The organism is Microbacterium foliorum (genome assembly GCF_003367705.1).
In the GTDB taxonomy this organism is placed as follows: domain Bacteria; phylum Actinomycetota; class Actinomycetes; order Actinomycetales; family Microbacteriaceae; genus Microbacterium; species Microbacterium foliorum.
In genome coordinates this window covers 3,343,188-3,397,325 of the sequence record NZ_CP031425.1, presented here as the reverse complement: position 1 = coordinate 3,397,325, position 54,138 = coordinate 3,343,188, and the positions used below count along the sequence as shown (strand labels likewise).

General features: G+C 69.6%; 63 protein-coding genes and 1 tRNA gene (2 of these 64 running past the window's edge). 40 read left to right on the top strand and 24 right to left on the bottom strand.

Translation table 11 applies throughout. From position 1 onward, the window contains the following. The 8 genes from DXT68_RS16010 to DXT68_RS15975 all read left to right on the top strand — a co-directional run. Positions 1-393, top strand: partial view of an alpha-galactosidase gene (locus DXT68_RS16010; RefSeq protein ID WP_052677604.1) — the 3' portion only. It extends 1,752 nt beyond the left edge of the window; the window shows 393 of its 2,145 coding nt (coding positions 1,753-2,145); its start codon lies beyond the left edge, outside the window; the stop codon is at positions 391-393. Positions 394-546: 153 nt separating this feature from the next. Continuing rightward, on the top strand, positions 547-783 hold the full coding sequence (gene rpmB / locus DXT68_RS16005; protein WP_042540533.1) for a 50S ribosomal protein L28: 237 nt from the start codon (positions 547-549) through the stop codon (positions 781-783). Beyond that, a complete protein-coding gene (rpmG, locus tag DXT68_RS16000) occupies positions 783-953 on the top strand; it encodes a 50S ribosomal protein L33 (RefSeq protein ID WP_017203558.1) in 171 nt (56 codons plus the stop codon). Before rpmB ends, rpmG begins: the two co-directional genes overlap by 1 nt. Before the next feature lie 3 nt (positions 954-956). After that, positions 957-1,262, top strand: a complete 306-nt coding sequence (gene rpsN / locus DXT68_RS15995; RefSeq protein ID WP_017829734.1) for a 30S ribosomal protein S14 — start codon at positions 957-959, stop codon at positions 1,260-1,262. Positions 1,263-1,843: 581 nt separating this feature from the next. Further along, positions 1,844-2,383: a helix-turn-helix domain-containing protein gene (locus DXT68_RS15990; protein WP_082068812.1), complete on the top strand. Its 540-nt coding sequence runs from the start codon at positions 1,844-1,846 to the stop codon at positions 2,381-2,383. A gap of 571 nt (positions 2,384-2,954) precedes the next feature. After that, the gene (locus DXT68_RS15985) at positions 2,955-3,710 is read left to right on the top strand and encodes an endonuclease domain-containing protein (RefSeq protein ID WP_244268121.1); all 756 of its coding nucleotides are present in this window, start codon (positions 2,955-2,957) and stop codon (positions 3,708-3,710) included. Between the two features lie 460 nt (positions 3,711-4,170). Next, positions 4,171-4,458, top strand: coding sequence for an HU family DNA-binding protein (locus DXT68_RS15980; protein ID WP_042541574.1), 288 nt, complete (start codon positions 4,171-4,173; stop codon positions 4,456-4,458). An 85-nt stretch (positions 4,459-4,543) separates the two neighbouring features. Further along, the gene (locus tag DXT68_RS15975) at positions 4,544-6,553 is read left to right on the top strand and encodes a bifunctional copper resistance protein CopD/cytochrome c oxidase assembly protein (RefSeq protein WP_082068807.1); all 2,010 of its coding nucleotides are present in this window, start codon (positions 4,544-4,546) and stop codon (positions 6,551-6,553) included. 61 nt (positions 6,554-6,614) lie between these two features. Here the strand turns inward: DXT68_RS15975 and DXT68_RS15970 are convergent, their stop codons facing one another. After that, positions 6,615-7,688, bottom strand: coding sequence for a hypothetical protein (locus tag DXT68_RS15970; protein ID WP_045252960.1), 1,074 nt, complete (start codon positions 7,686-7,688; stop codon positions 6,615-6,617). A 160-nt stretch (positions 7,689-7,848) separates the two neighbouring features. Here DXT68_RS15970 and DXT68_RS15965 point away from each other — a divergent pair, with 160 nt between their 5' ends. Continuing rightward, complete coding sequence (locus tag DXT68_RS15965) at positions 7,849-9,243, top strand: ATP-dependent DNA helicase (RefSeq protein WP_045252961.1); 1,395 nt, start codon at positions 7,849-7,851, stop codon at positions 9,241-9,243. Between the two features lie 252 nt (positions 9,244-9,495). On the opposite strand, the gene DXT68_RS15960 is transcribed toward DXT68_RS15965, so the two are convergent. Continuing rightward, the gene (locus DXT68_RS15960) at positions 9,496-10,143 is read right to left on the bottom strand and encodes a biliverdin-producing heme oxygenase (RefSeq protein WP_045252962.1); all 648 of its coding nucleotides are present in this window, start codon (positions 10,141-10,143) and stop codon (positions 9,496-9,498) included. Between the two features lie 53 nt (positions 10,144-10,196). Then, entirely contained in the window at positions 10,197-10,511 is a 315-nt protein-coding gene (locus DXT68_RS15955) for a DUF2470 domain-containing protein (protein WP_045252963.1), read from the bottom strand. Positions 10,512-10,600: 89 nt separating this feature from the next. Here DXT68_RS15955 and DXT68_RS15950 point away from each other — a divergent pair, with 89 nt between their 5' ends. Further along, entirely contained in the window at positions 10,601-11,887 is a 1,287-nt protein-coding gene (locus tag DXT68_RS15950) for a serine hydrolase domain-containing protein (protein WP_045252964.1), read from the top strand. A 49-nt stretch (positions 11,888-11,936) separates the two neighbouring features. Continuing rightward, a complete protein-coding gene (gene corA / locus DXT68_RS15945; protein WP_045252965.1) occupies positions 11,937-12,953 on the top strand; it encodes a magnesium/cobalt transporter CorA in 1,017 nt (338 codons plus the stop codon). Positions 12,954-13,022: 69 nt separating this feature from the next. On the opposite strand, the gene DXT68_RS15940 is transcribed toward corA, so the two are convergent. The 3 genes from DXT68_RS15940 to DXT68_RS15930 form a co-directional block, all read right to left on the bottom strand. Beyond that, positions 13,023-13,508, bottom strand: a complete 486-nt coding sequence (locus DXT68_RS15940; protein WP_156149243.1) for a DUF3592 domain-containing protein — start codon at positions 13,506-13,508, stop codon at positions 13,023-13,025. Between the two features lie 91 nt (positions 13,509-13,599). Then, positions 13,600-13,812: a hypothetical protein gene (locus DXT68_RS15935; RefSeq protein WP_045252966.1), complete on the bottom strand. Its 213-nt coding sequence runs from the start codon at positions 13,810-13,812 to the stop codon at positions 13,600-13,602. Continuing rightward, entirely contained in the window at positions 13,799-15,190 is a 1,392-nt protein-coding gene (locus DXT68_RS15930; protein ID WP_045252967.1) for an APC family permease, read from the bottom strand. The genes DXT68_RS15935 and DXT68_RS15930 overlap by 14 nt, the downstream gene beginning before the upstream one ends. A gap of 129 nt (positions 15,191-15,319) precedes the next feature. Between DXT68_RS15930 and DXT68_RS15925 the strand changes: the two genes are divergently transcribed. Continuing rightward, positions 15,320-15,991 carry a GOLPH3/VPS74 family protein gene (locus DXT68_RS15925; RefSeq protein WP_045252968.1) on the top strand — a complete coding sequence of 224 codons (672 nt, stop codon included), beginning with the start codon at positions 15,320-15,322 and terminating at the stop codon, positions 15,989-15,991. 17 nt (positions 15,992-16,008) lie between these two features. Here the strand turns inward: DXT68_RS15925 and DXT68_RS15920 are convergent, their stop codons facing one another. Beyond that, positions 16,009-16,758: a DeoR/GlpR family DNA-binding transcription regulator gene (locus DXT68_RS15920; protein WP_045252969.1), complete on the bottom strand. Its 750-nt coding sequence runs from the start codon at positions 16,756-16,758 to the stop codon at positions 16,009-16,011. 70 nt (positions 16,759-16,828) lie between these two features. Between DXT68_RS15920 and DXT68_RS15915 the strand changes: the two genes are divergently transcribed. Continuing rightward, positions 16,829-17,194: a DUF4406 domain-containing protein gene (locus tag DXT68_RS15915; protein WP_045252970.1), complete on the top strand. Its 366-nt coding sequence runs from the start codon at positions 16,829-16,831 to the stop codon at positions 17,192-17,194. Between the two features lie 37 nt (positions 17,195-17,231). Here the strand turns inward: DXT68_RS15915 and DXT68_RS15910 are convergent, their stop codons facing one another. Beyond that, positions 17,232-18,137: an SDR family NAD(P)-dependent oxidoreductase gene (locus DXT68_RS15910; protein WP_045252971.1), complete on the bottom strand. Its 906-nt coding sequence runs from the start codon at positions 18,135-18,137 to the stop codon at positions 17,232-17,234. A 161-nt stretch (positions 18,138-18,298) separates the two neighbouring features. On the opposite strand from DXT68_RS15910, the gene DXT68_RS15905 reads away from it, so the two are divergent. The 8 genes from DXT68_RS15905 (at position 18,299) to DXT68_RS15870 (ending at position 22,104) form a co-directional block, all read left to right on the top strand. Then, on the top strand, positions 18,299-18,823 hold the full coding sequence (locus tag DXT68_RS15905) for an Asp23/Gls24 family envelope stress response protein (protein ID WP_174233218.1): 525 nt from the start codon (positions 18,299-18,301) through the stop codon (positions 18,821-18,823). Further along, positions 18,820-19,008 (top strand): DUF2273 domain-containing protein, encoded by a 189-nt coding sequence (locus DXT68_RS15900; protein ID WP_045252972.1) that lies wholly within the window; start codon positions 18,820-18,822, stop codon positions 19,006-19,008. The genes DXT68_RS15905 and DXT68_RS15900 overlap by 4 nt, the downstream gene beginning before the upstream one ends. Next, entirely contained in the window at positions 19,008-19,403 is a 396-nt protein-coding gene (locus DXT68_RS15895) for a hypothetical protein (RefSeq protein WP_208856510.1), read from the top strand. The genes DXT68_RS15900 and DXT68_RS15895 overlap by 1 nt, the downstream gene beginning before the upstream one ends. Continuing rightward, complete coding sequence (locus DXT68_RS15890; RefSeq protein WP_045252973.1) at positions 19,400-19,984, top strand: DUF6286 domain-containing protein; 585 nt, start codon at positions 19,400-19,402, stop codon at positions 19,982-19,984. The genes DXT68_RS15895 and DXT68_RS15890 overlap by 4 nt, the downstream gene beginning before the upstream one ends. Further along, complete coding sequence (locus DXT68_RS15885; protein WP_045252974.1) at positions 19,981-20,595, top strand: hypothetical protein; 615 nt, start codon at positions 19,981-19,983, stop codon at positions 20,593-20,595. Before DXT68_RS15890 ends, DXT68_RS15885 begins: the two co-directional genes overlap by 4 nt. A 64-nt stretch (positions 20,596-20,659) precedes the next feature. After that, on the top strand, positions 20,660-20,872 hold the full coding sequence (locus tag DXT68_RS15880) for a hypothetical protein (protein WP_045252975.1): 213 nt from the start codon (positions 20,660-20,662) through the stop codon (positions 20,870-20,872). Between the two features lie 101 nt (positions 20,873-20,973). Beyond that, complete coding sequence (locus DXT68_RS15875; RefSeq protein ID WP_042541591.1) at positions 20,974-21,147, top strand: CsbD family protein; 174 nt, start codon at positions 20,974-20,976, stop codon at positions 21,145-21,147. Positions 21,148-21,231: 84 nt separating this feature from the next. After that, complete coding sequence (locus tag DXT68_RS15870; RefSeq protein ID WP_045252976.1) at positions 21,232-22,104, top strand: hypothetical protein; 873 nt, start codon at positions 21,232-21,234, stop codon at positions 22,102-22,104. A gap of 21 nt (positions 22,105-22,125) precedes the next feature. On the opposite strand, the gene DXT68_RS15865 is transcribed toward DXT68_RS15870, so the two are convergent. From DXT68_RS15865 to DXT68_RS15850, 4 genes are read right to left on the bottom strand one after another with little or no spacing between them, the layout of a single operon-like run. Further along, a complete protein-coding gene (locus DXT68_RS15865; RefSeq protein ID WP_045253001.1) occupies positions 22,126-22,749 on the bottom strand; it encodes an HD domain-containing protein in 624 nt (207 codons plus the stop codon). A gap of 54 nt (positions 22,750-22,803) precedes the next feature. Next, the gene (locus DXT68_RS15860) at positions 22,804-23,487 is read right to left on the bottom strand and encodes an SGNH/GDSL hydrolase family protein (protein WP_045252977.1); all 684 of its coding nucleotides are present in this window, start codon (positions 23,485-23,487) and stop codon (positions 22,804-22,806) included. 40 nt (positions 23,488-23,527) lie between these two features. Next, positions 23,528-24,451: a DUF1295 domain-containing protein gene (locus tag DXT68_RS15855; RefSeq protein ID WP_045252978.1), complete on the bottom strand. Its 924-nt coding sequence runs from the start codon at positions 24,449-24,451 to the stop codon at positions 23,528-23,530. 17 nt (positions 24,452-24,468) lie between these two features. After that, positions 24,469-26,304, bottom strand: coding sequence for an AMP-dependent synthetase/ligase (locus DXT68_RS15850; RefSeq protein WP_045252979.1), 1,836 nt, complete (start codon positions 26,302-26,304; stop codon positions 24,469-24,471). A 195-nt stretch (positions 26,305-26,499) separates the two neighbouring features. Between DXT68_RS15850 and DXT68_RS15845 the strand changes: the two genes are divergently transcribed. Together DXT68_RS15845 and DXT68_RS15840 are read left to right on the top strand one after the other, a co-directional pair. Beyond that, on the top strand, positions 26,500-26,745 hold the full coding sequence (locus DXT68_RS15845; protein WP_045252980.1) for a hypothetical protein: 246 nt from the start codon (positions 26,500-26,502) through the stop codon (positions 26,743-26,745). Next, positions 26,742-27,731, top strand: coding sequence for an SRPBCC family protein (locus DXT68_RS15840; protein WP_045252981.1), 990 nt, complete (start codon positions 26,742-26,744; stop codon positions 27,729-27,731). Before DXT68_RS15845 ends, DXT68_RS15840 begins: the two co-directional genes overlap by 4 nt. Here the strand turns inward: DXT68_RS15840 and DXT68_RS15835 are convergent. Further along, positions 27,712-29,025, bottom strand: a complete 1,314-nt coding sequence (locus DXT68_RS15835) for an FAD-dependent oxidoreductase (protein ID WP_045252982.1) — start codon at positions 29,023-29,025, stop codon at positions 27,712-27,714. The two genes, DXT68_RS15840 and DXT68_RS15835, sit on opposite strands and share 20 nt — an antisense overlap. Positions 29,026-29,139: 114 nt before the next feature. Then, a complete protein-coding gene (locus tag DXT68_RS15830) occupies positions 29,140-29,703 on the bottom strand; it encodes a TetR/AcrR family transcriptional regulator (protein ID WP_045252983.1) in 564 nt (187 codons plus the stop codon). 76 nt (positions 29,704-29,779) lie between these two features. Between DXT68_RS15830 and DXT68_RS15825 the strand changes: the two genes are divergently transcribed. Beyond that, the gene (locus tag DXT68_RS15825; RefSeq protein ID WP_115760521.1) at positions 29,780-30,919 is read left to right on the top strand and encodes a zinc-binding alcohol dehydrogenase family protein; all 1,140 of its coding nucleotides are present in this window, start codon (positions 29,780-29,782) and stop codon (positions 30,917-30,919) included. Positions 30,920-30,994: 75 nt separating this feature from the next. Here DXT68_RS15825 and DXT68_RS15820 read toward each other — a convergent pair whose 3' ends face one another. Together DXT68_RS15820 and DXT68_RS15815 are read right to left on the bottom strand one after the other, a co-directional pair. Beyond that, complete coding sequence (locus DXT68_RS15820) at positions 30,995-31,342, bottom strand: hypothetical protein (protein WP_156149244.1); 348 nt, start codon at positions 31,340-31,342, stop codon at positions 30,995-30,997. Between the two features lie 131 nt (positions 31,343-31,473). Continuing rightward, a complete protein-coding gene (locus DXT68_RS15815; RefSeq protein WP_045252985.1) occupies positions 31,474-32,346 on the bottom strand; it encodes a helix-turn-helix transcriptional regulator in 873 nt (290 codons plus the stop codon). Between the two features lie 76 nt (positions 32,347-32,422). Between DXT68_RS15815 and DXT68_RS15810 the strand changes: the two genes are divergently transcribed. Next, a complete protein-coding gene (locus tag DXT68_RS15810; protein ID WP_045252986.1) occupies positions 32,423-32,911 on the top strand; it encodes a DUF6301 family protein in 489 nt (162 codons plus the stop codon). 49 nt (positions 32,912-32,960) lie between these two features. On the opposite strand, the gene DXT68_RS15805 is transcribed toward DXT68_RS15810, so the two are convergent. Beyond that, positions 32,961-33,034, bottom strand: a tRNA-Gly gene (locus DXT68_RS15805). Positions 33,035-33,126: 92 nt separating this feature from the next. Between DXT68_RS15805 and dcd the strand changes: the two genes are divergently transcribed. From dcd to DXT68_RS15790, 3 genes are read left to right on the top strand one after another with little or no spacing between them, the layout of a single operon-like run. Further along, positions 33,127-33,732 (top strand): dCTP deaminase, encoded by a 606-nt coding sequence (dcd, locus tag DXT68_RS15800; protein ID WP_042536862.1) that lies wholly within the window; start codon positions 33,127-33,129, stop codon positions 33,730-33,732. A gap of 1 nt (position 33,733) precedes the next feature. Beyond that, positions 33,734-34,210, top strand: coding sequence for a hypothetical protein (locus tag DXT68_RS15795; protein ID WP_045252987.1), 477 nt, complete (start codon positions 33,734-33,736; stop codon positions 34,208-34,210). 1 nt (position 34,211) lies between these two features. Beyond that, on the top strand, positions 34,212-34,430 hold the full coding sequence (locus tag DXT68_RS15790) for a DUF2283 domain-containing protein (RefSeq protein ID WP_045252988.1): 219 nt from the start codon (positions 34,212-34,214) through the stop codon (positions 34,428-34,430). Positions 34,431-34,542: 112 nt separating this feature from the next. Here DXT68_RS15790 and DXT68_RS15785 read toward each other — a convergent pair whose 3' ends face one another. After that, on the bottom strand, positions 34,543-35,205 hold the full coding sequence (locus DXT68_RS15785) for a winged helix DNA-binding protein (RefSeq protein ID WP_045252989.1): 663 nt from the start codon (positions 35,203-35,205) through the stop codon (positions 34,543-34,545). Positions 35,206-35,310: 105 nt separating this feature from the next. Between DXT68_RS15785 and DXT68_RS17295 the strand changes: the two genes are divergently transcribed. Then, entirely contained in the window at positions 35,311-35,889 is a 579-nt protein-coding gene (locus tag DXT68_RS17295) for a MarR family winged helix-turn-helix transcriptional regulator (RefSeq protein WP_244268123.1), read from the top strand. Positions 35,890-36,085: 196 nt separating this feature from the next. Continuing rightward, on the top strand, positions 36,086-37,657 hold the full coding sequence (locus DXT68_RS15775) for an HNH endonuclease signature motif containing protein (RefSeq protein ID WP_045252990.1): 1,572 nt from the start codon (positions 36,086-36,088) through the stop codon (positions 37,655-37,657). Positions 37,658-37,704: 47 nt separating this feature from the next. Here DXT68_RS15775 and DXT68_RS15770 read toward each other — a convergent pair whose 3' ends face one another. From DXT68_RS15770 to DXT68_RS15760, 3 genes are all read right to left on the bottom strand, one after another. Further along, on the bottom strand, positions 37,705-38,736 hold the full coding sequence (locus DXT68_RS15770; protein WP_082068809.1) for a cation diffusion facilitator family transporter: 1,032 nt from the start codon (positions 38,734-38,736) through the stop codon (positions 37,705-37,707). A 24-nt stretch (positions 38,737-38,760) separates the two neighbouring features. Further along, positions 38,761-40,173 carry an MFS transporter gene (locus tag DXT68_RS15765; RefSeq protein WP_052677610.1) on the bottom strand — a complete coding sequence of 471 codons (1,413 nt, stop codon included), beginning with the start codon at positions 40,171-40,173 and terminating at the stop codon, positions 38,761-38,763. Positions 40,174-40,249: 76 nt separating this feature from the next. Next, the gene (locus DXT68_RS15760) at positions 40,250-41,125 is read right to left on the bottom strand and encodes a serine protein kinase RIO (RefSeq protein ID WP_045252991.1); all 876 of its coding nucleotides are present in this window, start codon (positions 41,123-41,125) and stop codon (positions 40,250-40,252) included. 256 nt (positions 41,126-41,381) lie between these two features. Here DXT68_RS15760 and DXT68_RS15755 point away from each other — a divergent pair, with 256 nt between their 5' ends. After that, entirely contained in the window at positions 41,382-42,584 is a 1,203-nt protein-coding gene (locus DXT68_RS15755; RefSeq protein ID WP_045252992.1) for an MFS transporter, read from the top strand. Positions 42,585-42,984: 400 nt separating this feature from the next. Here the strand turns inward: DXT68_RS15755 and DXT68_RS15750 are convergent, their stop codons facing one another. Next, a complete protein-coding gene (locus DXT68_RS15750) occupies positions 42,985-43,956 on the bottom strand; it encodes a helix-turn-helix transcriptional regulator (RefSeq protein WP_115760519.1) in 972 nt (323 codons plus the stop codon). A gap of 70 nt (positions 43,957-44,026) precedes the next feature. Here DXT68_RS15750 and DXT68_RS15745 point away from each other — a divergent pair, with 70 nt between their 5' ends. After that, positions 44,027-44,488 (top strand): DUF3817 domain-containing protein, encoded by a 462-nt coding sequence (locus DXT68_RS15745; RefSeq protein WP_045252884.1) that lies wholly within the window; start codon positions 44,027-44,029, stop codon positions 44,486-44,488. Between the two features lie 36 nt (positions 44,489-44,524). Here DXT68_RS15745 and DXT68_RS15740 read toward each other — a convergent pair whose 3' ends face one another. After that, a complete protein-coding gene (locus DXT68_RS15740; protein ID WP_045252885.1) occupies positions 44,525-45,475 on the bottom strand; it encodes an NAD(P)/FAD-dependent oxidoreductase in 951 nt (316 codons plus the stop codon). Between the two features lie 306 nt (positions 45,476-45,781). Between DXT68_RS15740 and dnaK the strand changes: the two genes are divergently transcribed. The 5 genes from dnaK (at position 45,782) to DXT68_RS15715 (ending at position 51,295) form a co-directional block, all read left to right on the top strand. After that, positions 45,782-47,644: a molecular chaperone DnaK gene (gene dnaK / locus DXT68_RS15735; protein ID WP_045252886.1), complete on the top strand. Its 1,863-nt coding sequence runs from the start codon at positions 45,782-45,784 to the stop codon at positions 47,642-47,644. A gap of 2 nt (positions 47,645-47,646) precedes the next feature. Continuing rightward, the gene (locus DXT68_RS15730; RefSeq protein ID WP_045252887.1) at positions 47,647-48,288 is read left to right on the top strand and encodes a nucleotide exchange factor GrpE; all 642 of its coding nucleotides are present in this window, start codon (positions 47,647-47,649) and stop codon (positions 48,286-48,288) included. Between the two features lie 7 nt (positions 48,289-48,295). Further along, positions 48,296-49,285, top strand: coding sequence for a DnaJ C-terminal domain-containing protein (locus DXT68_RS15725; protein WP_045252888.1), 990 nt, complete (start codon positions 48,296-48,298; stop codon positions 49,283-49,285). Positions 49,286-49,347: 62 nt separating this feature from the next. Beyond that, positions 49,348-49,779, top strand: a complete 432-nt coding sequence (locus tag DXT68_RS15720) for a heat shock protein transcriptional repressor HspR (RefSeq protein WP_115760518.1) — start codon at positions 49,348-49,350, stop codon at positions 49,777-49,779. 73 nt (positions 49,780-49,852) lie between these two features. Further along, on the top strand, positions 49,853-51,295 hold the full coding sequence (locus tag DXT68_RS15715; protein ID WP_244268104.1) for a flavin monoamine oxidase family protein: 1,443 nt from the start codon (positions 49,853-49,855) through the stop codon (positions 51,293-51,295). A 53-nt stretch (positions 51,296-51,348) separates the two neighbouring features. Here DXT68_RS15715 and DXT68_RS15710 read toward each other — a convergent pair whose 3' ends face one another. Continuing rightward, positions 51,349-51,993 carry a Pr6Pr family membrane protein gene (locus DXT68_RS15710; RefSeq protein ID WP_052677598.1) on the bottom strand — a complete coding sequence of 215 codons (645 nt, stop codon included), beginning with the start codon at positions 51,991-51,993 and terminating at the stop codon, positions 51,349-51,351. Between the two features lie 207 nt (positions 51,994-52,200). Between DXT68_RS15710 and DXT68_RS15705 the strand changes: the two genes are divergently transcribed. The 3 genes from DXT68_RS15705 to DXT68_RS15695 form a co-directional block, all read left to right on the top strand. After that, complete coding sequence (locus DXT68_RS15705; protein ID WP_045252891.1) at positions 52,201-52,641, top strand: DoxX family protein; 441 nt, start codon at positions 52,201-52,203, stop codon at positions 52,639-52,641. Between the two features lie 83 nt (positions 52,642-52,724). Next, positions 52,725-53,390, top strand: a complete 666-nt coding sequence (locus tag DXT68_RS15700; RefSeq protein ID WP_045252892.1) for a GntR family transcriptional regulator — start codon at positions 52,725-52,727, stop codon at positions 53,388-53,390. Positions 53,391-53,494: 104 nt separating this feature from the next. Then, a protein-coding gene (locus tag DXT68_RS15695) for a tripartite tricarboxylate transporter substrate binding protein (protein ID WP_244268105.1) crosses the window boundary here: on the top strand, positions 53,495-54,138 show its 5' portion. The gene runs 316 nt beyond the window's last position; 644 of the gene's 960 nt are visible here — the first part of the coding sequence; it begins with the start codon at positions 53,495-53,497; the stop codon falls past the right edge of the window.

The following is a 54,138-nucleotide window of genomic DNA, read 5'->3' as shown; positions in this document are numbered from 1 at the left end:
GCGCTCTACCGCGAGCTGCGACCGCTGCTGCATGCGGGCATCACGGTGCGCAGCGACGAGGTCGACGACGAGACCCTGTTGCACGGGGTCGTCGCCCCCGACGGCTCACGCGGGGTGTTCGCCTGGGTGCGGCTGGGCACGTCGGTCGACGGGTTCACGCCGCGCACCCGCGTCCCGGGTCTGCAGGCGGGGGAACGGTACCGGCTTCGGATGCGCGAAGACCTCGGCGCGGTGGCTCGGCACCAGGTCGCGGATCCCGGCTGGATCGATGCCGGGATCGAGGCGACCGGGGCGTTCCTCGAGACCGTGGGCGTGCCGCTGCCGCTGCTGGCGCCGGGGTCGGCGCTGCTGCTCGAGGCCGTCCGTGTCCGAGCATCCGCCGTGCTAGACTGACTCCTTGTCTGCGCACACTCCTGTGCGCAGTTCGTGTGCTCCCCCCTCTGTTCCGATCCCTGAGCGTGTCTCAGGGCGGCGATGGGGGGTGGCGCGCAGACAAGGGATCTTGGGTGAGGCCGTCCGGCCTCACGGTATAGAAGGAGTCACATCATGGCAGCAGTGTGCCAGGTGACAGGAGCTGTTCCCGGCTTCGGTCACAACGTCTCGCACTCGCACCGCCGGACGAAGCGTCGCTTCGACCCGAACGTGCAGAAGAAGACCTATTTCGTCGCTTCGCTCGGTCGTAAGATCACCCTCAACGTGTCCGCCAAGGGCATCAAGGTGATCGACGTCCGCGGCATCGAGAACGTGGTCAAGGACCTCCAGGCGAAGGGTGTGAAGCTCTAATGGCCAAGAAGGCTCAGGACGTACGTCCGATCATCAAGCTGCGCTCGACGGCAGGTACGGGTTACACGTACGTGACGAAGAAGAACCGCCGCAACACCCCCGACCGTCTCGTGCTGAAGAAGTACGACCCGGTCATCCGTCAGCACGTCGAATTCCGAGAGGAGCGTTGATCAATGGCTAAGAAGAGCAAGATCGCTCGCAACGAGCAGCGCAAGGTCATCGTCGAGCGTTACGCAGAGCGTCGCGCCGAGCTGAAGAAGACCCTGGTCGACCCGAACGCCACCGACGAGGCCCGCGAGGCCGCACGCGTCGGACTGCAGAAGCTGCCGCGCAACGCGTCGCCGGCTCGCGTGCGTTCGCGCGACGTCATCGACGGCCGCCCCCGCGGTGTCCTCACGAAGTTCGGCATCTCGCGTGTCCGCTTCCGTGACATGGCACACCGTGGCGAGCTGCCGGGTGTCACCAAGTCGAGCTGGTAAGTCTCAGCAGACGAGCCGAAAGGGGCGAGGATCTTCGGATCCTCGCCCCTTTCGCCGTCTCCGCCCGTGTGGCTGTTCTGCCGGTGTGGCTGCCCCGTCCGTGTGGCTGTCCCGCCCCTTTCGCCGTCTCCGTCCGTGTGGCTGTCCTGCCGGTGTGGCTGTTCCGCTCGTGTGGCTGTTCCGCTCGTGGTGGTTGTCCCGCCCCTTTCGCCGTCTCCGCTCGTGTGGCTGCCCCGCCCGTGTGGCTGTCCCGCTGATGGGCGGACTTCTCCCCGGTCGGCTGATCCTTGCGCCCGAAGTCATCCGCCAATCGGGGATTTCGCCGCCGGACGCGCGGCAGCTTCACCGTCGGACGGGCGGACAGCCCCACCGTCGGACGGGCAGGCAGCCCCATCGCCGGACGGGCGGCAGCTCCGTCGCCGTGCGAAGGTGATCTGACACACCTGGATGAGGCGGGTGCGATGGCCATGGATGCGGCGGGCGGCGGCGGGGCGATGGCGGGCTGATGGCGGAGGAGTGGCGGCCAGGTGGCGGCCCGGTGGCGTGGCGGCCGATCGCAGGTGCTGAGGAGCATGGAGAACATGAACACGACACGGATCACCGCTCTGCGCCAGGCGCAGGGATGGACACAGGAACGGCTCGCGAACGAGAGCGGCGTAGGGCTCAGAACCGTGCAGCGGCTGGAGGCCGGGCAGGATGCCAGTCTCGAGACGCTGTCACTGGTCGCGGATGCGCTGCAGGTGCCCGTGCGAGACCTGTTCGCCGAGATCGATGATGAGATGCTCAGCAGTCGTGTCGACTCGCTGCAGCAGCGGGCGGACGAGCAGCAGGCCTCGCGTGATCGGATCGCGCACGCCTGGACGTGGCTGTACGTCGGCGTGGGCATCGTCTGCACCCTGCTCAGCTTCACGTTCTCGTACGGGGTCGTGCTCTTCCTCTCATATTGGGTGGGCGGGTACGCGATCCTCACTGCGCTGCGCCGCATCGTCCTCGAACCGCGACTCGATGCCCGCTATCCGCTCTCGAAGGAGACGCGAACCCGTCGCGCGACGCGCCGAGCAGCAGCGGCAGCGGCCCGCGACGACGACGGCGCACTCTCCGCGACGCCTGCCGAGCCCTGACGCCGCAGCGCCTGCCCCTGCGTCCGGGCGGACTCCTCCGCCGGGCTGGTCCCCCTCGTCATGGGGCGGACTTCTCCCCGGTGGGCGGACTCCCTGGCCGGAGTTCTCCGCCGGTCGGGGAGTTCTCCGCCGGGGGGAGTTCCGCCGGTCTGGTCCCCCCTCTGGTCCCCCTCGTCATGGGGCGGATTTCTCCCCGGTGGGCGGACTCCCTGGCCCGATTGCTCCGCCCGTGGGGGAGTTCTCCGCCGGTGGGGGAGTTCCGCCGGTCTGGTCCCCCCTCTGGTCCCCCGCGTCATGGGGCGGACTTCTCCGCGGTGGGCGGACTCCCTGGCCGGAGTTCTCCGCCGGTGGGGGAGTTCTCCGCCCGTCGGGGAGTTCCCCGCCGGTCGGGGAGGGAGCTATGTTCACGAGAGCTCCTGCACGAGGCGGGCGACCGCGATGTCATTCACAGATGCTGAGATGCACGACCGTGCGGATGCTGCCCGAACGGCATCATCGACGGATGGATGTGGAAGCGGCACTCGGCGAAAGAGGAGGGGTCGCCCGCGTTCGGACCCTGCGGAGAGACGGGGTGACCGAGCATGCACTGCGACGCGCGGTCCGCGAGGGCCGCGTGTTCTCGGTCTGCCGGGGGTGGGTGGCGGTTCGCGGTGCGGATCCGATGCTGGTCGCCGCAGCCAAGCGAGGCGTGGTGATCAGCTGCATCACCGTCTGCGCTCGGAAAGGGCTCTGGGTGACGTCGGCACCCGCGGTCCACGTCGCCGCTCCTGCGAAGTCGGGGCACGCGAACTCGGCGCGAGGAGTCGTCCATTGGAGTCGGCCGACCTTTCCGCGAGATCCGGATCTGCTCGAGGACTCGCTCGAGAACGCGCTGATCCTGGTGGCGCGATGCCAGTCGCACGAAGACGCGCTCGCGACCTGGGAGTCGGCGTTGCGACAGCGCGTCGTGGACCCGGATGTGCTTGCGGAGGCGTCGTTGACGCCGCAGGCACGTCGGATGCTGAGCGAGGCGACGCCGTTCGCGGATGCCGGCACCGAGACGATCTTCCGGACGAGGCTCGGATGGCTGAACGTGCCGATCGTCCCGCAGGTGTGGATCCTCGGCCACCGGGTGGACTTTCTCATCGGCGAGAGACTCGTCATCCAGATCGACGGCGGACACCACGTCGGGCCGCAGCGATCGAGCGATATCGCCCACGACGCCGAACTGATGCTCCGGGGGTATCACGTGATCCGCATCGGCTATGAGCAGCTGATGCACGGATGGCCTGAGGTGCAGAGCCTGATTCTCGCCGCTGTCGCGCAGCGGCGTCATCTCGCGGCGTGAGGAGCACGGTCTCGGGCGGACTTCTCCCCAGTGGGCTGACCTCCTGGCGGGAGTTCTCCGCCCGTCGGGGAGTTCTCCGCCCGTCGGGGAGCTCGCCGCCCGTCGGACAGCCCTCCGCCTGTGGCGGACTTCTCGCCGTCGGGAGGACGCTGTCGCGCTGTCGTTCCGCCTCACGCCGAGTTCTCCGCCCGTCGGGGAGTTCTACGCCCACGCGGCGAGCCCACGCGGCGAGAGCGACGCGGCGAGCCCACGCGGCGCGGACACGCGGAGAGCGGAATCGACGTCTCACGAGTCACATTCGTCACTTCTGCACCACGACACGCCGCCCAAAACCCCAAAACCCGCGAAATGACGCGGAAATGTGGGTGGTCGTTGATACATTCAAGGCGGTCACTCGACCAGGGGCGTCCGCCCCGACACACACAACGATGCGACGGAACACTCGTCGCTGGAGGATGACATGGCTGACAAGTCCATCACCAAGACCGAGCTCGTCGCGAGCATCGCTTCTGCCACCGGCCAGAGCCAGGCCACCGTCTCGGGTGTCCTCGACGCGCTGTTCTCCTCGGTCTCCGACGCTGTTGCCAAGGGCAGCAAGGTCTCGATCCCGGGCTGGATCTCGTTCGAGCAGGTCGCGACCGCGGCTCGCACGGGACGCAACCCGCAGACCGGTGCCGAGATCAAGATCCCGGCCGGCCACCGCGTCAAGGTGACCGCTGGTTCCAAGCTCAAGGCTGCCGTCAAGTAAGACTGCTCCTGTTCGAAGGCCGCTCCCGATGCGTCGGGGGCGGCCTTCGTGCTCCCACCACGACAGCGCGGCTTAGGCTTGACGTGTGAGTGCCCGTGTCGCGCAGACCCCGACCCGCTCCGCGTATCGCGCGGCGGGCATCGGTCTGCTGCTCGCGGGCGGTCTGATCGCGGTCGTCGCCGCTCTCGTGATCGGTGGCGGAGCCGCACCGCTGCTGCTGCAGGATCCCGGTCCGTTCGTGCGCTGGGCGACGCCGATCGCCAAGCTGGTCATGAACATCGCCTCGGCGGCGATGCTCGGATCCCTCGTGCTCGCGCTGTTCGCGCTGCGCAGCGAGGAGAAGTCGTTCGACACCGCCCTCAACGTCGCGTCGGCCGGGGCGGCCGTCTTCACGGTCTCCGCCGGCATCGGCGGATTCTTCACCTTCATGGCCGCGTTCAACCCGCAGCTCAGCGCCGAGCGGGAGTTCGGCGAACAGCTCGGCCGGTTCCTGCTCGAGCTGCCGCTGGGGCAGTCCTGGCTGATCACGACGATCATGGGGTCGATCATCACCGTGCTGGCCTTCGCCTGGCGCACCTGGACCCCCACGCTCATCACGGCGCTGCTCGCCGCCGCATCCTTCCTGCCGTTGGCGACCCAGGGGCACTCGGGCGATCTCGCGGGTCACAACATCGCGGTGAACTCGATCCTGCTGCACACGATCGGCGCGGCGGTCTGGCTCGGCGGTCTGCTGCTCGTCGTGATCCTGCGCGATCGCTCGGGCATCCGCACCGCCGACCTGGTGCGTCGCTACTCGAGCCTCGCGATCGCGGCCTTCGTGGTCGTCGCGGTCTCGGGGGTGGCCCGCTCGTTCGTCGCGCTCGGAGACATCTCGCAGCTGTGGACGCCGTACGGCACGATCCTGCTCCTCAAGGTCGTGCTGCTCACAGCCATGGGCCTGTTCGGCGCCTGGTACCGCATCCGTCTGATCCCCCGCCTCGACGGCGCGAACGCATCGCGCTGGTTCTGGATGCTGGTGCTCGGCGAGATCACGCTGATGGGCCTCGCGTCGGGGGCGGCCGCCGCCCTCGCGCGCACACCCCCGCCGACCGGCGAGGAGCAGGCCTTCGTGCAGACTCCCGCCGAGAACCTCACGCGCTCCCCGCTGCCGCCCGAGTTCACGATCGACCGCTGGTTCACCGCCTGGGACATCGACGTGCTCTGGCTGGTCGCCGTCGGCTTCGGCCTGTTCCTCTATCTGGCGGGTGTGCGCCGGCTGCGTCGCCGTGGCGACCGGTGGCCGATCCATCGCACGGTGTTCTGGGTGCTGGGCATGCTGCTGCTGCTCTGGGTCACGGGCGGGCCGATCAACGCCTACCAGGAGTACCTGTTCAGCGTGCACATGCTCGGGCACATGATGCTGTCGATGGCGATCCCGCTGCTGCTCGTCTCGGGAGCACCGATCACCCTGGCGCTGCGTGCGATCCACAAGCGCGACGACGGCACGCGCGGCGGACGCGAGTGGATCATGTGGGCGGTGCACTCCCCGTTCTCGCGGGTGGTCACGCATCCGTTCGTCGCGGCGGGCATCTTCATCCTGTCGCTGTGGGCCTTCTACTTCACCGATCTGGTGCGCTGGTCGATGTACGAGCACCTCGGTCACGAGTGGATGGTCGCGCACTTCCTGATCTCGGGCTACCTGTTCGTGATGAGCCTGGTGGGCGCGGACCCCGTGCCCTACCGGCTGCCGTACCCCGGGCGGCTCATCACGCTCATCGCGATCATGGCCATGCACGCGTTCTTCGGTGTCGCGATCATGATGCAGGAGGGGCTGATGGTCGCGGACTGGTTCGGCTCGATGGGGCGCACCTGGGGTCCCTCGCCGATGGATGACCAGTACATCGGTGGTGGCATCGCGTGGTCGATCGGTGAGATCCCGACACTGATCCTCGCGATCACCGTCGCGATCCAGTGGAGCCGCAGCGACACCAAGCTGCAGAAGCGCCGGGATCGGCATGCAGACCGCACCGGCGAGGCCGAGCTCGAGGAGTACAACGCGAAGCTCGCGGCCCTCGCCGAGCGCGACCGCCGCGACGTCGAGCGCGCGACGCGCTGACGCGGCCTGACGTGCTGGCAGCGCACGACGCGGCCTGACGTGCTGACGCACCGGCTCGGTGTCAGTCCTCGGGCTCGTCCTCGCCGGGAGAGCCGATGCGGATCGACGCCGAGCCGTCGGGGAGGATGGTGACCGAGCCGTCGACCTGGAAGGCCACGTCCTCCGAGACCTCCTGGATCGAGCCGTCGAAGAGCGAGCGGATCTTGACTTCGACGTGCGCGACGGCATCCGTCGGCGGGATCTTCCAGTGGCCGCCGTCGGGAACCACGGTCACCTGCGGCTGATCGGCGATCGACCACGTCGGCAGCGAGGCGATGCGGTTCGACACCTCGAGGCCGAACGGGCAGGCCGTGGGCTGCAGCACCTGCTGCGACGTGCACGCGGTGAGGAACTCCTCGACCCGCTGCTGCACGACCGAGACGAACTCCTCGGTCGGATCGGTCTGCAGATCGACGGGGGTCGTGGCGAGGGGGCTGTCCGCGAGGACGCCGACGCCGTCGGACTTCGCGATGGCGGTGTCGACGGTCACGGCATACAGCCCGGGGGTGAACACCAGCAGCGGCAGGGGGTCGAGCGGTGCGGCCTCCGCGCCCGCGGGCGACACCTGACGCCGATCCATCTCGAAGCCGTTCACAGCGAACTGGTCGGCGCCGCGCAACGTGAGATCGACCACGGCGAGGGGGCTCGTCGTGAAGCGCCAGTTGGGGGTGACCCCGGCCCATCCGTCCTGCGCGACCGCGAACGTCGTGGTTCCCTCATGATCACCCGCGCGGTACGAGACGGTCACGGCGGTCCCGTCGCCGTCCGACTCCTCTGAGACGACCTCGACGTCGGTCAGCGGCGCGAGCGCGGAGTGCCGCAGCAGCGCTTCGGAGGCGGTCGCGCCGATGCCCGCGCTCTGCAGGGTCTCGCGGTCGATCGCGACGCCGGGCACGCGGAGGGCGTCGGCGGCTCGTCCCTCCGAGAGGAGGTCGAGGTAGCGCACGACGAACGCGGAGGGACCGTAGAACTGGCGGTACAGCGTCGCTCCGCCGGCTCCGAGCGCGGCGACGAGCACGAGGCCGATCACTGCGAGCAGTGCGAGATCGGCGGCAAGACGGGAGCGCCGGGGCGCCTTCGTCTCGACCTGCTGCATGGCGTCAGTCTAGGAGGACGCCCTGGGATGGAGCCGTGCGCCGCGTCGCTGTGTGACGGGCCGATCGGCTGTGTCCGACGGATGCCGCGCCGCGACCACCCGTAGCATGGGGAGCGCGCCGTCGTGCGCGTTTCCCGTCGTCTTCCCGTGTGAGAGAACCGTGTCGCTTCCCGCTTTGTCCGAAGAGCAGCAAGAGCTGTTCCGACTGATCGAGGACACCGGCGAGCATGTCTTCATCACCGGCCGTGCGGGCACCGGCAAGTCCACCCTGCTGCAGTACTTCTCGTGGAACACGAAGAAGCAGATCGCGATCTGCGCGCCCACCGGCGTCGCCGCCCTGAACGTCGAGGGGCAGACGATCCATTCGCTGTTCCGGCTGCCGATCGGTCTGATCGGCGATTCCGACATCGAGCAGAACGACAACACCCGCCGCATCCTCAACGCGATCGAGACCCTCGTCATCGACGAGATCTCGATGGTCAACGCCGACCTGATGGACGCCATGGACCGCTCGCTGCGGCAGGCCCGCGGCAAGCGCGGCATCCCGTTCGGCGGCGTGCAGATCGTCATGTTCGGCGACCCGTACCAGCTCGCACCGGTGCCGCCGCGGGGCGACGAGCTGCGCTACGTGAAAGACCACTACCGGTCGTTCTGGTTCTTCGACGCCAAGGTCTGGGCGGGATCGGGCGGGGGAGACGCGCAGGACGATGACGGCGGACTGTTCGCGGTCGATACGCGCGCCGAGCTGCACGTGCGCGAGCTGGTGCAGATCCACCGGCAGTCGGATGACGGATTCAAGGCCATGCTGAACGCGGTGCGCTACGGCCGGGTGACCGCCGAGATCGCGGGAGTGCTGAACGCCCAGGGTGCGCGCACGCCCCCTGACCCCGAGCCGGGGGAGGTGCCGATGATCACCCTCGCCACTCGCAACGACATCGTGAACACGATCAACAGCCGTCACCTCGCCGCGTTGCCGGGCAAGGAGCAGACTGCGAAGGCGGAGGTGAACGGCGAGTTCGGTCGCGGGGAGGCGTCCCTGCCCGCCGAATCCGAGCTGAAGCTCAAGATCGGCGCCCAGGTGATGTTCCTGCGCAACGACACATCGATGTCGGGGGAGCCGCCACGGTGGGTCAACGGCACGATCGGCACGGTGGTGCGCATTCTCGGCGAGACCGTGCGCGTCGAGATCGACGGCGACGAGGTCGATGTCGAACCGGCCGTGTGGGAGCGTTTCCGCTACTCGTACGAGCCCAGCACCAAGAAGCTGTCACGCGACGTGATCGCCGAGTTCACGCAGTTCCCGCTGCGACTGGCGTGGGCTGTGACGATCCACAAGTCACAGGGCAAGACCTACGATCGCGCGATCATCGACCTGGGATCCGGCGCGTTCGCACCGGGACAGACCTACGTGGCGCTCTCGCGTCTCACCGCGCTCGACGGCCTCTACCTGTCGCGGGCCCTGCGGCCGAGCGACATCCGGGTCGACGAGGACGTGCGTCGTTTCATGCGCGACGCCTGGCTCGCGGCATCCACCCCCGAGGTCGGCACGGCCTGACGCGTTTCGTCTCGGTCGCTGCGCTCCCTCGCTCAACGGGCGGGGTCTGGGTCGCTGGGCTCCCTCGCTCAACGGGCGGGGTCTGGGTTGCTGCGCTCCCTCGCTCAACGGGCGGGGTCTGGGTCGCTGCGCTCCCTCGCTCAACGGGCGGGGTCTGGGTTGCTGCGCTCCCTCGCTCAACGGGCGGGGTCTCCGTCGCTCGGCGAGCGGGAGTCAGGACTCAGGCGGCGATGCGCGAGCGGGAGTGAGGACTCAGGCGACGAGGCGCGCCCGGTCGAGATCCTCGAAGAGCTCGGTGTTGAAGCGGTAGGCGAGCAGGACCTCGTCGATCACGCGCTCGCGCTCGGCGTCGTCCCAGGGGGCGGCGTCGAGCTGCTCGCGGTAGACGTCCTTGAACGCGGCGGGGTCGGCGATGTCGTCGAAGAGGTAGAACCCGATGCCATTGGTCTCGAAGCCGAAGTGGCGGGCCATCACGCGCCCGATGAAGACTCCGCCCGACAGGTCGCCGAGGTAGCGGGTGTAGTGGTGGGCCACGAAACCGCCCGCCCAGGTCGCCCCCACCTGACGGATGCGCTCGACATAGCGCTGCGTGGTGGGCAGCGCGACGATCAGGTCTCGCCAGTCGGCGCCGAGCAGGAAGCCGAGGTCGGCCTCGAGCGCAGGAAGGCGGGTCAGCTTGTCGCTGAGGAACACCGATGCCACGGGGTCTCTGCGCATGCGCTCGCCCGCGCCCTCGAGCGCCTCGTAGATGAAGTAGTGCTGGGCGACGAGAGCGATGTAGTCCTCGCGGGAGCCCTCGCCCTTGAGCAGGTCGGACATGAAGCCCGCTCCCTCACTGCGCGAGTGCGAACCGGAGGAGCGTTCCCGGAGGGCGGCGGAGAAGGAGAGGATCTCGGACATGACCTCAGTGTAAGGGTTGCCTAACCTCAAACGGAACCCTCGATCTCACCGCGTCACGCGTGCGGGCGCGGTTCGACCCCCAGCCGCGCGCACGCGAGGTCGTACAGGGCGACGACCTCGCGGCGGACGGCCGCGCGCTCAGTGATCGGCCCGGACGGCCAGGCGATGCGCAGCTCAGAGACGCCACTGTCGCCGGTGACCTCCCAGGCGCCGCTGTCGCCGTCGAGACCGGTCATCATGGCATCCGTGATCTCGCGCCCGTCGGCCCCGGTGAAGGCGCGGGTGATGAGCAGGTTGTCGTCGCGGTGGTCGCCGTTCATGTGGCGGAGGATCGCCGAGACGACGTCGGCATCGAAGATGTGCGGCATGGTCCTCACCCTAAACGCGCCGCCGCGATGCGATCTTTCAGGATCCGCGTTCTAGACTCGGGAGACACGTCTTCCGGGGGTCCCCTTTCATGCAGCTTCTCTCGTCACGCAGGTTCCGCGCCGCAGCGGCCGGCGTCGCCGTGCTCGGACTCTTCCTCACCGGATGCACGTCGTCCGAGCCGGAGTTCAGCTACCAGCCCCCGGCGCAGGTCGACGGCGACTTCCCCGCCGACACGGTCACGGCGATGCAGGATGCCGTCGCGAACGCGCTCGCCGCCTCCGGCGCCTCGGGTGCGGTGGTCGGCGTCTGGGCGCCCTGGAGCGGGAGCTGGGTCGCCGGCGTGGGCACTCAGGACCCGGGAGCGGGCGCCGAGATCACGACCGACATGGCCTTCCGCGTCTCCGACATGACGAGGCTCATGACGTGCGACGTGCTCTACGGCCTCGCGGACGAGGGCATCGTCGGTCTCGACGACCCGGTGCCCGACCATGTGTCCGGCGTTCCGGACCTGACGGACATCACCCTTCTGGACCTCTGCAACAGCACGAGCGGGCTCGGCTCGTCCGAGGCCATCGCGCAGGCCGCCTGGAAGACCACCCCCGAGCGGGTGTGGGCGCCGCTCGAGCTGGCGTCGTACGGACTCGGCGCACCGCGGGCCACCCCGCACACCACCTACACGAACTCCGATGCGGGATACCTGCTGCTCGGGCTCGCTCTCGAGCGTGCGTCGGGGATGACGGCATCCGAGCTCATCTCCGCGTACGTCACCCGGCCGCTCGCGCTCTCGAACACCTCGCTGCCGTCGCCCGCGCCGGCGGCGCCCTCCACGGGACCGGTGATGGACGGGCACTACCTCACCCCCGTCGAGGGCGGATACGACTGCGCCGCCCCGGTCGACATCACGACTCTTTCGTCGAGCACCGGCTTCACCGACTCCGGGGTGGTCTCCACGATCGATGACCTCGGCCGCTACATGCAGGCCGAGGCCGCCCAGGTGCTGCGGACGAAGAAGGAGCCCAACCGCTTCGGGTCACCGCTGCCGCAGGCTCCTGACGCCCCGTCCTGGTTCCAGGCGACCGGAGGCGCACTCCTCGTCGGCTCGATGATCGGTCAGTCCGGATGGACGCCCGGGTACCAGACGTCGGCTTTCTCCGACCCCGCGACCGGGTTCACCGTGGCCGTCGTGCTGAACGATTCGACCACCGGTGGCACCACCGCGATGCATCTCGCATGGGAGCTGGCGGCCCTCGCTTCCAAGGCTCCGGCGGCCGAGGGGCAGACGGCACCGGACTTCGGTCTGCCGTTCACCGCCGAGCAGTACCACCAGGAGATCGCGAACGCCGCGCTTCCCTGCGTCGCACCGCCTGAGGGCTGATTCGGACGCACCCGGCCGCTGCGCGACCGGGTCGGGAGAGAGGGCGGCCATGGCCATCATCGACAACGCGATCTACGTCGACGGCGTCCGCACCGAGAATCCGCGCAGCCTGAGCGAGACGTTCGAGGCCATGCGCGAACGCGGCGGGATGAGCTGGATCGGTCTCTATCGTCCGAGCGAGGCGGAGATCCGCGAGGTCGCCGACGAGTTCGGCATCCATGCGCTCGTGGTCGAGGACGCCCTGTCGGGGCATCAGCGCTCGAAGCTCGAACGGTACGGCGACGTCCTCTTCATGGTGCTGCGCTCGGCGCGCTACCTCGATGAGACGGAGGAGGTCGAGTTCGGCGAGATCCATCTGCTCGTGGGGCCGGACTTCGTCGTCACGATCCGGCACGCCGAGTCGCCCGATCTCGGCCGCGTGCGCCACCGCCTCGAAGGCGACCCCGCGCTGCTCCGTCTCGGCGCCGGGGCGGTGCTCTACGCGATCCTCGACGAGGTCGTCGACGAGTACGCCCCGGTGCTCGCAGGTCTCGAGAACGACATCGACGAGATCGAGGGTCAGCTGTTCGAAGACGGCATCGATGCGACGCAGCGCATCTACGAGCTGGGGCGCGAGGTCATCGACTTCCAGCGCGCGGTGCAGCCGCTCGCCGGGATGCTCGATTCTCTGCTGCGCGGCTCGCCCGAGCACGAGGCCGACGAGGAGCTGCAGCGCTACCTGCGCGATGTGCTCGACCACACCCTGCGCATCTCCGAGCGGGCGAACACGTTCCGCACCGTGCTCGACAACGCCCTGACCGTCGAGTCGACCATCGTCGCGCGTCGGCAGAACGAGGAGATGCGGCGCATGACCGAGCTGAGCATCCGTCAGAACGACGAGGTGAAGAAGATCTCGGGATGGGCCGCGATCCTCTTCGCACCGACCCTCGTCGGCACGGTCTACGGGATGAACTTCGATCACATGCCCGAGCTGCACTGGGTGCTCGGCTACCCGATGGCCATCGGACTCATGCTGGCGATGGGCCTCGGCCTCTACTGGGCGTTCAAGCGCAAGGGCTGGCTGTGACCCCCGAGCGCTGAGTTCGGGAGTCGTGGAATCGCGGTCTGCGTCGAGCTGACCAGACTCGCCGTCGCGTCAGTCGGCCCGTCGGCGCCGGGCTCTTCCTTTCGCGAAGCCGGAGGCCATGACGACGATGAGTACGACGGACACGACGGTGAGCAGTCCGCCCAGCCCCGTGACCGTGCGGCCCGGGGTCCCGTGGCCCTCGACCACGGCCGCGCTCGGTTCAGCAGTGCTGTAGATGACCGTGACGCTGCTTCCCAGAGCGGGCTTCTCGTCGGGCGCCCAGTCGGCCCAGACCGAATGCGATGACGTGTCGCCGGCGAAGTACTCGACCCTGAAGTTGTGCGTGGAGGCCTCGGCCCCGTCGTTCACTTCGACCACCGTTCCCGTCGTGCGAGAGCCGCTCGCGACGGGCTCTCGGTCGGCGGCGTTCATCGACGATCCGATCACCAGCAGCACGGGTCCGACGAGCAGGATGGCGACGATCACGATCGTCTGGAACACGGGGTGGTACACGAAGCTCCGGGGCGCGTTGCCGGAGTCGTAGGGCATCATCACGTGCCCATCTCAGCACAGGTTCGTCGACGAGAGGCTGATGCGGGGTGTCGAGAGGACAGGGAATCCCGCGCGGCGCGCTCGCGACCGGCTCTCAGTCGTCGGTGTCGACGCCGGGCCCGGGACCCGGTCGCACGGCGGCATCCGGCGCGATGTCGATGCGTGTGGTGCCGTCGTGCTCCGACACCTCGATGCGCGGCGCGGCATCGGCCTCGGTCGCCTCCGGCGCGGCGGTCAACTGATCGTGCCGCTTCTCTTCGCTGGTCATCTCGTGGTCCGGTTCCGGGGTGCGGTCAGTGGTTGTCATGATTCTCCTCCGTGGTGGTGCGGGTATCGGTGGTGGCGGACGGGGAACCGGTGCGGGCTGCGGCGCGATTCCTGCCCCAGCGTGCGAGCAGGTAGAGGACGCCCCCGACGGCGAGCAGGATGCCGCCGAACAGCCACACGGCGGGGCGCTGCTGGGTGAGCAGCAGGATGCACGACCCGATGCCGAGCACGGGGATGACCGTCCAGATGCGGAAGTGGTCGTGCTCCACCCGATCGCGGCGCAGCACGAGCACCGACACGTTGACGCTGAGGAACACGATCAGCAGCAGAAGCACGACCGTTTCGGCGAGCGTCGCCAGATCGCCGACCAGGGTCAGTCCCATCGCGACGAGGGTGGTGGTGAGAATGGCGACCCACGGGGTCTTGCGCCCGGGCAGCACCCGACCGAGCACCGAGGGCAGCAGGTTCTGCTCGGCCATGCCGTAGGTGAGACGACTCACCATGATCATGGTGAGCAGGGCGCCGTTGGCGACCGCGACCAGGGCGATCAGGCTGAACAGCCAGGAGGGGATGCTGGCACCCGCCGCCTCGACGACCGAGAGCAGCGGGCCGCTCGACTCCTGCAGGTCCGAGGCGGGCAGCGCGATCGAACTCGCGATGCCGACCAGCACGTAGACCGCACCCGCGGTGAACAGTGCGCCGAAAAGTGCGCGCGGGTACGTGCGGCGCGGGTTCTTCACCTCTTCGATCATGTTGGCCGAGGTCTCGAAGCCCACGAAGGAGTAGTAGGCGATGACGGCTCCGGCGAGCACGGCCATGGCCGCGGGAGTGCCCTCGGGGGTCTGGGTCAGGCGTGAGGCGTCGCCACCGCCTCCGGCCACGAACACGCCCACCACGGCGATGACGATCACGAGACCGCTCAGCTCGATCGCCGTCATCACCAGGTTCGCCCCCAGGGATTCCCGGATGCCGCGGGCGTTGAGCGCCGCGACGACGGCGAGGAACACGATCGCGACGGGGATCGTCGGCAGGTCGAAGAAGGTGCCGAGGTAGTCGCCGGCGAAGGCGATCGCGAGGCCCGCGGCGCTGGTCACTCCGGCCGCGAGCATGCTGAACCCGACGAGGAACGACACCACCGGGCTGTGGAAGGCGCGCTCGGCGAAGACGGATGCTCCGCCCGCGCGCGGGTACTTGGTGACGAGCTCGGCGTACGAGCCGGCGGTGAGGAGAGCGAGGAGCAGGGCCAGCAGCAGCGGAGCCCACAGCATCCCGCCGACCTTCTCGGACAGCACGCCCATCAGGGCGTAGATGCCGGCGCCGAGGACATCGCCGAGGATGAAGGCGAAGAGGAGGGGTCCGGTGATGGCGCGGCGAAGCCGGGTGGGCTTCTCCTGCGCGCGGGCGGTGTCGGAGGTCATCCCGGAACACTAGGGAGGAGGCGCGTCCCGGGCGACGGGGTTGACATCGCGCGGACTCGAGTCCTGCGGCATCCCGAAGTCATCCGTGCGGGGGATGCCGCGGCGCGCGGCGGCTCATAGCGTGGATGCATGCTGATCGTCGAGGAACTCCACATGCTGTTGCTTCGGCCCGACGGCCGCGTCGAGAGCGCGGTGAGCGGCAACCGCCTCTATGGCGAGGTCGCTGCGGTGCTGGTCGACCTCGCCCTGCACGGGCGCATCTCGTTCTCGCAGGACAGGCATCCGGTCGTCGACGTCGTGTCGACCGAACCCACGGGCAACCCGATCCTCGACACCACCCTGCACCGTCTCGTGCCGATGCGAGGCAAACGTCTGCAGTCCCTGGTCGTGTGGCCGAAGCTCGATCCGCTCGAGATCGTCGTCGAGTCGCTCGTCGTGCAGGGAGTCCTCGTGCGCGGGGAGCGCGGATTCTTCGGCTGGGGATCGGCACGCACTCCCGAGTCCGACCCCGCTCGCGAGCAGCTGCTGCGTGCGCGGCTCGCCGCTGTGCTCGCCGGAACCGCCGCCCCGACGCAGGCCGACCTGTCGCTGCTCTCGATCCTGCAGAATCTCAATGCCGCGCATGCGATCCTTCGTGCCGAGTGCGGAGGACTCTCGGCACGCGACCTCAAGAAGAGGATCGAGCAGCTCACCGCGGGGTCGCCGGCCGGGGATGCCGTCGCCACGGCCGTGAATGATGCGATCGCCGCTGCGATGGTCGCGATCATGGCATCGACGGTCGTCGTGGCGACGATCACCTGACCCGCTCGGTCGTGGGCTCAGCGCAGCACAGCGACGCGCTCCGCGATCTCGACGACAGCCCGGTTCTCATCGAGAGGATCGACGATCACGCCGGCGACGGCGTCGAGGTCGAGCACCGGGAAGCGCGAGGTCGCTCCGATCTTCTCCTCGCTGCCGAGTGCGAAGGTCTGCGAGCACCGGGTGGAGATGGCCCTCTTGGTGACGGCGTCGTCGAGGTCGCCGGTGGTGAGTCCGTGCACCGGATCGATGCCCGTCACGCCGAGGAAGAAGAGGTCGGCCGCGAGGTGCTGCAGCGCTTCCATGGCCAGCGGTCCGCCGGCGACCATCGAGAATCGTGCGAGCTCGCCCCCGATCATGATGATGCGCGCCGCCGAGTGCTCGGCGGCGGCGAGCGCCACCGCGGGGCTCGGGGTGATGACGGTGAGGTCGGCGCCGTGGGGCAGCATCCGCGCCATCGCGAGAGTGGTGGTGCCGGCGTCGAGCACGATCGTCGACCCCGGCTCGATCAGGGAGACGGCCCGAGACGCCACTCTCTCCTTGCTCGCGGTGGCGAGGGATGAGCGCTGATCGACGGGCCTGTCCGCCGGGGCGATCGGCAGGGCGCCTCCGTAGACGCGCACCAGCTCGCCGGCCTCGGCGAGTTCTCTGAGGTCGCGGCGGATGGAGTCCTCCGAGACCCCGAGGGCCGAGGCGACGTCCTTCGCCACCACCCGACCGTCCGTGCGGAGGATCTCCCGCAGGTGATCCTTGCGCTGTGCGCCCAGCATCCGACCCCGTCCATTCTTGTTATCTCACGAAGTTGCACGTTCTTGCACGGTTAACGTTACAGTCTTCTTCATGACGACACCACTCCTGATCCTGATCGCCGGCCCCTACCGCTCGGGAACCGGCGGCGACCCCGCCCTCATCGCCCGCAATCTCGAGATCCTCGAGCAGGCCGCAGCGCCCATCCACCGGCTCGGACACGTCCCGATGATCGGGGAGTGGGTCGCTCTGCCGATCCTGCGAGGCCTCGACGAGAACTCCGCGACCGACGGCGATGTCATGTACGAGACCGCACACCGACTGCTGCAGCACTGCGACGCCGTCCTCCGCCTGCCCGGTGAGTCCTCGGGTGCCGACAAGGACGTCGAGATCGCACGGGAACGGGGGCTTCCGGTCTTCCGCTCGCTCGACGAGATCCCGGCACTCGGCGCCGCATGACGCGTCGCGCCTGACGGGCGAGCTGACCGCAGCGCGGTCAGGCGTCGAACCGCACCCCGGCCAGCTCCTCGGCCGCCGACCAGAGCGCGGCGCCCACCTCGGCGGAGCGCACCTGCTCGCTGGCTCGCACGCGGGCAGGTGCACCGCGGAACTCGAGCAGGCCTCCCGGGCCCCAGTAGTCGCCCCCGGTCGCATCGGCCGACACCGCCGCGTGCACGATCGGCGCGGCGCCCGCGTCCTTTCCCTGCACGAGCGGTCGACTGAGCCCTGCCAGGGTGCGGGAGAGGCCCGACACCTCGGCGAGACCGGGGCGATGCGGGGTGAGCGGGTCGACCGCGTATCCCGGATGCGCGCACAGTGCGGCGCGCGCGGTCCCTCGCCATCGCCGGTCGAGCTCGAACGCGTACGCCATGAGCGCGGCCTTCGAGCGGCCGTACTGACGCAGCGACGCCCCGGTCCACGGCTGGCCGAGCGTCGCCGGGTCGATCTCTGCGAAACGGTGGGCCAGCGAACCGACGGCCACGACGCGCGCGTCCTCCGCGAGCACCGCGCCGAGCTGCGCGAGCAGGGCGAAGTGGCCGAGGGCGTTCGTCCCGACCATCAGATCCAGCCCGTCGGCGGTGCGCGCGCGGCGGTCGGCCGCCTTGATCCCCGCGTTGCAGATGACCGCATCGAGCCGCTCGTCGACCGACGCCGCGGCCGCTGAGATCCCGTCGAGCGAGCCCAGATCGAGGGGGAGGACGCCGACGTCGGCGCCCTGCGCGTGGGCGCGGATCGACGATGCCGCGACCTCGGCCCGGTCGACCGATCGGCAGCCGAGCAGCACCCTGGCGCCGCGGGCGGCGAGCTGTTCGGCGCACCAGTAGCCGATCCCCGCATTCGCGCCGGTGACGAGAATCGTGCGACCGCCGAGATCGCGGACGGGGGCGGGGGCCGAGGTCATGTCCTCCAACCTAGGCGGCCCCTCGAGGGCGGCGAGAAAATTCTTCGACGAATTTGTGACGATCGGCGTGCCCCGCACGTCTTACCTGTGAGCGACCAACCACGCTCCCGGCACGGCCGACAGGTCTCGCAGCCGGAACCACGTGAGACGAAGGAAAAGTCATGGCAACTCAGGATCAGAACACCTCCACCAGCCCCGCCGAGAAGGAGCTGGCCCAGACTTCCGCCGCACCGAAGCCCGCCGCGTCCTTCTCTCGCGTGGACCGCTCGTCGAGCTTCTCGGCATCGCGCATCCCCACCGACGTCGACGCCGCAGGCAAGACGGTCATCGCCGATGGCGTCGTGGCCAAGGTCGCCGGCATCGCCGCCCGTGAGGTCGCGGGCGTCTACGCCCTCGGCGGCGGCGGAGCCCGCGCCTTCGGTGCGATCCGCGACGTGATCAACGCCACCGACCTCGCCCAGGGCGTCAAGGTCGAGGTCGGCGAGACGCAGGCCGCCGCCGACCTGACCATCGTCGTGGAGTACCCGGCCCCTATCCAGGAGGTCGCGAACAACGTCCGCGCCGCCGTCGCGGGCGCGATCAGCCGCCTGGTCGGCCTCGAGGTCGTCGAGGTCAACGTCGAGGTCAACGATGTGCACGTCCCCGGCGACGACAGCACCGAGAACGAGGAGTCGCGCGTCTCATGAGCCCCACCATCACCGGCGCCGTGATCGGCGCCCTGCTCGCTCTCGCCGCACTGGCGTTCGGGTTCTGGGGGTTCCTCCTCGTCGCCCTGTTCGCCGGGATCGGTGCCATCATCGGCCGGATCGCCTCCGGCAAGCTCGACGTCCGCGGCCTCGCGGACGCCTTCACGGGGCGGCGCACCTCCTGATGCGCGTCGACCAGCACTTCGCCCCCGGTGGTGACCCCGAGCGGGTCGCCACCGGTGGGGCCACCGTTCCTGGCCGCGTCGACGTGAGGGAACGCGTCTACCGCACGGTGACCGAACAGGCATCCGCAGTCCTGATCGGTGTGCCGCGCGGCGACGTGAAGGTCGATGTCGCCGAGCATCCGGGCGGCTTCGCCGTCCGCATCGCCACCCCGCTCCCCGTCCCGAATCTCGACGACACCGTCGCGATCGAGCAGGGAGTCCCCGTTCTCGAGAGGGCCCGTCAGCTGCAGGAGCAGTTGCAGACACGGCTGACCGGAATCCTCGGTCGAGACATCACCCGCATCAACCTCACCATCACCGGTGCCACCATCCCAGAGAGGAGTCGAGTGCGATGAGCACCCCCGTACTTCGTCGCGTCGTCCGTCGCGAGACGCATTCGCCGCGCACGGTCGCGATGTTCGTCGCGGTCATCCTCCTGATCCTCGCCCTCGCCTACATCGGGCTCGAGATCGTGCTGAGCCTCGCCGCCCAGCCCGCCCTCCTGCTCGGTCCCGCGGCAGCGGGTGGATGGCTGGTCGGACTGCCGACCGCGCAGCCCGCCGGTCTCGTGATCGCGGGCAGCATCGTGCTGGCCCTGATCGGGATCGTCTTCATCGTGCTGGCCGTCACACCGGGCCGCCTGTCGAAGCACACGCTCGAGGCGGGCGACCGCGCGGTCGTCGTCGACAACGGCGTGATCGCCAGTGCACTGGCCCAGCATCTGTCGGAGCAGACGGGTCTCTCCCGCGAGAGCATCACCGTCGGCGTCGGACATCGCTCCGTGGACGTCACCGTGCGCCCCGGCGCCGGCATCCCGCTCGACAAGAGCGCGGTGCAGTCCGCCGCCGAGGCCGAGCTGACGACGTACCGGCTGACCAGGAGCGTACGCACCCGGGTTCGCATCGAGCGGCCCACCGAGAAGGAGGACGAGCTGTGAACGCCACCAATCGTGCGTTGAACCGCACCCTGCTGCTGATCATCGGCCTGCTGTTCCTCGCTCTCGGCGCCCTCGGCATCGCGGTGATGAGCTGGCCGACCGCCACCGACATCTGGACGTCGGCCGGCAAGGACGCCCGCACCTGGCTCGACCAGGCGATCGCGGCCACGGCCATCGCGGGAGGAAGCCTCTCGTGGGTCGGCATCGGCGCCGTCGCGGCGATCGTCATCGTCGTGGTGCTCCTCATCGCCGCGTTGACCAGCATCTCGGGTCGCCGCTCCAAGACGGTCCTCCGCTCGTCGGGGGCGCAGAACCCGCTCGGCCGGGTCACCGTCACCGAGTCCTTCGTCTCGGATGCGGTGAAGAACTCGCTCGCCGACCGGGCCGACATCCTCTCGACCCACGTCACCGCGAACGACATCCACAGCGAGCCCGTGCTGCACGTGGCGCTGACCCCGCGTCAGAACACCGATCCGCGCGAGCTGGTCGACCACGTCGACCGCCTGCTCGGCAACCTCGCGACCCTCACCGGCCGCGAGACGGCGACCTACGTCTCCATCCACACCGGACTGCGGGCGCGGCTCGCTCACGACCAGCGTCGCCTGACCTGATCCGCTGACGCCCACCCGTCACACGGCACCCGTCACCACACGACACCCAGGAAGAAGAGACACCATGCGAAACAAGATCCTCCTCATCGGCGCCGTCGCCTTCGTCGCCTACATCCTGGGCAGCCGGGCGGCGACCGTGCAGATCGACAAGGGCGAGTCCGTGCGGCACCAGCTCGTGCGGATGTGGAACGACCCGAAGGCCAAGAAGGAACGGGCGAAGGCCGCGAAGAAGGCCAAGAAGGCCGCAGAGAAGGCCCTCGACAAGGTGCGCCGCTGATCGGCTGCACCCCTCGACTTATCGTCGGTCGCGAAGAGCACGACGATAAGACGGCGGGAATCCTCCCGTCGTCATCATCACCCTCACGAAAGGAGCTCCTCATGGGACTCGATGACAAGATCAAGAACGCCGCTCAGGACATCGCCGGAAAGGCGAAGGAAGCGATCGGCAACGCGACCGACAACGACAAGCTCGCTGCCGAGGGCAAGGCCGACCAGGTCAAGGCCGACGCGAAGAAGGCCGGCGAGAACGTGAAGGACGCGTTCAAGAACTGACCCTCCACTGACGGGCGGGCGGAGCATTCGTGCTCCGTCCGCCCGTCGCTGCGTGCACGGGGTCGGTCGTGAGACGATGCGGGGATGAGTGCGCGACTGGATGCCGATTCCGAGAGGGAGCTGCGCGAGCTTCGCGCCCGTGCGTACGGTCCCCGTGCCGACATCGCCACAGATCCGATCGCTCTGCGCCGCCTGGAGCAGCTCGAGGCCTCGCGCGCCGCGATACCCGACTCCGGCGTCGTCTCGGTCGACGCCCGTTCCGCGTCCGTCATCGCCGACGGTCGCGTCGAGGACCGAGCGGGCGATGAGCTGCTCGACAGGCTCGGTGACGACTCGCTGTGGGACGACGATCCCGACGCGGCCTCCGCCTCCGCCGCCGGTGCCGCCGACGCGGCCGTCGGTCCGGGTCCGGCGGAGCATGGCGCGGGGCGGCCCGCCCGTCTCGGCAGAAAGCACCGCGTGTTGTGGGTGGCATCGGTCGTGGCATCCGCTGCCGTGGCCGCTCTCGTGACGTTCGCGGTGACCTCGCTGCAGACGGTGTCGACGTCATCGGGCGCGCCGCAGGTCGACACGCTCCGGCTCACGCCCGAGGGCGCGATTCCTCCGAGCTGGTTCGGTGCGGGCTCCGACGTCGCCAGCGCGGAGTTCGCCGGTCTGACGATCTTCGAGACTCCGGGGTGGACGTCGGAGTCGGGGGATCGGGTGTCGGACAACCGCTGCCTCTCGGTCGCCAGGACCAGCGACCTGCCCGAGGAGGGCGAGGATGAGGGGGACTCGTACGTCGGCGGCCCGATCTACGGGACGTGCGGTGTCGCGTCCTTCCCGACCGCGCTCGCCGTGCCGTTCAGCGACGAGCTGCCGGACGAGCTGATGGAGCGGTACCCCTCGGGCGTCGCGATCCAGTTCGTGCTCGACGGCGACCGGGTCGGGGTCTTCGTCGATTCGAGCGACGACTAGCGAGCGCCGCCCACGGCGCGCTCAGCCGAGGGGGTTCTGCTCGAGTTTGCGGACGACGCCGCCCTCGACCAGGCGGTGAGCTGCGGTGTGCGGCTTCCGGGCCGCCTGGTCGACGACTCCGGAGCCGAACTCCGTGGCGAGGTCGAGGCGGGGATGGGCCTCGAGAACCTCGCGGAGGAAGGGCTCGGGGAGTGCGTCGGAGCGCGCACCGGAGATGTCGAGACCGGTCGCGATCTCGAGCAGGTACCCCTCGACGTCGACGGCGGGATCGACCGAGGGCCAGTTGTGCCGCACGATCACCTCGAGCGCACGGGTGCCCCGCCGCTCGTCCCAGCCGGCGCCCCGGGTGAGCGCGACGGCGACATGGCCGCCGGCCTCCTCGTAGGAGCGGAACACGTTGTCGAACTCCGGGGCCAGGCCGATGTCATGCAGCACGGCCGAGACATAGAGCAGCTCGTGGTCGATGTCCTGCCGCCCTTCGATGACGGCGAACGCCTCGGCCCACAGCCACGAGCGCACCACGTGATTCAGGATCGCGGGGGAGTGGTACTGCGTCGCGAGCGACAGGGCTGCGACCGCCGCGGGCGTGCGCGGCGCCTCGAACGAGTCCAGGTGCAGGGGCGGATGCGTCTCGTGCGCGCTCATGCCGGTCAGCGTATCGCTTCGGGACTGCACCGCCCGCACCGCCCGCACATCTATCTAGAGCGGCGGATCGAGGGCGTCGAGCGCCGCATCCATCTCCTCGGCCATGTGGCGATATCCGATGTCGGAGGGATGCAGGCCGTCTCCCGCCATCCAGCTGTCCTCGGCGCCGGCGTAGTGCCCGTCGAGCCACCGGCTCGCACCGGGGATCCAGTCCGCGTCGATCTCTGCCGCGGCATCCTCGGCCCATCCGATGATCGTCTGCACCGATTCCGGGCGTTCGTCGGTGTACCAGAACGGCTCGACGACGATGATCCTCGCCTCGGGCAGGGCGTCGCGCAGCCGGCTGAGGTCGTCGGTGATGGTCGTGCGGATGAGGTCGGCGCGTCGGTCGTAGCTGAAGTTGTCGTTGAGCCCCATCGTCACGAAGACGATGTCGGGATCCTGTGCGATGACGAGCTCAGGAAGGTCGTTCTCGGCGAAGTCCGAGCGGTGGTTGACAAACCCGAGTCCGTTGACGCTGGGGTTGAACTCCTGCCATCCGCGCTGCTCGCTGATGATCGTCGACCATCGGAGAGCCGGATCGCTCGCCCCCGTGCCCAGCGTGTACGAGTCCCCGTAGAACGCGACGACCGGCCCGTCTCCCGGCGTCGGGGACGCATCCGGCACAGGTCCCGCGCTGCAGGCGGTGAGCCCGAGGGCGAGGGCGGCGAGTGAGGCGAGCGATCGGAAGCGGCGCATGAAGGTTGTTCGTCACCGACCTCGGGCCGGATGGCGGCCGTTATGCCGCGGCCTGCCGCACAGTCGGTCGTGTGAGACGCGGGATGAGCGCGGGAGTGCTGTCGCGGTACTCGATGTAGTCGGCGCGGTCACCCCACTTCTTCTCGGCACGCGCCTCGAGCAGCGGGATGCCGCTCACGCGGGTGAGCAGCAGGATCACGAACAGCGGTGACAGCACGGCCACCCACTGCCATCCGGTGAGCACGGGGGCCGCGGTCACGAAGACGCCCACCCAGATCACGATCTCCCCGAAGTAGTTGGGGTGCCGCGAACGCGACCACAGACCGGTGCGGATGAATTCGTCCTTGTTCTTCGGGTCGGCGCGGAACGCGGACTTCTGCGCGTCGGCGACGATCTCGATCACCATGCCGAGCACCCAGACGACGATCCCCACGACGGTGAGCCATCCGATGGGTGCGCGGTTCGCGGCATCCGTGCTGATCGCGATCCAGGCGGCGGCGGCCGTGATCGACACCCAGGCGCCCTGGATGACCCACACCTGCAGGAACCGTACGGGCGAACCCTTGATCTCGTCGAAGCGGCCGTCGGATCCGGCCTTGTGCACGCGCGTGGCGAGGAAGGATCCGAGGCGGACGGCCCACAGGGCCACCATCACCGCGAGGATCCAGCTGCGCGCGTCGGGCAGGGGCGTCAGCAGCACGAGAGCCACCGAGATCGCGAGGAACGTGAGGCTGCCGGTGAGGTCGAAGAAGCGCTCGGTGCGCAGGATCACGGCCGGGATGAAGGCGAGGATCTGGATGCCGTACGCGGCCGCCACCGCGAGCGCGAAGAGCGGGATGCCGCCGAGCATCGCGCCGTTCTGGCTGCCGGCGAGCGCGACGAGCGCCCCGATGACGAGGGCGACGACGATCGCGACGAGCGAGGCGCGCGACGACTTGGTTTCGGTGGGCGTCGGTGAGGACATGGTGTTCTTCCTGTTTCTCAGAGGTAGAGGTCTTCGACGGTGACGGAGGCGCGATCGAGCACGACGCTCCGCCGGAGTTTCATGGTGGGGGTGACGATCCCGCGGTCCTCGAGGTCGGCGAGGATCACGCTGAACCGGCGCACCTGCTCGCTGCGGGCCACGAGGGCATTGGCGGCGTCGACGGAGGCCTGCAGTCGCATGCGCAGGGTGGGATCGGTGACCGCGCGGAGGTCGGGCTCGGCCAGGGGCGGGATGTCGGCGCCGTTGGTGCGGGCCCACTCCTGCGTCTGCTCCGGATCGAGCACCAGCAGCGCGGAGAGGTAGGGCTTGCCCTCGCCCACCATCACCGCGTGGGAGATGAGCGGATCCGCCTCGACGGCGCTCTCCCAGCGGGTCGGCACGATCGTCTTGCCGTTGGAGGTGACGATCACGTCTTTGAGCCGTCCGTCGAGGATCAGCCTGCCCTGGTCGTCGAGCCGGCCCAGGTCGCCGGTGCGGAAGAACCCGTCGACGAATGCTCCCTTGTCGTGGGCGGGATTGCGGTATCCGCCGAAGACGCCGAGGCCCCGGGCGAGCACCTCGCCCTCATCGCTGATGCGCACCGTGAGGCCGGGGAGCGGTGAGCCCACGCTGCCCGAGGCGATGCGTCCCGGCAGGTTGCCGGTGAGCGGTGCCGTGGTCTCGGTGAGGCCGTACCCCTCGATGACGGGGACGCCGATGCCGCGGAAGAACAGCGACAGCTCGGGGTCGAGGGCGGCGCCGCCCGAGAGCATGTAGCCGACGCGTCCGCCCATCACCGCGCGCAGGCGCCGATAGAACAGCGCGTCGAAGAACCGGTGGCGCAGTCGCAGCGAGAGGTCGTTCGCGGGGTGCGCGGCGGCGTCGATCCGTTCGGCGCGGCGGCCCCACGCGATCGCCGTCTCCCTGGCCTTCGTCCAGACGCCCGCGAGGCCCTTGTCGGCGGCCTTGGCGGCGGCGGCCGCCTGAATCTTCTCCAGGACTCGGGGGACGACGACGAGGAAGGTCGGCCGCAGGGTGTCGAGGGTCGCGACGACGGTCGACGGATCGGCGAGGTGCGCGATGCGCATGCCGCTGGCCAGGCAGATCAGCTGCAGGCCCCGGGCCAGCACATGAGCGAGCGGGAGGAAGATCACGGTGTTGCCGGCGTCGTTGACGATCTCGCGGTAGGCGGCGGCGATGTTCAGCACCTGCCCGAGGAAGTTCCGATGCGTCAGCACGACGCCCTTCGGCTCGCCCGTGGTGCCGGAGGTGTAGACGATCGTCGCCGGGTCGTCCTGGGTAGCCGATGCTCGGCGGGCCTCGAGGTCGGCATCCGAGACGTCGGCTCCGAGCGCGACGAGGTCGGCGAGGGGTGCGGATGCGGCGGCATCCATCGTCCACACGCCGAGGGGGTCGCCACCGGCCTCCGTGAGCGCCGACTGCAGCAGCGCCGTGTGCGACGCCGTGCCGCCGATCGCCAGACGCACCCCTGCGTCGGCGACGATGGCGTTCACCTGCGACGGCGAGGACGTCTCGTAGATCGGCACGACGACGGCACCGGCGAACCAGGAGGCGAGATCGGCGACGGCCCACTCGTAGCGCGTCGGCGCCATGATCGCGATCGGGTCGCCCGCCTGCACGCCCCGGGCGATGAATCCCTTCGCCAGCGCGCGCACCTCATCGGAGAACGCGCGCGTGGTGACCGGCCGCCAGGGGGCGGTGCTGCCGGCATCCGCCCTCTCGACCTCGAAGGCCACGTGCTCCGGCGCGGTCTGCGCGCGGGCGACCAGGAGGTCGGTGATGTTCCGGTAGGCGTCGAGGACTGCCAGCGGCGGGGTCGATGATTCGATCATCGGTGTGTTCCTCTCGGTCGAACGGGCGGTTCGGGGCGTGACGGCGGTCCTCGGTCGAACGGACGAAAGGAGCATGCGGGCGCGCGCATGTACTGCCATCCTCTCCTGTTCGGAGCCCCCGCCGATTCGGATGGGACCGCGTGCCGCGAGCAACCTCGGTTGACAGAACGCCGTCTAGCAACGTAGGTTGACAGTATGGAGTCATCCCAGATCGCCGCGACTGCGGCGGACCTCAGCGATCCGCGAGCCGGCCTGCGCGCCGTCGCGACGCTGCGCGTGCTGGCCGACACCCTCGAGCTGCGTCAGGTCGAGGCCGCGCTGCGCGCCGGAATGACCTGGCAGGAGGTCGCCGACGCCCTCGGTGTGACCCGTCAGGCCGCCCACAAGAAACATGCCAGGCGGGTGGACCCCGCCATCCAGATCCCCCGGAGGAACGCATGAGCAGGTTCGCTCGAGCAGCTCACACCAGCCACTCGCTCTCGGTCGCCGCCATGGAGGAGGCCTCCCGCGCGGGTCTGCGCACGGCCGACATCGATCATCTGCTGCTCGCCCTCATCATCAACGACCAGTCGGCGGGGCGGATGCTGCGCGGCGCGGGCCTCGACATCGATGCGGCCCGCCGCGCCGTCGAGGACCAGCACGCGCACCACCTGGCCGGGTTGGGCATCGAGACGTCGTTCCCCGCCGCGGGGCAGATCGTGTTCCCTCAGACCGAGGGGTACGAGTGGAGCACCCGCGCCTCCGACCTGCTCATCCGCGCCAGCGGCCGGCGCAAGGCCGGAGACGCGGCGGCTGTGCTGCGCGAGCTGCTGACCGAGCCCAGCGGGCTGATCGACGGCATCCTGGCCCGCCTCGGCACCTCTGCGCAGGCTCTGCTCGAGCAGCTCGACGAACTCGGCGCCGACGACACGACCACGCCGCTCACGGCGGTGAAGCGGCACGGGCGTGCGGCGGGATCGATCGAGACGTTCGTCTCCGCCCCGGTGGAGGACGTGGGGGCCTTCCTCGCCGATCCCGCCCTCATCCCCGAGTGGCATCCGGGCGTGGGGTCCCTCGAGCTCGGCCGGCAGGAGGTCGCCGCCGGCGAGGTCTGGGAGGGGCTCGCGCCCACGGAGCGTCTGAACGGAGAGCCGGTGCAGCGCAAGCCCGAACTCCGTCGTCGCCGCATCACCCTGGTGTCGCTTGATCGACCCGAGCGAGTGGCGTGGAGCTTCGCCTATCCCGATGCGCCGAAGAACAGCCCTGTCCTGATGGAGTTCACGCTGGCCGGCACGACGGGCGGAACGCAGGTCCACACGACGATGTCCTGGGCGCGGCGCGGCGGATGGCGCGGAATCGTGGCTCTGCCCATGCGTCCGCTGCAGAAGTTCATGCTGTGGATCATGCTGGCCCAGACGAGCGCCGCGATCAGCCGTTCGTTCCGCTGACCCCCACGTCGACCAGGATCGCCCGCGCGGCGCGCTCGCCGGAGGCCAGGGCCCCCTGGATCGACGCGGTGTCCCGATGGTCGCCCGCGACGTACAGGCGCTCGGAATGGCGCGGCGATCGCGGCGGCCCGAGGGGCGCGTGCTGTGCCGGGAGGGCGTCGACGATGTCGTCGCGCCGGATCACCTCCCAGGCACTGACGTCGGTGCCCCAGATCTGCTCGAGGTGGCGTCGGACGTCGTTCTCCGTCGCGGTGGCGGTGGCGGTGGCGGTCGCGGCGCGGGAGCCGGTGCCCGAGTCGGTTCCCGGCAGCAGACAGGTCGCGGCGATCAGGTGGCGTCCGGCGGGAGCATACGACGGCACGGTGTGCGTCATCACGACCGTGTTCACCACCGGTCCCCGCCGTCGTCCGTCGACGGTGAGCAGTGCCGACCGAGTCGGCGGTTCGGCTGCGGCGAACCACCAGGTCTGCAGCCCGTTCGTCGCCGGTGAGGGGAGCCCCGTGAGGCCGCCCACGGCGTCGGGCCCGACCGCGACGACCACCCGAGCCGCGCGGACGGGGTCGCCATCGACGACTCCGACCTGGATGCCGGTGCCGTTGGCGCGGCCTTCGGCCGACAGGCGTTCGGCGGCCGTGCCCAGCCGAATGGTGGCGCCGCCGGCGCGTGCGCGTGCCGCGAGCTGTTCGGGGACGGCGGCGATCCCCTGTGCCGGCAGCCCGGGGCGGCCGAGCGCGAAGTACCGCACGAGCAGCCGGGCGAACGCGTTCGACGTGTCGCCGCGACCCTCCGCCAGCACGCCGGCGAGGAACGGTTCGAGCACGGCGGTGCGCAGCGGGCCGTGGAGCCCCGCCGCATCCCATCCTTCCCTCAGCGGGATGTCATCCTGCGCGAGGCGGGAGAGCGGACGCACGAGTGCCGGCGCTGCCCAGCGCGCCAGCGCGACGGCATCCGGCAGGGTCACCAGTCCGCTGCGCAGCGAGGTGACGATCGACAGCGGATGCCGCAGCGGATGCCGCAGCGCGGCCATGCCCTGCGCCGTGCGCACCTGCACCCCCACCGGAAAGCTCCCCATCGCCAGGACGTCGAGATCGACGCTGCGGCGGAGCGCCGGGTAGGCGGGGTTGAGCACCTGGAAGCCGCGATCCAGCCGGAACCCGTCGACGATGTCGGTGCGCTGGCGTCCCCCGACCGCGTCGCCGGCCTCGAGCACGACGACATCGAGTCCGTGGGCTGTGAGCAGCTGTGCGCAGCGGAGTCCCGCGAGCCCGGCGCCGATCACGATCACGTCATGCACGGGGTACGGCTCCGGGGGTCTGCATCAGGCGCGTCGGCTGCATGGCACCAGCGTATGACGGGAGGGGAGAGGCGGACGCGTCCGTCGGGGCGATGGACTCCAGGTGCGGCATCGTCACCCGGTGAGGGAGGTCCGCATGTCGTTCCACGCCGACGCCAGGCAGTCCTCGAGCGGCACGTCGGCGGGCCCCTCCAGCCATCTGCCCACCGCGAGATCGAAGCAGGTGACGGCGACGGCTGCCAGCGTCCGAGCGCGCTCAGGGTCGATGCCGCGTCGGTGCAGCGACTCTTCGATGGCGCGGGCGAGGTAGTGACTGCGGAGAAGATCACGCTCGAGCAGTGCAGGCTCGCTGTGGACGATGCTGCGCCGACGCGCCATCTGCTCCCGCCAGTCCTGCACACCCTGGCACGCGGCTGCAAGGCCGGCGCGCACGGTGTCCGTCCCGTCGCTCTCCGACGGGACGGATGCCATGAAGGCGCTCACCGCCTGGGGGAACTCGCGATCTCGGAGGAACAGCACGTCCCGCTTGTCGGCGAAGTGCCGAAAGAACGTCCGTGTGGTCAGGCCTGCTGCCTCGGCGATCTGCGGAACCGTGGTTCCTCCATACCCCTGGTCGGTGAACAGGGCCATCGCTGCAGCTTCCAGCCGCAGTGCGGCATCCGGGGACCATCGAGGCATAGAGCCATGATGACACGAACTGTCGTAAGATCGATTATGACGGCATGAGATGTCATCAGGATCGGGGAGTGGACGAGTGAGCGACAACACTGCGGCGTGGATCGATTCTCCGTACGCGGATCTGACGATCCGAGAGGCCCCCATGCCGAAGCCCGGGCCGGGGCAGCTGCTGGTGGAGGTGCGCGCGGTGGCGGCGAATCCGCTCGATGCGATCATCCAGTCCAACGGCACCGTCATGTACGGGTGGCTGCGGTACCCGGTCATCCTCGGCGAGGACGTCGCGGGCGTCGTCGTCGAGATCGGTGCCGACGTGGACGCCTTCGCCGTCGGGGATCGCGTCGTGGCGTACGCGATGGGTCTGGAGAAGGGGCGGGACGCGGTCTCCGAGAGCGGCTTCCAGGCCTACGTCGCCGTCGACGCCGGCTTGGCCGCCGCCCTGCCGGCGGCTACCGCCTTCGAAGATGCCGCGGTCCTACCTCTGGCGGTGTCCACAGCGGCGGCCGGTCTGTTCGAGAGCGACCAGCTGGCGCTGGACTACTCCCGTGTCGGGAAGGAGGCGGCCCGCGACGAGGTCGTCGTGGTGTGGGGTGGCGCGACGGCCGTCGGTGGCAACGCGATCCAACTCGCCCGCGCAGCCGGGTACCGGGTCATCACGACGGCGTCTGCGAAGAATCACGACCGGATGAGGCAGTTGGGGGCAGAGGCCGTCTTCGACTACCGCGACCCGCAGGCCGTCGATCAGATCGTCCGCGAGGTCGGCGGTTCCGCGGTGGCGGGGATCCTCGCCGTCGCGGTGGGGTCCGCCGAGCCCTGTCTGCGGATCGCGCGCGGGACCGGTGCCACGAAGATCGCGATGGCGAGTCCTCCCGTCTCGTTCTACGAGCAACCGCGCCGCCGCGGCCTCTCCTTCGCCCGCATCCGCCTCTTCCTGGAACTCGGAACGCGAACCGCGTTCCTGCAGGTGCGCAGCCGCGCTCACGGCATCAGGGCCTCGTTCATCTGGGGGAGCGCCATCGCCACCTCTCCCGTGGGGCCGGCTATCTGGGGCGCCTACCTCCCCGCAGCGCTCGCATCCGGCGAGCACCGTCTCTACCCGGAAGCCCGCATCGCGGGACACGGCCTTCCGGACATCCAGAAGGCCATGGACACCCTTCGCCGCGGCGTGTCCGCGCAGAAGCTCGTCATCACCCTCGATCGGGCACCGAGGGGATCCTGACCGATCCACGGAGCCCGCGCAGAATCACACCGCAGGACCGTCGGCGCGAAGACACGCGAAGGGTGTGAGCGGAGATCAGCGGCCCGCGCCCGAGGCCTTCTGCTGTCCGCCGTCGCGCGGAAGCAGCTCGAACGGGAGGCCCTTCGACACCGCCCTCGCGTACCGGACGAGGGAGGCCGGTGGCAGATCGACCAGAGGTCCGCAGATGTGGAAGGCCGCGATGATCGCGCCGATGTCGTCGCCTCGGCGGGTGCTGCGGAACCGTCGATCCGCCTCGCGCACGTTCGCCGCGGCGACCCGCACGATCTCCTGCCACTCCCGCTCGTCGAAGGACTCCGGGGGCACCGACCCGGCTCTCGGGGCGCGAAAGTCCGAGCGGGCGGCCCGCTGCCCGCGGTGTGCCGCCGAGGCGTCGACGTTCATGACCACCTCCCCCTTCGTGACCTGTGCGCGGAGTCCCGGCTCCGTTGTTGCGATGATCACGCATCGGCGCGCCGGAGGGTGTGCTCTGCAACATCTCGGTCCGTACCCGCGCAACACACGGGCCACGGCTCTCAGCGCTCGGCGAGGGCCCGGCGCATCCGGCGCACCGTGCCGAATCCCGCCTGCTCGGCGGCGGCTCGCTCCGTCACACCGCGATCGAGAAGAGCCGAGGCGTTCGCGATGCGGGTTCGACGCAGAAAGCCGGAGGGGTTGTCGCCGTTCGCTTGGAACGCGCGGAAGAGGTGCGAACGGGAGACGCCCAGTTCGCGGGCGACCGTCTCCACCGTCGTCGCAGGATCGGCCGCCTGCGCGATCATGAAGGCCACGGCGTCGAGGTGGATCTGGTCTCCCGGTCGGCTCTCGTGCTTCTCGAAACGGAGATCGCTGGCTGCGGCGATCGCCGCGACGAGCTCGGTGATCGCCCTCTCGACGTGTGTGAATGCGGCGTCCGAGGGAGGGACGGGGCGAGAGAAGATGGCGTTCGTCAGACTCAGGAACAGGGCGAGGTAGTCGGGTGAGGCCTGTCCCGTCCTGACGATCACGCCATCGGCGAGGGTGTATCCGCCGAGCACGACGAGGGTGCACACGACTGCTGTCGCGCTGTCTATGAAGGTGAGGCTCTCGGGGCGGACGAGGACGACACCCCCTTCGGGGACGATGCTGACCGTCGTGCTCGTTCCGACCGTCAGCTCGCCCTCGGTGACGACGAGGAGCATCAGGCGCTCCTCCGCCACCTGTCGGGGGGCCGGCGTGAAGGTGAACCTGGCTGGAGGGTGCCAGAAGCGGGAGACGATGAAGTCCCGGCTCTTGAGAAGATCTCCCGCGAAGCTGAAGTCATCGGTGGGCGGTGTGAGTTCCCACCCCGTCAACGCGAGGAGGTCGCGAGCGGCTCCGGCTCGGAGGTTGAACCTTCGGTTCTCGTAGACGGCGGGGAAGATCTGCATCCGGGTCGCCTTCCTGTGCGTCGGTTGGCACGAGCTTAGCCAGGTGGCTGATCCTGGGGATCGATAGGATCACCGGATGACCGCACTCGCCAGAGCCACAGACGCGCAGGTCGATTCCCTCTGCGACGCGTTCACGTCGGTGTCGTGGCCGCTCGGCCGCGACGACTTCAAGACGCTCGCAGAGCGCCTCGGGTGGCAGTTCGCGTTGGAGACGTCGAGCGGCATCCAGCACCGTTCGGGGTATCCCGTGAATCTGCCGACCGTTCGCTCGCTCGTGGTGGATGAGGCGGTGTCCCAGGTCACGGTCGCGGTCTCCGATAAGAGCGACGACGCCGAGGGGCTGCAGAGTGCTGCGCACGGGCTGCAGGCGGCGCTGGGCGAGCGCCTCGGTGAGCCCTCCGGCTCCGACGGTGCGGGCCACTACTGGGAACTGGGCAACGGCGGCAGGATCCGGCTCGCGAGGGTGCCCAGGAAGATGCTGCTCGTCGTCGAGGATCAGCGGTTCGCCGAGGTGGAGCGAAGAGAGGAACGCCTCGGCATCGACCCCGACCGCACGCCGGCGTAGGGGATGACAGCGCCTGGTTCCGGGTCGGAACAGCGCTGAGCGCCATACGTGGAGGGGCTGACGGGAATCGAACCCGCGCTATCTGCTTGGGAAGCAGAAGTTCTGCCATTGAACTACAGCCCCGCACCCGCATCCGAGGAGCAGGTGACGCCAGCCTACCCGTACGTTCCGTCACGACCAAAGTGCCGGCCGGGTGTGGCAACTAGGCTGGGGCCGTGCTTCTCAGCGACCGCGACATCAGAGCAGAACTCGCATCCGGCCACATCGGTCTGGATCCGCACGAGCCGGAGATGATCCAGCCGTCGAGCATCGACGTGCGGCTGGACCGCTACTTCCGCCTCTTCGACAACCACAAGTATCCGTTCATCGATCCCTCGGTCGATCAGCCGGAGCTCACCCGGTTGATCGAGGTCGACCCCGACGAGCCGTTCATCCTGCACCCCGGCGAGTTCGCGCTCGGCGCGACCTTCGAGCAGGTCTCGCTGGCGGATGACATCGCGGCACGCCTCGAGGGCAAGTCGTCGCTGGGACGGCTGGGCCTCATCACCCACTCGACCGCAGGATTCATCGACCCGGGGTTCACCGGCCACGTGACCCTCGAGCTCGCGAACGTCGCCACGCTGCCGATCAAGCTGTGGCCCGGCATGAAGATCGGCCAGCTCTGCTTCTTCCGGTTGACCTCCCCGGCCGAGAACCCCTACGGCTCGGGGCCCTACGGCAACCGTTACCAGGGACAGCGCGGACCCACGGCATCCCGCTCGTTCCAGAACTTCCACAAGACCGATGTCGGCACGACCGACGTCGGAGCCGTAGGAGGCTGACATGAGCGGCGACGACAGCGACCGGCAGATTCCGACCGACCCGCGGGACGTCGTCGTCCCGCCGCCGCCCGCGGAAGGTGCGGTTCCGGATGCGGAGATCCCGCCGCCGCCCGCGGAGGGTGCGGTTCCGAACGCCGTGATCCCGCCGCCCCCTCCGGAGTCGTCCGTCCCGGATGTCGTGATCCCACCGCCCCCTCCGGAGGCGATGCTTCCGGCGACCCGCAGGTCACGGCCGAAGCCGGCGATCCTCACCGGCGAGCAGCCGGCTCCGGTCGCGGACGACTGGGCGCAGCCGTCGGTGGCGCCGGAAGTTCCCACGTCCGGCGGATACCGCGCGCTGACCTTCGTGATCTTCGCCTTCCTGATCGTCATCCTGGTCGCGGCGATCGTCGGCGCGATCTACCTCGGCACGACGACGCTCGGAATGTCGGCCGGTGTCGTGACCGCCCCGTCTGCCGCCGCGCCCTGGCTCGGGTGACGTGGGCGACCTCACCTACGACCCCGAGGTCGACGCGGCCTACGCCACGATCGGGCGCCCGATCCGGCCCGGCGAGGCGGCGAGGCAGGTGTCTGTGGCATTGCCCGAGGGTATCTCCGGCGAACTCCTCCTCGACTTCGATCGCGACGGTCATCTGCTCGGGGTCGAGATCCTCGGCGCGTCAGGCCTGCTCCGGCCGGAGGATGTCCGCGGTCAGTGAGGGAACGGGGTCGCGACCGGGTCTCGTCTGAGACTGCGCCGTTGCCCCGCGCACACGCGGAAAAGCCCCGCCTGACCGGGGTCAGACGGCGCGTTCCGGTGATCGGATGCGGTCAGGCGTCGCGACCGCGGGAGAACCCGGCGTCGAAGCCGCGCTCGTAGGCGTGCTGCGCCGCGCGCGCGGTGCGGTGGTCACTTCGGTCGTGGCCATGGCCAGGACCGAAGCCGTGGCCGCGGTGGTCGCCGTGCTCGTGGCCACCGCGCCCGAAGCCGTGTCCAGGGCCGAAACCGTGTCCAGGGCCGAAGCCGTGCCCGCGTCCGAAGCGGCGGGGTCCGAAGCCGTGGCGACGGCCGCGTCCTCGGGGGAGCGGCGTCTCCTCGTCCCAGCCGAACGCGCGAGCGATCTGCTCGAGTGTGGCGAGGGTGGTGTCGAGGTCGTCGGGCGAGACGGCGTCGGTGACCTTGGCGCGGATGCCGTCGACGATGCCCTGGAGGCGTTCCTTGGCTGCGCGACCGTCGGCGGTGAGCGTCCAGCCGTCGCCGTCGGCGACGACCCATCCGCGCTCCACGAGACCGTGCAGCTTGTGGGCGTTCAGCGGGCGGCGCGCAGGCGCCGTGCCGTCGATCACGTTGAGGATCCGCCAGTCGCGGCGGCTCGCCTGCTCGCTCTCGAAGGCCGAGGCGAACTCGGCGGCCATCAGGCGGTCGACCGCCGTGATCCAGAAGCCGAATGGGCGGGAGGTGCTGTCTGTGTTCTGAGTGTCAGAGGTGTTCATGAGGTGAGTCCTTGTATGTCATGGAGCATGTGCTTGTCACGATGCATGTATATGTAGTGTGACATGCAGTTCAGATGCATGTCAAGTCGCATGTAAAATCGACGGGTGAGCGCCGAAGAGAACGACCCCGCCGAGGCCATCGCCCGCGCCCTGTCCCGCCTGCGCGGACGTCGTCCGGGCGAACGCGGTCGAGGCCCCCGCGGGATGGGCGCGACGCGCGGGTGGCACGGTGGCCCGCATTCCGACCACTTCGAGCATGGCGTGCACGACGACGACCACGGGCACGGGCACGGGCACTCGGGGCGTCCCGGCATGCCGCCGTGGATGAACGATCCGTCGGGGCGCTTCGGGGGGCCGGCTCGGATGCGGATGCTCGAGGCGCTCGCGGCGGCATCCGCCCCCCTGAGTGTGAGCGACCTCGGTGCGGCGATCGGTGTCGATCAGCCGCGCGCATCGCGGCTCGTGCAGCAGGGGGTCGCGCACGGGTTCGTGCGGCGCGAGGCGGATCCGGACGACGCGCGGCGCACCCGTATCGCGCTCACGGACGAGGGCCGCTCGGCCGCCCGTGGAATGAGAGGGGAGCGACGCGAGGCTCTCAGCAAGGCGCTCGCCGCATTCACCGCGGACGAGCGGGAGCAGCTCGCGGCGCTGCTGAACAAGCTTGCCGACAACTGGGAGAGCTGAGCGCTCGATCGGGGTTCGGGGCGATCGGAGTCGGGGGCGATCGCGTCTCGGTGACGACCTGTGTCGAGGGTGACGTGCGGCGTTCGAGATCGGCATTCCGGAACGCTCCTGCGGTGTTCCGGAATATGCTTCTGATCTGGATGAAAAGTGCTCGATCGGCCGTTCGAATGTCGGTGGCCCCGGGTTGTATGGGGACATGCCATCCCGCACTCGCAGCATTGTCGATCAGGTCGTCGCCGACCTCGATCGGGTGCTGTCCGATGACGCGCTCGCGGGATTGTCCGACGCCGAACGGGTCGAGGTGCTGCGGGCGGCAGGAGCAGCGTTCCGGCGGGTCGAGGCCGTCGTGGTCGAGACGATCGCCAGTGGCGATGCTGTCGACTTCCCTCATTCCACCGGGTGCCGGACGCAGAACGAACTGCTCCAGCGCACCCTCCTGACAGACATGCGCGGCGCGAGGCGCGTCGGGGCGGCCGTCGACCTGGTGCGACGGGACGTGAACCTGGTGTCCGGCGATCGGCTGCCGGCGCGGTGGCCGGCGCTGCGAGAGGCGATGCTCGACGGAGCCCTCAGCGTCGCGGGGATGCTCGCTGCGACCGAGCCGCTCGAGAAGATCGCTCACCGCATCGGCGTCGATGATCGGCTCGACGCCGACATCTGCCTTGCGCGTGCGGCGCGCGGCATCAGACCCGACCCCGAGGCCGGTCCAGGCGACGAGATCCAGGGCCCGGCGCCCACGATCGACGAGCTGACGCTCCTCGCCGAGACGCTGGCCGTGCTGCTCGACCCCGATGGAGACGAACCCGGCGACGAGCCTGCGCGCCGACGCGGCATCACCCTCGGCCGGGTGCGCGACGGGCTGCGTTCCATCAAGGGATATCTGACGCCCGACGTCGCCGCGCAGTTCGAGCTGATCCTCGACGCGATGAACAACCCCAAGGGCGATGGCCCGCCCTCGCGGGGCGTGGTGTTCACTGTCGATTCTGACGACGGTGATGCTGCAGACGTCGACCTCGAAGGCGGCGATTCTGCGGGCGGCGATGCTGCAGACGGCGATGCTGCAGACGGCGATGCTGCAGACGGCGATGCTGCAGACGGCGATGTCGATGATGACCCCTACAACTCCGATCCACGCGGCGTCATCGACGACCGCACGGCTGCGCAGAAGCGACATGACGCGCTCGCCGCGGCATTGGCGATCGCTGCCCGCCACCGGGACATGCCCACGCTCGGTGGTGCCGCCCCTGTACTGGTCGTGACGGTCGATGCGAAGGACCTCGCCGAGGGCACCGGGCGTGCGAGCGTCAGCGGCGCCTGGGGACAGTTGCCGGTGAGCGTCGCTGCCCATGTCGGGTGCGCGGGGACGATCCAGCGGGTGATGTTCGAGGAGGGGCGGATCATCGCGATCACGACCACCGATCGGGTCTTCACCGTGCATCAACGCCGGGCGATCATCGCCCGTGACAGGGAGTGTCTGATCCCGGGATGTCACGTGTCCGCGTCATGGTGTGAGATCCATCACGTCACCGAGCATGCGAAGGGTGGTCCGACGCATACGGATAACGGTGTGCCGTTGTGCTGGTGGCATCACCGGTCCCTGGGGAAGTCCGGGTGGGAGATCCGCATGAACGACGGCATCCCGCAGGTGCGGGGGCCGGCGTGGTGGGACCCCGACCGACGATGGCGAACCCCGAGACTCAGCAGTGCAGAGCGGGTACGAAAGGTGAGGGATGCGCAGAAGGCTCCGGTCTTCGCGCGGGCCGGATGATGCGGCTACGGCTACGGCTACGGCTACGGCTACGGCTACGGCTACGGCTACGGCTGCGTGCCCGAGGTCGCGTCCGTTGCGCCGGCTGCATCCGTGCCGACTGTGGCGGTGCCGACTGCATCCGTGCCGGCTGTGTCGGTGCCGACTGCATCCGTGCCGGCCGCGTCGGTGCCGAAGGCGAGCGAATCCTCGTCGTCCACGGAGAGCGAGAGCACCACGGTCTCGACCACCGGGTGCGCCTCGATCTGCTGTTCGATCTCGCGCAGGCGGCGGGCCACGTCGTGTTCGCGGGCGTCGCCGGCGAGATCCACCTCGGCGACGATGAACAGCCGATTCGGTCCGACGTACTCGATGTGCAGGTAGGTGAGGCGCTGGATCTGCGGCGACCCGAGCAGCGCCCGGCCGACCCGCTTGCGCAGCGCGGGCGATGCGTTCGAACCGATGAGAAACGAGATGTTGCGCCCGATCAGGATCACGGCCACGATCCCCAGCAGGACGCCGACGAGGATCGAACCCACGGCATCCCAGGCGGCGGCTCCCGTGATCTGATGCATCGCGATCGCCGCCGCGGCGAGCACGAGACCGATCAGCGCGGCCGCATCCTCGAAGAACACCGCACGCAGCGTCGTGTCGCTGGTGTCGAGCACATAGTCCCAGGTCGACGACCCCCGCTCCTGAGCGAGACGCCGCGACTTCACCATCGCCTGCGTGAACGAGGCCCCCTCGAGCACGAAGGCGATGCCGAGCACCGTGTACGCGACGACGGGGCTCTCGACGGGTCCCGTATCGGACAGCTCCTGCACACCGTGCATGATCGAGACGATCGACCCGGCCGTGAAGATCCCGAACGCGGCGATCAGCGACCAGACGAACGCGGCGCGACCATAGCCGAGCGGATGCCGCTCATCCTTCTCTCGCGCGCCGCGGCGGTCGGCGATGAGCAGGAAGACCTCGTTGCCGGCATCCGCCCACGAGTGCGCGGCCTCGGCCACCATCGATGCCGACGATGTGAGTACGGCGGCGACCGTCTTTGCGATCGCGACGAGGATGTTGGCGAAGAAGGCGATGATGACCGTCACGCGGTCAGGCTACTCCCGCTCCGGTCAGGCCTGCTGTGTCGCCCTGACCGGCAGCAGCAGCAGGAAGCCCGCGATGAGCACCAGCACGATGCCGAGGATGCCGAAGGAGGTCGAGCCGGTCAGCACGATGAGCAGAGTCCAGGCGCCGGACGCCATCCAGCTCGCGGCTCTGCCCGTCGTGGCATACAGGCCGAAGATCTCGCCCTCGCGTCCGGCCGGGGTGATGCGGGCCAGGAACGACCGCGACGCCGCCTGCGCGGGTCCGACGAACGCGCACAGCAGCAGGCCGCCGGTCCAGAACACGATCGCTCCCGCATCCACCAGGAAGAACACCGCGAGACCCGCGACGACCATGGCTGCGAGGGAGATGAGGATGATGCGCTTCGGACCGAACCGGTCGTCGTAGCGCCCGGCGATGATGGTCGAGATGCCCGCGATGAGGTTCGCCGCGATGCCGAAGATCACGAGCTCGAGGAACTCGAAATCGAACACCTGCCCGGCGATGATCGCACCGAATGCGAAGACACCGCCGAGGCCGTCGCGGAACACCGCGCTCGACAGAAGAAACCAGAACGTCTGCCGGGTGTCGGGGTTTCGGTAGAGGCCGACGACGTCCCTGACGAGCAGACCGTACGACGCGAAGAAGCCGACCTTGCGCTCGGGGCGGCCGAGCGACGGCTCCGGCACGTTGAGGAAGATCGGGATCGAGAACACGATCGCCCAGATGGCGCATCCGAGCGCGATGATCCGGAAGGGCAACCCGCCGTCTTCAGACAGGCCGAACCAGTCGGCCATGTAGAACACGATCACCAGCACCAGGGCGATGATGCCGCCGATGTATCCGAACCCCCAGCCGAGACCCGAGATGCGACCGACGGTCTTCGGGTTCGCGATGCCGATGAGCATGGCGTTCGAGTTGACCGCCGCGATCTCGCCGAACACCGACCCCGCCGAGATCAGAGCCACGCCGAGCCAGAACAGCGACGGCGTGGGTTCGACGAACCACAGTCCGAGCATGCAGGCGATGAGCGCACCCGTTCCGATGCCGAGCCAGAGCTTCTGCTTGCCGGCGGCATCCGCTCGCTGACCGAGCACCGGTGCGATCAGGAGGATCGCGATGCCGGCGATCGTCGAGCCGAGCCCCAGTCCCGACGCCAGGTCGGCTTCTGCCGCGGTGCGGATCGGGTCAGCGGAGCCGAGCCCGGCGATCTCGGGCGGCAGGAACGCCTCGGTCGTGAGGTACAGCGCGGTGAAGATGAAAGTGAGGATCACCGTGTTGAAGGGTTGCGTCGCCCAGTCCCACAGCGCCCACGAGAAGACCTGCTTCCGCGGCGCCGGGTCATCACCGCGAAGGTCGAGGCCGATCGCGCCGACCGCACCGCTGTTCGACGTCGCTGCGGGCTCCACTGCCGCGCCGCCATGGGGGGATTCGCTCATGCTCGCAGTCTGGCCGCGCGGGGTGAACGGATGGTGACGGCGCGCCGCGCCGGTGCGCGCCGTCACCATCCGGGACTCACACGTACGACACCGCGAGCATCTCGGCGAAGAGCTCCTCCGCATCGCGCTCGACGCGGCGGCGGGTGAACCAGTCGCAGATGTTGACGCAGTCGCGGTGCAGCAGATCCAGGCCCCGCGGATTGGCGATGATGTCGACGATCTGCGGCAGGTCGATCACCCGCACCCGGCCCCGGTGCACGAGCAGGTTGTATGCCGAGAGGTCGCCGTGAGCGAAGCCCGCCGCGGCGAAGATCCGCATAAGGTCGACGACCTGGTCGTACAACCCCGACAGCTCGTGCGGTGTGCTGCGCACGGCCGCGAGCCGGGGCGCGGCGACGCCGTCCGCGTCGCCGATGAACTCCATCAGCAGCTCCGTGCCGTTGACCTGCACGGGGTACGGCACGGGAGCTCCGAGCGCCCACATGCGGCACAGGGCGTCGAACTCGGCGAACGACCACTGCAGCGCCGCGACCGCACGACCGTGCTCGGACTTCTTGGCCAGCGCACGCGTGTCGCGCGTGTTCCGGGTCGAGCGGCCCTCGGTGTAGACGCCGGAGCGGTGGAAGCTGCTGTGGTCGGAATCGCGATAGCGCTTCGCGGCCAGGAGGGTGCGCCGGCCGGGATCATCCGGCACCGCGCGTTCGAGAAGGAAGACGTCGGCCTCCTTGCCGGTCTTGAGGATGCCGAGCTCGGTGTCGAGCGCACCGGCGCTGGTCACCACCCAGGACGGCCACGGCTGGGGGCCGCGCTCCGACGGGGTGATCGCCGGCCAGGTGGTCCAGCGCTGGTTCTCGCCGGGCTCGACGCCGGCGAAGGCGGGGACGGATTCGAAGGGAGAAGCGTCGAAGAGACGCGGGGTGGGTGCTTCGGACGAAGCGGAGAGATCAGACACGGTGGGCTCCGAGAAAGGGGAGACCACGCGCGGATCAGAAGCGGGCGGCCTCGAGAGGAAGGATGTCGGCGAGGGTCACGACAGAGACGATGTTCATGTCATCCACTCCTCTCGCTCGGGCCTTCCGGGATCACCCGGCGCGTGGTCGAGCCTAGAGCGCGCGGACGGATGCTGTCCAGACCCGAGCCGGACGAATGGTCGGATGCCGCAGACGTCGCGTCGGGCGCCGGCCCTCCGCGGCTGCGAACCTGGAACCATGACGACGACCGCGCCCGTTCCGACGACCACCGCCCCCGGCGAGCGGATCCGCTATGGCGGCCTCATCGTGCTGATGCTGATGGGCTTCCTGCTCGTGACCGCGGAGTTCCTGCCCAACGGCGTGCTCACCGAGATGGCCGACGCCCTCGGAGTGACACCCGGCCAGGCAGGGCAGACGGTCACGGTCACCGCGCTCGTCGGTCTGATCGTCGCCCCGACCGTCGGCCTCATGTTCCCGCGGCTCGACCGCCGCTCGCTGCTCGTCTGGATGGCGCTCGCCGCCGCGGTGTCGAACCTCATCGTGGCGATCGCGCCGAACCTGATCATCGTGCTGCTCGCCCGATTCCTCCTGGGCGCGGCGATCAGCGCCTTCTGGGCGATGTCGATCACGGTCGCCGCCCGGCTCGCGGGCCCCGCGCACCTCGGACGCGGGGTCATGTTCACCTCGGCCGGCGTCTCCCTGGCCACGGTCGCGGGGGTGCCGCTGGGCGTGATGCTCAGCGAGGTCGTCGACTGGCAGACGGTCTTCGCGATCGCCGGCGTCTTCATGGTGCTGCTGGCCGTGGCGCTGCGGTTCCTGCTGCCCTCGGTTCCCGCAGAGCAGGCGTCGAGCATCCGTCTGCTCGTCGACACCCTGCGTCGTCCCGGCATCGCACTGGGAATGGTGGGGCACGTGCTCGTCGTGCTCGGCCACTTCCTGGCCTACACCTATGTGCGGCTCGCGCTCGAACGCATCCCGGAGGTCGAGCCGTCGACCATCATCGTGCTGCTCGCCCTCTTCGGGGTCGGCGGCCTCGCCGGCAACCTCGGACTCGGGTTCGTCATCGACCGCACGTTCGCGTTCTTCGCGGTGCTCGCGCCGCTGGTGATCTCGGTATCGGCGCTCTCGATGATCTTCCTGTCGGGATCGGTGCTCGGCATCGGCATCGTCGTGCTCGTGTGGGGCTTCTTCTTCTCGTCGTGGCTGCTCGTCATCAACACCTGGGTCGGTCACCGCACGCCCGACCGTCTCGAGGCCGGCGGAAGTCTGGTCGTCGTCGGATTCCAGGGCGCGATCACGCTGGCCGCGGGCGTGGGCGGCCTGCTGGTCGACACTCTCGACGTCGAGTTCGTCTACGTCCTCGGGGCGATCTCGCTGCTGGTCGGCGCCGTGCTGTTCGGGCTGTCGAATCGCACGAGCACGGCAGCGGCGCTCGCCTGAACCGCGTTCGGGTTCGCACTGCTCCGACTGGACGCCTGCGTCCGTCTCCGATATCCGCCGGGCACGGATTCGGAGAGAGCCGTCGACACGCCGATCGGCACCCGACAACGTGCGGTGTGTCGGGCCCGGGCTCCGAAGCCGTGCTCGGGTCAGGAGGCGTGCTCCGGTGACGAGGGCGGACCGGGTGATGAAGGCCGCACGGGTGACGAAGGCGGCACGGGTGACGAAGGCGGACCGGGTGATGAAGGCGGACCGGGTGATGAAGGCGGACCCGGGTGATGAAGGCGGACCGGGTGATGAAGGCCGCACGGGTGATGAAGGCCGCACGGGTGATGAAGGCGGACCGGGCGACGGAGGTGGACCGGGTGACGAGGGCCGCACGAGCCGGGGGGAGGGGTGCTCAGGCGGGGACGGCGCTCAGCACCTGAGCCCGCCACGCGGACGGCGTCATGCCGGAGCGACGACGGAAGGCGCGGCTGAATCCCTCGTCCGAGGCATAGCCCAGCTCGCGCGAGGTCTCGCTGACGGAGCGGCCCTCGCTCAGCATCCGCTTGGCCGCATCGATGCGCACCTCGGTGACGTAGTCGGCGGGGGAGCGGCCGATCGCGGTGCGGAAGCGCTCGGCGAACACGGAGCGCGACATCGCGCCGACGCCGGCGAGCCGCTCGACCGTCCAGTCGCGGCCCGGCTGGGCGTGGATGGCGTCGACCACGCGGTCGAGGAACGGGTCCGTCGACACCGAGGGCCAGCCCTCGGGGGCGCAGTCGCCTGCCGCCCAGGCGCGGATGACGCTCAGCAGCACGGTCTTCGCCATGACCCGGCAGATCACCGGATCGCCCTGGCGCTCGGGCGACGACGGCGGATCGGTCGTGCCCATGCTCGACGCGAGCGCGGCCGCCGCCGGTTCGAGGGCGTCGAACGACATCACGGTGATCGGGTCGGGGAGAAGCGCGGCGAGCCGGGACGTGCTGTCGGAGAACTCGAGCTCCACCACGACCAGATCCGACGCCGTGTCCGCCCGCAGCGAGACGGGCGCCCGGCCGAGTGTGACGAAGGCGTCTCCCGTGAGGAGGCTCGCGCTGAGCGGCCGTTCGTCGATCGCCACGACCATCGCCCCGGCCCCGGCCCCGGCCCCGGCCCCGGCCCCGGTCGTCGCCCCGGCCCCGGCCGTGCGGTCGACGTCGAGGCGGCATCCGGCGGTGGAGGGCGGATGTCCGCTCACCGCTCCCGCGGCGATGTACACGAGGGTGGCTGCGCCCGACGGCAGGGGCAGGCGCTCGCCGACGGTCAGAGCGACACGTCTGGCCACGCCGACACGGAGCTCGACCGAGTCGAGCACCCGCCCCAGCGCTGTGGATTCGACCGTCACCATGCCTTCGGCAACGCCGGGGACCGTGATGCTATTCCGGATACCCTGGAGGGACCCCCACCCGAGGAGTCCCGTGTTCCGTACGCCCGACCGCCTGTACCGTGTCCTCGCGATCGCGGAGGCGATCACGTGGACCATCCTCATCTCGGCGATCATCGCCCGCGCCGCCGGTGCGCCGGGCATCGTGGTCACCATCGGCGGGGGCATCCACGGCTTCGTCTTCCTCGCCTACGGGGCGACCGCGATCCTCGTCGCGCTGAATCAGCGCTGGCATGTCGGGGTCGCCGTCCTCGCCGTGGCGAGTGCGATCGTCCCCTACGCGACCATCCCGATGGAGATCTGGCTGCAGCGCACCGGTCGCCTCGCCGGCACCTGGCGGCGGGAGCAGACCGACGACCCGCGCGACGCCCGCTGGTACGACCGTCTGATGCGGTGGTTCCTGATCCGGCCGTTCGTGCTGGTGCTGCTGCTCGTGGTCGCCATCGTCGCGCTGTACGTCGTGCTGCTTCTCGCAGGTCCTCCCGGCGGCAAGTGACCGGCGGCCGGTCGTCCCTCGCGGTCGGCCACGCGCTCAGTGCGCGGTCGTGATGCCGACGGCATCCTGAACCAGCACCGAGGCCACCCTGGCGCCGGCGCCCGCGGCGACGATGAGCTGCTGAGGGCCGGGTATCGCCGCATCGCCGGCCGCGTACAGTCCGGGGATGTCGGTGCGTCCCGAGCGATCGGTGACGAGGTGACCGTCGTGATCGACCGACGGCGCGAATCCGCGGAGGAACGACAGGTCGGTCTCCCACTGCGGACGCACGAAGCCGCCGTCGATCGCGACCTCGGAGCCGTCCTCCAGCCGGATCGCCTCGATGCGGCCGCGGTCGCCGACGAGTTCGGTGATCGGATGCCGCGCGACGGCGACCCCGGCCGCGGCGAGCTCTGCCTCCTGCGCCACCGTGACGGTGTCGGCGCCGAGGGTGAACACGGTCAGATGGTCGGTCCAGCGGGAGATGAGCCGTGCGCGGTCGGTGAGGTCATCGGTCGTGCCGATCAGCGCGAGACGACGCCCCCGCATCTCCCAGGCGTCGCAGGCCGCGCAGCTGAACAGGCTGATGCCGTAGAAGCCGCGCAGGTTCGGCGCCTCGGGGAGCGTCTCGCGCAGGCCGGTGGCCAACACCACCGACCGCGCCGTCACGACCTGCGCGGGCTGCGTGCGTCCGACGGATGCCGTGAATCGCGCCGCCCCGGCATCCGCGGTGCCGTCCGATCGTTCGAGCGAGAGGACCCGGACGCGGGTGCGCACCTCGATGTTCGGGTAGGCAGTCAGCTCCTCGCGCGCGATGCGTCGCAGTTCGTGCGGGGGCACGCCGTCGCGGGTGAGGAACCCGTGCGAGTTCAGGGTGGCGGCGTTGCGCGGGCGGTCCGCGTCGACGAGCAGCACCCGCATGAGCGATCGTCCGAGGTTGAGCGCGGCGGAGAGCCCGGCGGGGCCGCCGCCGATCACGAGCGCGTCGTAGGCATCGGTGTCGGTCATGCGCACTCCCGGAAGACGGGCGGTGCGCGCGGTGCGGTCCGACGCGGGTGCGCCGACCAGGGCGGCGCCGCCGGCGGACGCGCTCGCGGGTCGAGTCGTCCGTTGGCTTCCAGTCTGCCATCTTCCGGGTGAGGGTGCCCTAACAACGACGAGCCCGGCGTGCTCCTCGGCAAAGTTGAGCCAATTCATATCAACTTTGTTTGACACCTCGAGACCGCCGGACTACAGTTGAGTCATCGCGACTCAGGTTTTCTGATCGCCCAGAGTTTTCCGAACCACATCAACCTCGCAACAAAGGAGAATCACATGGCACGTGCTGTTGGAATCGACCTCGGTACGACGAACTCCGTCGTCAGCGTCCTCGAGGGTGGCGAGCCGAAGGTCATCGCCAATGCCGAAGGCTTCCGCACGACCCCGTCGGTCGTGGCCTTCACGAAAGACGGAGAGGTGCTCGTCGGCGAGACCGCGAAGCGCCAGGCCGTCACGAACGTCGACCGCACCATCGCGTCGGTCAAGCGCCACGTCGGCACCGACTGGACCTTCGACGTCGACGGCAAGAAGTGGACGCCGCAGGAGATCTCCGCGCGCATCCTCCAGAAGCTCAAGCGCGACGCCGAGTCGTACCTGGGTGACACCGTGACGGATGCCGTCATCACCGTTCCCGCGTACTTCAACGACGCCGAGCGTCAGGCCACGAAGGAGGCCGGCGAGATCTCGGGCCTCAACGTCCTGCGCATCATCAACGAGCCCACCGCCGCCGCGCTCGCCTACGGCCTCGACAAGGGCAAGGAGGACGAGCTCATCCTGGTCTTCGACCTCGGTGGCGGAACCTTCGACGTCTCCCTCCTCGAGGTGGGCAAGGACGACGACTTCTCGACCATCCAGGTGCGCTCCACCTCGGGTGACAACCGCCTCGGCGGCGACGACTGGGACCAGCGCCTCGTCGACCACCTGATCAAGCAGTTCAAGGAGACCACCGGCGTCGACGTCTCGGGTGACAAGATCGCCCTGCAGCGTCTCAAGGAGGCTGCGGAGCAGGCCAAGAAGGAGCTCTCCTCCTCGACCTCGACCAGCATCAACCTCCCGTACCTGTCGCTGACGGAGTCCGGCCCGGTGTCGCTGAGCGAGACCATCACCCGCGCCAAGTTCGAGGACCTCACCAAGGATCTCCTCGACCGCACCAAGAAGCCGTTCGAGGATGTCATCCGCGAGGCAGGCATCAAGGTCGCCGACATCGACCACATCGTCCTCGTGGGTGGATCGACCCGTATGCCCGCCGTCGCCGAGCTCGTCAAGCGCGAGACCGGCAAGGAGGCCAACAAGGGCGTCAACCCCGATGAGGTCGTCGCCGTCGGCGCCGCCCTGCAGGCCGGTGTCCTCAAGGGCGAGCGCAAGGACGTCCTCCTCATCGACGTCACGCCCCTCAGCCTCGGCATCGAGACCAAGGGCGGCATGATGACCAAGCTCATCGAGCGCAACACGGCCATCCCGACCAAGCGCAGCGAGACCTTCACCACGGCCGACGACAACCAGCCGTCCGTCGCGATCCAGGTCTTCCAGGGCGAGCGCGACTTCACCCGCGACAACAAGCCGCTCGGCACGTTCGAGCTCACCGGAATCGCCCCGGCTCCCCGCGGCATCCCGCAGATCGAGGTCACGTTCGACATCGACGCCAACGGCATCGTGCACGTGTCCGCGAAGGACAAGGGCACGGGCACCGAGAAGTCCATCGTCATCTCCGGCGGCTCCTCGCTGTCGAAGGAGGACATCGAGCGCATGGTCCGCGAGGCCGAGGAGCACGCCTCCGAGGACAAGGCCCGTCGCGAGGCCGCCGAGGTCCGCAACCAGGCCGAGACGCTCGCGTACTCGATCGACAAGCTGATCACCGAGAACGACGACAAGCTGCCCGAAGACGTGAAGACCGAGGTCAAGGCCGACGTCGACGCGCTCAAGACGGCGCTGGCCGGCGACGACGACGAGGCCGTGAAGACCGCGTTCGACAAGCTGAACCAGTCGCAGGGCAAGATCGGCGAGGCCATCTACGCACAGTCCCAGGCCGAGGGCGCCCCGAGCGCCGACGCCGCGGGCGAGGCTCCGGCCGATGACTCCTCCTCCGACGAGGACGTCATCGACGCCGAGGTCGTCGACGACGAGGACGAGAAGAAGTAATCATGACGGACAAGAACTTCGAAGGTGACGACGAGGTTCGCAGCGAGGGGTCGGATGCACACGCATCCGGCCCCGCGCCGCAGAACCCCGACTCGCGTGAGGCCGCGGCGGCCGAAGGATCCGACGAGACGCCGGTCGACGGCGCCCCCGACGACCTGACGGTCGACGACATCCTCGGCGCGACCCAGACCGGCGAGGCGGCGGCAGAGGATGCCGTGCTCGCCGACCTGGAGTCGACGCTCCTGAATGACCTCAAGCGTCTTCAGGCCGAGTACGCCAACTACCGACGCCGCACCGAGGAGCAGCGCCAGATCGAGAGCGAGCGCGCGAAGGGCGAGGCCGCCAAGGGTCTCATCCCCGTGCTCGACGACCTCGACCGCGCGGCCCAGCACGGTGATCTCGTCGAGGGCACGCCCTTCGCCGTGATCGCGGGCAAGGTGCGCGCCGTGGTCGAGCGGCTCGGCGTGGTCTCGTACGGCGAGAAGGGCGAGGAATTCGACCCTCAGCGCCATGAGGCCATCTTCCAGCAGCCCACCCCGGGCGCCGACAAGAGCACGGTGCTCGAGGTCGTCGAGGTGGGCTACCGCCTCGGTGACGTCGAGCTGCGTCCCGCGAAGGTCGTCGTCGCCGTACCTGCCGAGTAGGTGATCCATGGCTAGCCAGGACTGGTTCGACAAGGACTTCTACAAGACCCTCGGGGTCTCGAAGGATGTCAGCGACGCCGATCTCAAGAAGGCGTACCGCAAGCTCGCGCGCAAGTACCACCCCGACTCCAATCAGGGTGATGCGACCGCCGAGGCGAAGTTCAAGGAGGTCAGCGAGGCGTACTCGGTGCTCTCCGATGCCGAACAGCGCAAGGAGTACGACGAGATCCGCGCGATGGGCTCGGGCGCACGCTTCACCGCGGGCGGCTCGAGTGCGGGCGGCTTCGAAGACGTCTTCAGCCGGTTCGGGCAGCAGGGGCGCGGGCAGCAGCAGTCCGCCGACTTCGAGGACATCTTCGCGATGTTCAATCAGGGTCAGGGCGGTCCGTTCGGTTCCGGCCGTTTCGGGCAGACGTCGGGCGGATTCCGCGGCTTCGGCGGCCCCCAGAAGGGCGCCGACGTCACGGCACGCACCACGCTCGACTTCGCCACCGCCGTGCAGGGCGAGACGATCAGCCTGCAGGGCGACGACGGCAAGCCGTTCAAGGTGAAGATCCCCGCCGGTGTCGCCGACGGTCAGAAGATCCGGCTGCGCGGACGCGGCAGGCCCTCGCCGGACGGCGGGGAGAACGGCGATGTCGTCGTGCAGATCGCCGTGCGACCGCATCCGGTGTTCACCCGCGAGGGGCTCAACCTGCGCGTGGTCGTGCCGGTCACGTTCACCGAGGCGGCCCTCGGTGCGACGATCGAGGTGCCGACGCTCAGCGGCGACACCGTGAAGCTGCGCGTCGCGCCCGGCACCCCGTCGGGCCGCGTGCTGCGGGTCAAGGGACGCGGCGTCACGACGACGAAGGGCACGGGCGATCTGCTCGCCGAGCTGCAGATCGCGGTGCCCACGCACCTCGATGAGGCCGCTCGCGAGGCACTGGAGAAGTTCCAGTCCCTGGAGCCGTCCGAGAACCCGCGCGCCGAGCTCATGGCGAAGGCGCGCCGCTAGAAGATCATGCGGCGAGAAGATCATGACGAGCATCGCGAACACCGAGGCAGGAGGGATTCACCGTGACTGAACGACGTGTGGATGCCGACACCCCGGTGTTCGCGATCGCTGTCGCCGCCGAACTCGCGGGCATGCACCCGCAGACGCTGCGACAGTACGACCGCATCGGCCTCGTGGTGCCCGGTCGCACCTCCGGCGGCTCACGACGGTACTCCCGCCGCAACATCGAGCAGCTCCGCGAGGTCGCTCAACTGTCGTCGGAGGGAGTGAGTCTCCCCGCGATCGCGCGCGTGCTCGATCTGGAGGACGAGAACCGGATGCTGCAGCGACGGGTACTCGAGCTCGACGCGGCATTGCGCGCAGAGCGCGAGAACCGCCCGGGTGTCCGCGTGTTCGCGGCAGGATCCGCGGGCGTCATCCCGATGCCGGGGGGTCGCCGCCTGCGCAGGTCGACCGACGTCGTGCTCTGGCGCCCCGGCAGCGGCAGGGGCTGACAGCTCGCGGCTCGCAGAGTGCAGCCGGCACGCGTCGTCCATCCGCGCGCGGTATCGTTGCGACACGATGAGGATGACGCGTCGCACACTGCTGATCAGCGCCGGAGCCGGTGTTCTCGGGGTTCTTCTGGCCTCCTGCACGCCCGAACCGGCGCCGTCGCCCACGCCCGACCGCTCGCCGACGCCGCAGCCGACCACCGACACGATCACGCCGGCGGCTTTCGCACGCAGCACGTGGTCGACCGACGCGTTCGCACTCGGAGCGGCCAGCTTCACGCCCGTCGGGGTGCTCGCCGGCGCCCGCGACGCCCTGGCCGAACCGATCGACGAGCGCCTGTTCTTCGCGGGAGAGGCGACCGACGCAGAGGCGCCCGGCACCGTGGGGGCCGCGATCCGTTCGGGGGAGCGTGCGGCCGCACAGCTGCTGCGCGCCGCCGGTCGGAACGAGCGCGTGGCCGTCATCGGCGCGGGCCTCGCCGGGGCGACGGCGGCGTCGCTGCTCGTGGCCGACGGCCTCGAGGTGACCGTGTTCGAGGCGAGGGATCGCGTCGGCGGGCGCATCCAGTCCGTCGTGGACGACGAGGCCTGGCCGTTCCCTGCCCAGCTGGGGGGCTGGCTGCTCGGCGCGTCCGATGCCGCACTGATCGAGACGCTCGAGAAGCTCGACGTCCGTACGGCCCCGATCGCCGGATCCTGGTGGCGATCGGAGGAGGGCGACGTCGACGCGCCCCCGCTGGAGCCCGTCGAGTCCGCCATCACGGCCGCGCAGCAGGGGCTGACCGACTCGTCTCTCGAAGACGCGCTCACCGCCGCCGGAGTCGACGTCGAGGAACCGGGGCTCTCCGCGCTCCTCGCGGCGATCACCGCCTCTTCCGGCGCCGATGCCGACGAGCAGTCGACCTGGTTCCCGCCTGCCCTCCCCGCCGAGGGCGACGTGGCTCCTCTCGGCGACCTGACTCCGGTCTTCGACACCCTGCTCGAGGGCGCCCGGCTGAGCCTGTCGTCGCCCGTCGGCCGCGTCGCCTACGACGATGCGGGCGTCAGCCTCGGGATCGCATCCGGGGAATCCCTGTCGTTCGACCGTGTGCTGCTCACCGTGCCGCTCGGCGTGCTGCAGAGCGACGGCCTGCAGTTCGCCCCCGCCCTGCCGTTCGGGCATCGAGGGGCGATCGCCGACCTGGGCATGGGGCGCATCGAGACCGTCTGGCTGCGATTCGACGACCCCCTGGCGACGGCTGCGCCTCCCGGGGGCGCCGGGGATGCGGAAGGCGGAGAGGGCGCCGAGGGCACCGAAGGCGACGACGCGGATGCCGATGCGGCACCCACCGTCTGGCATGCGGTCGGCGGCGATGCGCTGATCCGCACCTGGGTGAATCTCCACCCGGCGACGGGGGAGAACGTCCTGGTCGGGATCGTCGGAGGCGACGCCGCGGGAGAGTTCGCCGAGCTCGATGATCAGAAGGCCCTGGAGGCGGCGATCTCGTCGCTCGCCCCGTTCCTCGCCACGACGCCCTGACCTCGTGATCCTGACCTCGCACGCCTGACCCCGCATGCGGCGAGCGGTGTGCGTCACACCTCGGGACGTTCGCCGCCGCGTCTGCGCATGCGGCTCACCAGCACGATCACCGTGGCGACGAGGGCGAAGATCGCGAGCGCGATGCCGCTGGTGAGGAGGAACTCCGGCGGACCCGACACCTGGCGCGGGTCGAGGAAGTAGTAGGGATACCACCCCACCGAGGGGCCGCGCCACAGGGTCACGCCGCCCCACGCGAGGGGGAATGCGAGCGCCGTCGGAACGACCCACCACGGCACGCCACGATGCCCCGGCGTGAGGACCCAGGCGAGCGCCGTGCACGCGGGCAGCCAGAAGTGCAGCACCTGATCCGACCAGGGCACGTCGACGCGGATGCCGCGCAGGCCCGCCTGCCAGACGATCAGCGCGAAGGCGAGCCCTGCGGTGATCGTCCAGGTGAGCACGAGGGCCAGCGACACGGTGAACCACCGCGGATCGGTCGCGCGCACGAAGGCGAGCACCGTGCCGGTCAGCAGAACCACCACGAGCGCGCAGTTGGACTGCACCGTCAGGTAGGCGAAGAAGTTCTCGCCGGCGATCGTGCGCGAGCTCAGTCCCCAGAAGAGGCGGTGTACGAGCGCGACCGTGCAAACGGTGGCTGTGACCAGGCGCAGCACGCCGAAGAGCGATCGTGCCCTCACCTTCGCCCCTGCCCCTTCCCGGCTGCGCCCATCGTGTGTCCGGACGCGATTCGCGCCATCCGGCGAGTCTACGGAAGGTGCCGGGCAGCGAGCGCGTCGCGCGCTGCGCACAGGAGAGGGAAAGGTCGGTTTCCTAGCGTGGACAGAAGGGATCCACCCTGCTCCGCGCCTGGCGCGCGGTGTCCTGCCACGAAGGAACCTCTCCTCATGACGAACACCACCGCCCCCTCCGCCGCCGCCTCGCTGGGACTTCTGGTCCTGCGCATCGTGGTCGGCGTCATCTTCGCCGCCCACGGCGCGCAGAAGGTCTTCGAGTACACGATTCCCGGCACCATCGGCAGCTTCGAGGGCATGGGCATCCCGTTCCCCGAGATCGCCGCGCCCCTGGTCGCGTTCGTCGAGCTCATCGGCGGCATCCTGCTCGCTCTCGGTCTCTTCACGCGCCCCGTCGGCGTCATCCTCGCGGTCGACATGATCGTGGCGCTGTTCGCCGTGCACCTGCCGGCCGGACTCTGGGTCGGCGAGGGCGGATACGAGTTCGTCGCGGTGCTCGGAGCCGCCGCCCTCGCGCTGGCTTTCAGCGGTGCGGGGCGCTTCTCGCTCGACGGCGCGTTCCTGCGCGGACGGGCGCCGGCCTGGCTCAGCTGACCGCGAGCGGTATCGCCGACAGGGAGCGCCGGAGGGCGCTCCCTGTTCGTGTGTATCCTGTCAACAGTTAACAGGAGGTCACCGTGACAGAGTCAGTGAAGCGCGGGGAGTCCCTCGGAGCGCAGGTCGCCCAGGTGCTGCGTCAGCGCATCGTCCGCGGGGAGCTCGCGCCCGGAGCCCGCATCACCGAGGAGGCGCTGGCCGAGGAGTTCTCGGTGAGTCGCGGTCCGATCCGCGATGCGCTCACGCAGCTGAGCTTCGAGAAGCTCGTTGAGGTGCAGCGCCCGCGCGGCGTCTACATCACCGGTCTGTCGCAGGATGACGTCGATCAGCTCTACAGTCTGCGCGGCGCTCTCGAGCAGCTCGCGCTCTCGCGGGCGATGCGGGTCGAGGACGACGAGCGCTGGGCCTCGATGACGGCGGCGGTCGAGCGGATGGGTGCGGCGGCCGACAGCGGGGACCATGCCGCCTTCGTCGCCGCGGACCTCGAGTTCCACTCCCAGATCTACGCGCTCGCCGACCACCCGCGCCTGCAGGGAGCATGGAGCCAGTACCTGCCGACCTTCACCGCACTCCTCGAGGTGACGATCAATCATGACGACGACCTGCACGAGTCGTCCGAGGATCATGTGCGACTGATGGACGTGATGCGCTCCGGGACGCCGAAGCAGGCGGCCGCCGTGCTGACCGCGCACCTCGACGGCGCTCGCGATCGGATGCTGAGCGAGCTCGCCGACCGCCCGGCCTGATCGGGATCGGACGTCGGTGAGTGTTGACTGTTAACAGTCAACACTGCTACGGTCAGAGGGTCGACAACAAGGTCGACCCACGTAGAGGAGCAAAGATGCCCCGCATGCGCATCACCCGGGCCGCCGCCGCGATCGCGGCCGTCGCCGCCACCGCCCTCGTCCTGTCGGCCTGCACCAAGGTCGAAGAGGGTGAGGATGCGGCATCCGCCTTTCCCGAGAACGACATCCGTCTGATCATCCAGGCGAACCCCGGCGGAGGTTCCGACCTGTCGTCGCGTGCGCTCGCCACCGAGCTCGAGGGGATCCTCGGCGTCAGCGTGATTCCCGAGAACATGCCCGGCGCGGCCGGCGCCCTGGCGATGGAGTACGTCGGTGCGCAGGACCCCGACGGCTACGTGATCGGATTCGCGCCGGTCGAGATCGCGATGCTGAACACCACCCAGAGCGCCAATGTGCTGCCGGAGGACTTCGATCTGCTCGGTCAGATCATGCTGGCTCCCGGCGTCATCACGGTCGGCGCGAACAGCGGCATCGAATCGCTCGAAGACCTCGTCGCCCAGGCGCAGTCCGGGGCCGTGACGGTCGCGAATTCGGGCGCCGGATCGATCTGGGAGGCGGCGACCATCGGCCTCGGCGACGCGACCGACGCGACGTTCTCGCCCGTGCCCTACGACGGCGGCGCGACGGCGGTCGCGGCCGCGGCATCCGGAGAGACCGTGGCCGCCGTGTCGGGCCTCGGCGAGGCACT

Coding starts and splice junctions, on each gene's coding strand:
- DXT68_RS15930 (WP_045252967.1), bottom strand. CDS start 15,190: ATGACCTCCGACACCGCCCGCGCGCAGGAGAAGCCCACCCGGCTTCGC.
- DXT68_RS15750 (WP_115760519.1), bottom strand. CDS start 43,956: ATGGTGACGGTCGAATCCACAGCGCTGGGGCGGGTGCTCGACTCGGTC.
- DXT68_RS15845 (WP_045252980.1), top strand. CDS start 26,500: ATGGAGTCATCCCAGATCGCCGCGACTGCGGCGGACCTCAGCGATCCG.
- DXT68_RS15755 (WP_045252992.1), top strand. CDS start 41,382: ATGACGACGACCGCGCCCGTTCCGACGACCACCGCCCCCGGCGAGCGG.
- DXT68_RS15900 (WP_045252972.1), top strand. CDS start 18,820: ATGAGCCCCACCATCACCGGCGCCGTGATCGGCGCCCTGCTCGCTCTC.
- DXT68_RS15855 (WP_045252978.1), bottom strand. CDS start 24,451: ATGTCCTCACCGACGCCCACCGAAACCAAGTCGTCGCGCGCCTCGCTC.
- corA (WP_045252965.1), top strand. CDS start 11,937: ATGGCCATCATCGACAACGCGATCTACGTCGACGGCGTCCGCACCGAG.
- DXT68_RS15775 (WP_045252990.1), top strand. CDS start 36,086: ATGCCATCCCGCACTCGCAGCATTGTCGATCAGGTCGTCGCCGACCTC.
- DXT68_RS15820 (WP_156149244.1), bottom strand. CDS start 31,342: ATGAACGTCGACGCCTCGGCGGCACACCGCGGGCAGCGGGCCGCCCGC.
- DXT68_RS15925 (WP_045252968.1), top strand. CDS start 15,320: ATGCTGATCGTCGAGGAACTCCACATGCTGTTGCTTCGGCCCGACGGC.
- DXT68_RS15950 (WP_045252964.1), top strand. CDS start 10,601: ATGCAGCTTCTCTCGTCACGCAGGTTCCGCGCCGCAGCGGCCGGCGTC.
- DXT68_RS15815 (WP_045252985.1), bottom strand. CDS start 32,346: ATGCAGATCTTCCCCGCCGTCTACGAGAACCGAAGGTTCAACCTCCGA.
- DXT68_RS15850 (WP_045252979.1), bottom strand. CDS start 26,304: ATGATCGAATCATCGACCCCGCCGCTGGCAGTCCTCGACGCCTACCGG.
- DXT68_RS15870 (WP_045252976.1), top strand. CDS start 21,232: ATGAGTGCGCGACTGGATGCCGATTCCGAGAGGGAGCTGCGCGAGCTT.
- DXT68_RS15840 (WP_045252981.1), top strand. CDS start 26,742: ATGAGCAGGTTCGCTCGAGCAGCTCACACCAGCCACTCGCTCTCGGTC.
- DXT68_RS15865 (WP_045253001.1), bottom strand. CDS start 22,749: ATGAGCGCGCACGAGACGCATCCGCCCCTGCACCTGGACTCGTTCGAG.
- DXT68_RS15705 (WP_045252891.1), top strand. CDS start 52,201: ATGACGAACACCACCGCCCCCTCCGCCGCCGCCTCGCTGGGACTTCTG.
- DXT68_RS15970 (WP_045252960.1), bottom strand. CDS start 7,688: ATGCAGCAGGTCGAGACGAAGGCGCCCCGGCGCTCCCGTCTTGCCGCC.
- DXT68_RS15715 (WP_244268104.1), top strand. CDS start 49,853: ATGACGCGTCGCACACTGCTGATCAGCGCCGGAGCCGGTGTTCTCGGG.
- DXT68_RS15740 (WP_045252885.1), bottom strand. CDS start 45,475: ATGACCGACACCGATGCCTACGACGCGCTCGTGATCGGCGGCGGCCCC.
- DXT68_RS15955 (WP_045252963.1), bottom strand. CDS start 10,511: ATGCCGCACATCTTCGATGCCGACGTCGTCTCGGCGATCCTCCGCCAC.
- DXT68_RS15915 (WP_045252970.1), top strand. CDS start 16,829: ATGACGACACCACTCCTGATCCTGATCGCCGGCCCCTACCGCTCGGGA.
- dnaK (WP_045252886.1), top strand. CDS start 45,782: ATGGCACGTGCTGTTGGAATCGACCTCGGTACGACGAACTCCGTCGTC.
- DXT68_RS15910 (WP_045252971.1), bottom strand. CDS start 18,137: ATGACCTCGGCCCCCGCCCCCGTCCGCGATCTCGGCGGTCGCACGATT.
- DXT68_RS15980 (WP_042541574.1), top strand. CDS start 4,171: ATGGCTGACAAGTCCATCACCAAGACCGAGCTCGTCGCGAGCATCGCT.
- DXT68_RS15990 (WP_082068812.1), top strand. CDS start 1,844: ATGAACACGACACGGATCACCGCTCTGCGCCAGGCGCAGGGATGGACA.
- DXT68_RS15765 (WP_052677610.1), bottom strand. CDS start 40,173: ATGAGCGAATCCCCCCATGGCGGCGCGGCAGTGGAGCCCGCAGCGACG.
- DXT68_RS15860 (WP_045252977.1), bottom strand. CDS start 23,487: ATGCGCCGCTTCCGATCGCTCGCCTCACTCGCCGCCCTCGCCCTCGGG.
- rpmG (WP_017203558.1), top strand. CDS start 783: ATGGCCAAGAAGGCTCAGGACGTACGTCCGATCATCAAGCTGCGCTCG.
- DXT68_RS15875 (WP_042541591.1), top strand. CDS start 20,974: ATGGGACTCGATGACAAGATCAAGAACGCCGCTCAGGACATCGCCGGA.
- rpsN (WP_017829734.1), top strand. CDS start 957: ATGGCTAAGAAGAGCAAGATCGCTCGCAACGAGCAGCGCAAGGTCATC.
- DXT68_RS15795 (WP_045252987.1), top strand. CDS start 33,734: ATGAGCGGCGACGACAGCGACCGGCAGATTCCGACCGACCCGCGGGAC.
- DXT68_RS15935 (WP_045252966.1), bottom strand. CDS start 13,812: ATGACAACCACTGACCGCACCCCGGAACCGGACCACGAGATGACCAGC.
- DXT68_RS15725 (WP_045252888.1), top strand. CDS start 48,296: ATGGCTAGCCAGGACTGGTTCGACAAGGACTTCTACAAGACCCTCGGG.
- DXT68_RS15895 (WP_208856510.1), top strand. CDS start 19,008: ATGCGCGTCGACCAGCACTTCGCCCCCGGTGGTGACCCCGAGCGGGTC.
- DXT68_RS15830 (WP_045252983.1), bottom strand. CDS start 29,703: ATGCCTCGATGGTCCCCGGATGCCGCACTGCGGCTGGAAGCTGCAGCG.
- DXT68_RS15810 (WP_045252986.1), top strand. CDS start 32,423: ATGACCGCACTCGCCAGAGCCACAGACGCGCAGGTCGATTCCCTCTGC.
- DXT68_RS15730 (WP_045252887.1), top strand. CDS start 47,647: ATGACGGACAAGAACTTCGAAGGTGACGACGAGGTTCGCAGCGAGGGG.
- rpmB (WP_042540533.1), top strand. CDS start 547: ATGGCAGCAGTGTGCCAGGTGACAGGAGCTGTTCCCGGCTTCGGTCAC.
- DXT68_RS15960 (WP_045252962.1), bottom strand. CDS start 10,143: ATGTCCGAGATCCTCTCCTTCTCCGCCGCCCTCCGGGAACGCTCCTCC.
- DXT68_RS15890 (WP_045252973.1), top strand. CDS start 19,400: ATGAGCACCCCCGTACTTCGTCGCGTCGTCCGTCGCGAGACGCATTCG.
- DXT68_RS15905 (WP_174233218.1), top strand. CDS start 18,299: ATGGCAACTCAGGATCAGAACACCTCCACCAGCCCCGCCGAGAAGGAG.
- DXT68_RS15920 (WP_045252969.1), bottom strand. CDS start 16,758: ATGCTGGGCGCACAGCGCAAGGATCACCTGCGGGAGATCCTCCGCACG.
- DXT68_RS15785 (WP_045252989.1), bottom strand. CDS start 35,205: ATGAACACCTCTGACACTCAGAACACAGACAGCACCTCCCGCCCATTC.
- DXT68_RS15880 (WP_045252975.1), top strand. CDS start 20,660: ATGCGAAACAAGATCCTCCTCATCGGCGCCGTCGCCTTCGTCGCCTAC.